The sequence below is a fragment of the Pedobacter alpinus genome, assembly GCF_042684645.1.
Lineage (GTDB): Bacteria > Bacteroidota > Bacteroidia > Sphingobacteriales > Sphingobacteriaceae > Pseudopedobacter > Pseudopedobacter alpinus.
The window spans coordinates 106,711-163,042 of sequence record NZ_JBHULV010000023.1 but is presented as its reverse complement, the minus strand read 5'-3'; the positions used below and the strand labels follow the sequence as shown (position 1 = coordinate 163,042).

General features: G+C 32.7%; 39 protein-coding genes. 17 read left to right on the top strand and 22 right to left on the bottom strand.

From position 1 onward, the window contains the following. Positions 1–223 precede the first annotated feature (223 nt). Entirely contained in the window at positions 224–2,686 is a 2,463-nt protein-coding gene (locus ACFSSE_RS07800) for a hypothetical protein (RefSeq protein ID WP_379043284.1), read from the top strand. Between the two features lie 76 nt (positions 2,687–2,762). Here ACFSSE_RS07800 and ACFSSE_RS07795 read toward each other — a convergent pair whose 3' ends face one another. Next, on the bottom strand, positions 2,763–3,524 hold the full coding sequence (locus tag ACFSSE_RS07795) for a glycosyltransferase family 2 protein (RefSeq protein WP_379043282.1): 762 nt from the start codon (positions 3,522–3,524) through the stop codon (positions 2,763–2,765). 72 nt (positions 3,525–3,596) lie between these two features. Then, positions 3,597–4,862: a glycosyltransferase family 4 protein gene (locus tag ACFSSE_RS07790; RefSeq protein ID WP_379043279.1), complete on the bottom strand. Its 1,266-nt coding sequence runs from the start codon at positions 4,860–4,862 to the stop codon at positions 3,597–3,599. Between the two features lie 54 nt (positions 4,863–4,916). Here ACFSSE_RS07790 and ACFSSE_RS07785 point away from each other — a divergent pair, with 54 nt between their 5' ends. Both ACFSSE_RS07785 and ACFSSE_RS07780 read left to right on the top strand, forming a co-directional pair. Beyond that, a complete protein-coding gene (locus ACFSSE_RS07785) occupies positions 4,917–5,663 on the top strand; it encodes a class I SAM-dependent methyltransferase (protein ID WP_379043276.1) in 747 nt (248 codons plus the stop codon). Between the two features lie 106 nt (positions 5,664–5,769). Then, on the top strand, positions 5,770–6,900 hold the full coding sequence (locus tag ACFSSE_RS07780; protein WP_379043273.1) for an acyltransferase family protein: 1,131 nt from the start codon (positions 5,770–5,772) through the stop codon (positions 6,898–6,900). 124 nt (positions 6,901–7,024) lie between these two features. Here the strand turns inward: ACFSSE_RS07780 and ACFSSE_RS07775 are convergent, their stop codons facing one another. Continuing rightward, positions 7,025–8,662 (bottom strand): PspC domain-containing protein, encoded by a 1,638-nt coding sequence (locus ACFSSE_RS07775; RefSeq protein ID WP_379043270.1) that lies wholly within the window; start codon positions 8,660–8,662, stop codon positions 7,025–7,027. Between the two features lie 5 nt (positions 8,663–8,667). After that, on the bottom strand, positions 8,668–9,015 hold the full coding sequence (locus ACFSSE_RS07770; RefSeq protein WP_379043267.1) for a PadR family transcriptional regulator: 348 nt from the start codon (positions 9,013–9,015) through the stop codon (positions 8,668–8,670). A 371-nt stretch (positions 9,016–9,386) separates the two neighbouring features. Here ACFSSE_RS07770 and ACFSSE_RS07765 point away from each other — a divergent pair, with 371 nt between their 5' ends. The 4 genes from ACFSSE_RS07765 (at position 9,387) to ACFSSE_RS07750 (ending at position 17,998) form a co-directional block, all read left to right on the top strand. Further along, positions 9,387–12,545, top strand: coding sequence for a SusC/RagA family TonB-linked outer membrane protein (locus ACFSSE_RS07765; protein WP_379043264.1), 3,159 nt, complete (start codon positions 9,387–9,389; stop codon positions 12,543–12,545). An 11-nt stretch (positions 12,546–12,556) separates the two neighbouring features. Then, entirely contained in the window at positions 12,557–14,062 is a 1,506-nt protein-coding gene (locus tag ACFSSE_RS07760) for a RagB/SusD family nutrient uptake outer membrane protein (RefSeq protein WP_379043261.1), read from the top strand. A gap of 172 nt (positions 14,063–14,234) precedes the next feature. After that, entirely contained in the window at positions 14,235–15,770 is a 1,536-nt protein-coding gene (locus ACFSSE_RS07755; protein WP_379043258.1) for a glycoside hydrolase family 10 protein, read from the top strand. A 164-nt stretch (positions 15,771–15,934) separates the two neighbouring features. After that, positions 15,935–17,998 (top strand): carboxy terminal-processing peptidase, encoded by a 2,064-nt coding sequence (locus ACFSSE_RS07750; protein WP_379043255.1) that lies wholly within the window; start codon positions 15,935–15,937, stop codon positions 17,996–17,998. Positions 17,999–18,298: 300 nt separating this feature from the next. Here ACFSSE_RS07750 and ACFSSE_RS07745 read toward each other — a convergent pair whose 3' ends face one another. Together ACFSSE_RS07745 and mqnB are read right to left on the bottom strand one after the other, a co-directional pair. Beyond that, a complete protein-coding gene (locus ACFSSE_RS07745; protein ID WP_379043252.1) occupies positions 18,299–19,123 on the bottom strand; it encodes a menaquinone biosynthesis family protein in 825 nt (274 codons plus the stop codon). A gap of 152 nt (positions 19,124–19,275) precedes the next feature. Further along, a complete protein-coding gene (gene mqnB / locus ACFSSE_RS07740; protein ID WP_379043249.1) occupies positions 19,276–19,917 on the bottom strand; it encodes a futalosine hydrolase in 642 nt (213 codons plus the stop codon). Positions 19,918–20,212: 295 nt separating this feature from the next. Here mqnB and ACFSSE_RS07735 point away from each other — a divergent pair, with 295 nt between their 5' ends. The 5 genes from ACFSSE_RS07735 to ACFSSE_RS07715 all read left to right on the top strand — a co-directional run bounded on the left by ACFSSE_RS07735 (position 20,213) and on the right by ACFSSE_RS07715 (position 29,407). Further along, positions 20,213–20,626 carry a 6-pyruvoyl trahydropterin synthase family protein gene (locus ACFSSE_RS07735; RefSeq protein ID WP_379043246.1) on the top strand — a complete coding sequence of 138 codons (414 nt, stop codon included), beginning with the start codon at positions 20,213–20,215 and terminating at the stop codon, positions 20,624–20,626. Between the two features lie 3 nt (positions 20,627–20,629). Then, a complete protein-coding gene (gene folE / locus ACFSSE_RS07730; RefSeq protein WP_379043244.1) occupies positions 20,630–21,244 on the top strand; it encodes a GTP cyclohydrolase I FolE in 615 nt (204 codons plus the stop codon). Between the two features lie 28 nt (positions 21,245–21,272). Beyond that, entirely contained in the window at positions 21,273–22,154 is an 882-nt protein-coding gene (fabD, locus tag ACFSSE_RS07725; RefSeq protein WP_379043241.1) for an ACP S-malonyltransferase, read from the top strand. Positions 22,155–22,256: 102 nt separating this feature from the next. Continuing rightward, entirely contained in the window at positions 22,257–25,958 is a 3,702-nt protein-coding gene (locus tag ACFSSE_RS07720) for a sensor histidine kinase (RefSeq protein ID WP_379043238.1), read from the top strand. Beyond that, on the top strand, positions 25,958–29,407 hold the full coding sequence (locus tag ACFSSE_RS07715) for a hypothetical protein (RefSeq protein ID WP_379043235.1): 3,450 nt from the start codon (positions 25,958–25,960) through the stop codon (positions 29,405–29,407). Before ACFSSE_RS07720 ends, ACFSSE_RS07715 begins: the two co-directional genes overlap by 1 nt. A 97-nt stretch (positions 29,408–29,504) precedes the next feature. Here ACFSSE_RS07715 and ACFSSE_RS07710 read toward each other — a convergent pair whose 3' ends face one another. The 8 genes from ACFSSE_RS07710 to ACFSSE_RS07675 all read right to left on the bottom strand — a co-directional run bounded on the left by ACFSSE_RS07710 (position 29,505) and on the right by ACFSSE_RS07675 (position 41,805). Continuing rightward, on the bottom strand, positions 29,505–32,006 hold the full coding sequence (locus ACFSSE_RS07710; RefSeq protein ID WP_379043232.1) for a TonB-dependent receptor domain-containing protein: 2,502 nt from the start codon (positions 32,004–32,006) through the stop codon (positions 29,505–29,507). A gap of 141 nt (positions 32,007–32,147) precedes the next feature. After that, positions 32,148–32,585, bottom strand: a complete 438-nt coding sequence (locus ACFSSE_RS07705; RefSeq protein ID WP_379043229.1) for a hypothetical protein — start codon at positions 32,583–32,585, stop codon at positions 32,148–32,150. Between the two features lie 121 nt (positions 32,586–32,706). Continuing rightward, complete coding sequence (locus ACFSSE_RS07700) at positions 32,707–36,066, bottom strand: leucine--tRNA ligase (protein ID WP_379043226.1); 3,360 nt, start codon at positions 36,064–36,066, stop codon at positions 32,707–32,709. A gap of 455 nt (positions 36,067–36,521) precedes the next feature. Next, a complete protein-coding gene (locus ACFSSE_RS07695) occupies positions 36,522–37,265 on the bottom strand; it encodes a tyrosine-protein phosphatase (RefSeq protein ID WP_379043223.1) in 744 nt (247 codons plus the stop codon). After that, positions 37,266–38,318: a dTDP-glucose 4,6-dehydratase gene (gene rfbB / locus ACFSSE_RS07690; protein WP_379043220.1), complete on the bottom strand. Its 1,053-nt coding sequence runs from the start codon at positions 38,316–38,318 to the stop codon at positions 37,266–37,268. It lies immediately after the preceding gene. Positions 38,319–38,469: 151 nt separating this feature from the next. Continuing rightward, positions 38,470–39,498, bottom strand: coding sequence for a UDP-glucose 4-epimerase GalE (gene galE / locus ACFSSE_RS07685; protein ID WP_379043217.1), 1,029 nt, complete (start codon positions 39,496–39,498; stop codon positions 38,470–38,472). A 2-nt stretch (positions 39,499–39,500) separates the two neighbouring features. After that, positions 39,501–40,490, bottom strand: a complete 990-nt coding sequence (locus tag ACFSSE_RS07680; protein ID WP_379043214.1) for a UDP-glucuronic acid decarboxylase family protein — start codon at positions 40,488–40,490, stop codon at positions 39,501–39,503. 1 nt (position 40,491) lies between these two features. Then, a complete protein-coding gene (locus ACFSSE_RS07675; protein WP_379043211.1) occupies positions 40,492–41,805 on the bottom strand; it encodes a UDP-glucose dehydrogenase family protein in 1,314 nt (437 codons plus the stop codon). 64 nt (positions 41,806–41,869) lie between these two features. On the opposite strand from ACFSSE_RS07675, the gene ACFSSE_RS07670 reads away from it, so the two are divergent. Further along, positions 41,870–43,108, top strand: coding sequence for a 3-deoxy-D-manno-octulosonic acid transferase (locus ACFSSE_RS07670; protein ID WP_379043208.1), 1,239 nt, complete (start codon positions 41,870–41,872; stop codon positions 43,106–43,108). Between the two features lie 66 nt (positions 43,109–43,174). Here ACFSSE_RS07670 and ACFSSE_RS07665 read toward each other — a convergent pair whose 3' ends face one another. The 8 genes from ACFSSE_RS07665 to ACFSSE_RS07630 form a co-directional block, all read right to left on the bottom strand. Continuing rightward, complete coding sequence (locus ACFSSE_RS07665) at positions 43,175–43,648, bottom strand: gliding motility lipoprotein GldH (protein ID WP_379043205.1); 474 nt, start codon at positions 43,646–43,648, stop codon at positions 43,175–43,177. Then, complete coding sequence (locus ACFSSE_RS07660; protein WP_379043202.1) at positions 43,648–44,970, bottom strand: PSP1 domain-containing protein; 1,323 nt, start codon at positions 44,968–44,970, stop codon at positions 43,648–43,650. Before ACFSSE_RS07660 ends, ACFSSE_RS07665 begins: the two co-directional genes overlap by 1 nt. Positions 44,971–44,973: 3 nt before the next feature. Next, positions 44,974–46,122, bottom strand: coding sequence for a DNA polymerase III subunit (locus ACFSSE_RS07655; protein ID WP_379043199.1), 1,149 nt, complete (start codon positions 46,120–46,122; stop codon positions 44,974–44,976). A 303-nt stretch (positions 46,123–46,425) separates the two neighbouring features. Further along, positions 46,426–47,208 carry an indole-3-glycerol phosphate synthase TrpC gene (gene trpC / locus ACFSSE_RS07650; protein ID WP_379043196.1) on the bottom strand — a complete coding sequence of 261 codons (783 nt, stop codon included), beginning with the start codon at positions 47,206–47,208 and terminating at the stop codon, positions 46,426–46,428. Positions 47,209–47,314: 106 nt separating this feature from the next. Next, positions 47,315–47,881 (bottom strand): anthranilate synthase component II, encoded by a 567-nt coding sequence (locus tag ACFSSE_RS07645; RefSeq protein ID WP_379043193.1) that lies wholly within the window; start codon positions 47,879–47,881, stop codon positions 47,315–47,317. Positions 47,882–48,031: 150 nt separating this feature from the next. Next, positions 48,032–49,444 carry an anthranilate synthase component I family protein gene (locus tag ACFSSE_RS07640; RefSeq protein WP_379043190.1) on the bottom strand — a complete coding sequence of 471 codons (1,413 nt, stop codon included), beginning with the start codon at positions 49,442–49,444 and terminating at the stop codon, positions 48,032–48,034. Positions 49,445–49,682: 238 nt separating this feature from the next. Beyond that, a complete protein-coding gene (locus ACFSSE_RS07635; protein WP_379043187.1) occupies positions 49,683–50,111 on the bottom strand; it encodes a cytochrome B in 429 nt (142 codons plus the stop codon). A gap of 134 nt (positions 50,112–50,245) precedes the next feature. Continuing rightward, the gene (locus ACFSSE_RS07630; protein WP_379043184.1) at positions 50,246–51,277 is read right to left on the bottom strand and encodes a YncE family protein; all 1,032 of its coding nucleotides are present in this window, start codon (positions 51,275–51,277) and stop codon (positions 50,246–50,248) included. A gap of 262 nt (positions 51,278–51,539) precedes the next feature. Here ACFSSE_RS07630 and ACFSSE_RS07625 point away from each other — a divergent pair, with 262 nt between their 5' ends. The 4 genes from ACFSSE_RS07625 to ACFSSE_RS07610 all read left to right on the top strand — a co-directional run bounded on the left by ACFSSE_RS07625 (position 51,540) and on the right by ACFSSE_RS07610 (position 56,212). Then, positions 51,540–52,133 (top strand): hypothetical protein, encoded by a 594-nt coding sequence (locus ACFSSE_RS07625; RefSeq protein WP_379043181.1) that lies wholly within the window; start codon positions 51,540–51,542, stop codon positions 52,131–52,133. A gap of 128 nt (positions 52,134–52,261) precedes the next feature. Next, entirely contained in the window at positions 52,262–52,816 is a 555-nt protein-coding gene (locus ACFSSE_RS07620; protein WP_379043179.1) for an REP-associated tyrosine transposase, read from the top strand. 336 nt (positions 52,817–53,152) lie between these two features. Beyond that, on the top strand, positions 53,153–53,668 hold the full coding sequence (locus tag ACFSSE_RS07615; RefSeq protein WP_379043177.1) for a DUF6252 family protein: 516 nt from the start codon (positions 53,153–53,155) through the stop codon (positions 53,666–53,668). Positions 53,669–53,695: 27 nt separating this feature from the next. Further along, positions 53,696–56,212: a hypothetical protein gene (locus ACFSSE_RS07610; protein WP_379043174.1), complete on the top strand. Its 2,517-nt coding sequence runs from the start codon at positions 53,696–53,698 to the stop codon at positions 56,210–56,212. Positions 56,213–56,332: the final 120 nt, after the last annotated feature.

The window sequence follows — 56,332 nt, the reverse complement described above, 5'->3', positions numbered from 1 at the left end:
AACTGTAAATCAATTAGTTAATAATTCCGTTTTACGAAATCGGAAATTGTTCGGACAGATATGATTTAAAATAAATTAATATTTGAACTCAGGTTATAAACTTTATCATCTTAAAAGAGTACATAGAAAATCCCAAAAAATCTCCATTTCAACAACTAAAAAATAATAGATTTCATTTGATGCAGTATATTCCTATTTTTGATGCACAGTAATTTTATTTATAATGAGTAATTGGTTTAAGAAGAATGGTATCCATATAGGTATCATATTGTTTTTTTTGATATTGTGTTTCGTGTATTTCTCTCCAGCTTTCCAAGGAAAGGTTTTAATGCAAAGTGATGTGCAAAAAGCAGCGGCAACCCAAAGTGAAATTATGAAATATAATGAGCTTGACGGGAAAGCCCCACTTTGGACAAACAGTATGTTCGGCGGCATGCCTACTTACCAAATTTGGTTAAAATACCCAAGTAACATTACCACACATATTATTGATGGTATAAAAGCCTCTTTCCCAAACCCCGTTGATATTGTATTACTTTATTTAATAGGAACTTACTTTTTGTTAATTGTTTTAGGTTTAAGTCCTTGGTTAGCAGCAGTTGGTGCTTTGGCATTTGGTTTTTCCTCCTATAATTTCATATTTATTGAAGCGGGGCATAGCAACCAAGCAATGGCTATTGCATTTTTCCCTTCCATATTGGCGGGTATTTTTCTTACTCTAAAAGGCAAATATTGGTTAGGTGCAGCAGTTACTGGCTTATTTGTAGCTTTAGAAATTAGGTCAAACCATATCCAAATGACCTATTATCTTTTTATAGCCTTATTAATTTTAATGGGAATTGAGTGTTTTTATGCCTATAAAAATAAAACCCTGAATACTTTTGGTAAATCTGTTGGTGTACTTGTATTAAGTGCAATATTGGGTGTAGCTGTTAACGCTGGTACTTTATGGACAACTTATGAGTATGGGCAGTTTTCTACTCGTGGAAAATCAAACATCACTACAGATAATTTGCGACCTAACAATGGTTTAGATAAAGATTATGCTTTTCAATGGAGTCAGGGCGTTGGAGAAACATTTACCTTATTAATTCCAAACGCTTACGGTGGTGCTTCTCAGCCAATGTTAGATGCAGAATCTAACGTTGCCAAAGCCATTGTTGCTAAAGGAGCAGATATTAACCAAGCTACAGGTTTTGCTCAGCAAATGCCAGTTTATTGGGGGCCTAAGCCATTTACATCTGGTCCGTGGTATTTTGGGGCTTTTGTGTTGTTCTTATTTATTTTTGGATTATTTATAGTAAAAGGCAAGTTAAAATGGTGGTTATTAAGCGCAACTATTTTAAGCATTCTCTTAGCGTTTGGTAAAAACTTCAGTTTAGTATCCGATTTATTCTTCAATTATTTCCCACTATACAACAAATTCCGTTCGGTAGAATTTAATTTAGTTATTGCCAGTTTATGTGTCCCAATATTAGCTTGTATGGCTATTTTTGAAGCTACAAAACCTTCCGCAGATGTTAAAGATGTTGTGAAGAAACTAAAAACTAGTGCATATATTGTTTTAGGTATATTGGTAGCTTTATTAGCAATACCATCCGTATTATTTAGTTTCAAAGCAGATAACCACCAAGAATTTTTAACTCAATTAAACCAGATTGCTGGCGGTGACAATAGTTTTGGTCAAAGCATTGCTTCTGCATTAATTGAAGACAGAATTTCGTTATTTAGGGCTGATGCTCTTCGCTCTATTTTATTCATAGTTGTAGGGATAGGCGTTTTATGGGCATTAATTAATAAAAAAATAGCTCAGCCTTTAGGCTTAATTATTATTGGTTTAGTAGTGCTTACAGATTTATGGTCATTAGATAAACGTTATTTAAATGACGAAAAGTTTGTTGCTAAAGCCATTATGAACCAACAAGCTAAGCCACGTGAAGTTGATGAGTTTATTTTAAGAGATAGAGATCCTCATTTTAGAGTTTTAGATTTAAGCATTTCAACTTTTCAAAGTGCAGATGCTTCTGCTTTTCATAAAACAATTGGGGGTTACCACGCTGCAAAATTAAAACGCTTTCAAGAAGTTGTTGATAAGCAATTTACAGGTAGTTTAAACCAAGATGTTTTGGATATGATGAACACCAAATATTTTATCACTACTGGTAAAGATGGACAAAGTGCAAGCATGCAATCTAACGGAACAGCAACGGGCAATGCTTGGTTTGTTAACGCTATTCAATATGCAAAAAACAACGATGAGGAGATGAATGGCATTAGCTCTTTTGACCCTATAAAAGAAGCGATTGTACACGAAGAATTTAAACCTTTAATAGAGGGCGAAAAAGTAGGTGTTGCAACAAATGGGAGTATCAAACTAACAAGTTATCATCCAGATTTAATGAAATATGAATATACCGCAGATAAAAATGTGGTAGCTGTGTTTTCGGAAATTTGGTACCCAAAAGGATGGAATTTATACGTTGACGGCGAACCTAAGTCATATTTTAGAGCTAACTATCTGTTAAGAGCGGCAGTTTTACCTGTCGGAAATCATAAAATAGAATGGAAATTTGAACCAACTTCGTATTTTTTAGGAGAAAATATTTCGTTATTTGGATCTATTCTCTTATCTTTAATTTTAATAATAGCAATCTACCGCGAGATTGCTCGTAAGCAACCAGCTTAAACTAACCAGTAATAAGAGAAAATCCCGATTCAAAAAGATCGGGATTTTCTATTTTATAACCTTTTTTAACACTAAATTAATCGTTGGTTTTATTGTACTTCAAAAAATAAAACGCCAATCTAAATCCTATAATAATATGGTTGTAAGCGTTTGGCAAAACACCATAATATTTACTAAATATTTGAAAACGTTCTTTTAAACTTTGTAAATGCTTTTGTTTAGAAAGCCCACCAATTAAATACTTTGCTACATAAATATTAACGTTCACAATTAATTTTGCTTTCCTAATAGCTGCTAAAATCCAATCAATATCTGCACTAAGCTGGTAATTTAAGTTGTAGGGCTTTACAATTTCTCTTTTTATGTAAATAGCTTGGTGGCTCACACTCATGCCATACTTAAAACTACTTAAATTAAGATTTTTTGGAGTTTTATGCCTCCGTTGTCCTTGGCTTTCCAATTGCTCATTAATCATTTCGGTTTCGCCATAGTAAATATCGGCAAAAGGGGGTTTGTTAAAAATTTCACTTACCGTATCATGGCTATAAATTTCATCTCCAGAATTCATAAAAAGCACATAATCTCCAGTTGCTAATGCTAGACCCTTATTCATCGCATCATAAATACCCTTATCTTTTTCACTTTTTAAAACAGAAATTTTTGAAGCATATCTTTCTACCACAGCCAATGTGCCGTCATTACTTCCTCCATCAATAATAATATATTCTATCTCAGAATAAGTTTGATTGATCACAGACAAAATAGTGCGTTCAATATGTTGTACATTGTTATACACTACTGTAATTACAGATAATAAAGGTTTAAATGTTTTATCCATAAAAATCTTAAATTTTAAATTGATTGAGATACCAATATTTCACCCCAAGCTTTAAATCTTCTAACCTCCACTTCAAACCCTTTCCAATAATTGCTTATAAAGTTCAATATGTTTTTTGGATATGATGTCTTCAGCAAACTCACGCATTACTTTATCTCTGGCATTTTTGTTTAACTCACTTCTATTATGATGGTTATAAATCCACTCTAGCCCTTTCATAAAATCTTCAGCATCTTTATATTTTGCTAAATATCCGTTAATCTTGTGCTCTACCATATCCGGAATTCCGCCGGTAGTAAAAGAAATTACTGGAGTGCCACAGGCTAAACTTTCCATTACTGTGTTTGGTAAGTTATCATCTAAAGAAGTAGTTAAAAAAGCGTCTGCTGATGCATAAGCTTGGGCTAACAATTCATCGTTATTAATAGTTCCCAAAAATTGTACAGGAATTTTAAATGGGGGAGGAGACTGGCTATTTCTATTCCCAAAAACAATTAAAGTAACCTTATCTTTTAAGTTTGGGTGCTTTGCAATCCATAAATCAATTGCTTCAATTAAATAAGAAGTGCCTTTATGAGCATCTTTTTTAGACGGCATAAATCCCGTTAGTAAAATAAAACCATCAACTTTTAAGTTCAATTTTTCACGAGCAATTTTTTTATCAATAGGCTTAAAAATATTTGTTTCTAAGGTGTTGGGTATGGTTTTAATAAATCTGTTTTTTAATAAACCACTGTTTTTCGCAGCATTAGCCAGCCAATTACTCGGGCTAATAAAACTTGGTTTTAAAGTTTGGTAGGCATTATTTTTTTTCTCCCAAATTTTATGAGAGATATCATCACTTTCTGCATCTTTTAATAGTGGGCAAAACCCGCAAGATGTTTTATAGTTTTGGCAATCAAACCTTACATGGCAACCTCCAGTAAAAGTATTGCTGTCATGCATTGTCCATATAATAGGTTTATTTAGTAAGGACAATTTGGCTAAAGCCGATGGATTTAAAAACCCATGATTAATCCAATGTAAATGAATTATATCTGCACTTTGCAGTGCAGGGTGTTGGTGAATGTCTTTCCCAAAAAACGAAAGCGAAAAAGGTACTTTTAAATCTTTTTCATAAAACCTTGGCAAATAGCGTTCGGCTAAAATATTTATGGTAGCAAGAAATTTTCCAATTAAACTAGGGTATAAAGCTTGTATATCTTCTCTTTTGCCTAACTTAATAAAGGTGTATAACTGACTGTCAATGCCGGCTTGTTTTAAAGCAGTATTTAGTCTATAGCTTGCCCTGCCAGCCCCGCCATTTCCATCATAAGTGTTTAAATGTATAACTTTCATTTGCTGTAAAAATACAATTCTTTGAGTTCTTTTTCTTTTCTTTGCATTAAGCTTATGGCAAACGAATTAACCGACAGACTTTTTTGGAAAAATTATTGGGAAAGTAAAAAAGACCTCATCTTTGTAATCCCAGAAAAATATGTTTTTAAAGAAATTTTCGACAGGTTATTTAAAGAACAAAAAATAAATTCTGTGATAGAACTGGGCGGTTTTCCTGGTTATTACGCCACTTTTCTGAAAAAGTTTTACCAAACAAATACCACGCTATTAGATTATTTTGTTTATCCAGAATTAACCCAAAAACTACTTCAAAAAAATGGTTTAGCAGAAAAAGATGTTGCTATTATCGAGGCAGATTTATTTAGCCATCAGCCAGTTCAAAAATATGACTTGGTACTTTCTTGCGGTTTAATAGAACATTTTGAAAGCACTAAATCCATAATAACACAGCATTTATTGTATTTAAATGATGGCGGAAAGCTTTTGATTACACTGCCAAATTTTAAAGGAGTAAACGGTTTTGTGCAAAAAACATTTGATTTAGAGAATTACAACAAGCATAATATTGGCAGCATGAACATTCAACTATTAGTTACTATAGCTAAAGATTTGGGCTTAAAAAATGTAAATGCTTATTATTTTGGTGGTTTTAGTGTATGGTTAGAAAACAAACAGCAAAAATCTACATTTACAAAAGCTTTTGTAAAAACAATTTGGTATGCCGGAAAATTATTGACTAAGCCTTTTGGTTACCAAAGTAGGTTGTTTTCACCATATATAGTTTTAGAAGCAACAAAATAAATTACCAATTATAATATTATTTACTACTTTTACAAAGGGTAGTCTTTTTACAGTTTAATAGCGCATATATCACGCTGCTATAATTTTATGTATTTAATTTTCTTTAATGATGCAAACTGTACCGAGCAAACAAAGATTACTATCCTTAGATTTTTTTAGGGGATTAACCGTAGCCGCCATGATATTGGTGAACAATCCTGGTGATTGGAGCCATATTTATGCACCATTTGCACATGCGGCCTGGAATAGTTGTACACCAACTGATTTAATATTTCCCTTTTTCTTATTTATTGTTGGTGTTTCAATAGTGTTTGCAATGAGTTCGGCAAAACAAGATTCCAATAATCATCCCAAACTTATTAAAAGCATTTTAAAACGTAGTTTAACTTTGTTTGTTTTAGGACTTTTGCTTTCTCTTTTTCCTTTTTTCAATTTCGCTGAGGTTCGTATTCCAGGTGTTTTGCAGCGCATAGCCATAGTTTATTTAATTTCTGGCTTATTGTTTATAAAAGTTGATTCAAAAGCACTTTTCAGAATATTTATAGTAATACTATTATCGTACTGGTTAATAATGACTTTTGTTCCCGTTCCCGGATTTGGGCCAGCTAATTTAGGCAAAGAAACAAATTTAGGAGCCTGGCTTGATAGGTTGATTTTTACGGAGGCTCATGTATGGAAATCTGCTAAAACTTGGGATCCGGAAGGCTTGTTAACCACATTACCAGCAATTGCTACAGGTTTATTTGGCGTTTTAATAGGTCTTGTTTTAAAATCCAATCTTAAAACGCAGGAAACAAAAGTAGCTTGGTTATTTACTTATGGTTTTATAGCATTTTTATTAGGATTGTTTTGGGATACATTTTTCCCTATAAATAAATCTTTATGGACGAGTTCTTATGTGCTTTACACAGGAGGCTTAGCAAGTATGGTTTTAGGTTTATGTTATTGGATAATTGATGTTCAAGGTTTTACAAAGTTTACTAAACCGTTTGTAGTTTATGGTGTAAATGCAATTACTGTTTTTTTCGCATCAGGCATTATTGCTAGGTCCATGAGTTTAATAAAAATAACAGTTAACGGCGATTTGGTTTCTTTAAAACAGTATTTATATCAAACTTTTTTTACACCCTATCTTTCTTCTTATGACGCTTCTTTGGCTGGCGCTATCACTTTTGTGTTGATATGGTATCTGGTGCTTTGGATGATGTATCGAAAGAATATCATTATTAAAGTGTAATATTGCTTTTTAAAGCAGATAAAGAGTGTAATTGCACTCTTTATCAGTTAATATGTTAATTCTCAATTTCAAAACTTTAGATGCTTAAAAATTTTGGTGTTGCATTTTCAGTTTTCAAGAAAAATTAAAAAGTAACGTAACTCTCCACTTCTTCATTTTTATCATAACGTTCATTATACTCTTTTTGCCTTTCAATAGCTTCATCTGTTTTTTTACAAACAAAGCCATCTTTGGTTACGGTAACCTTTATGTACTCGCTGGTAGCACCATCTATACATTCGTTCATTTGGTAACGCAAAAACTTATTTGCCAAATTCCTCTCAATCAATAAAGTACTGTTTGCCGGTATTTGTAATTTGATTTCTACTTTCTGACTTCTCCATAAACCAAATCCTTTTAAAGCAGATTGCCAATCAAAAGTTAAAACAGAATCTTTTTGTTGGTAATAGTAATCAATATTGTAAGCGTTTTCTAAAGCAGTATTAAAGTTTTTCCCTCTAGCAGAAAAGGTTTTAACCAAAGTAGGTGTAGTATTTTCTGATACCTTTAATGTTAACTCCACATTGTTTGGAGTGTCAAAATCCCTATCATTGCCGGTAATAGTAATTATTCTATCGGTATTTCCATCTTTTGAGATTTTTTCTTGTATGGTTCTTTCTTGTCCGCTTTTTAGTATATACGTATTGTTAGCATTAGTTTTAAGATTTACAGATTCGCTATAACTTGCTTCTTCTTTAAATTCAGTAGCATTTTTAGCAATACAAAATGTACCAACGGCTAAAGCTAAAATCCATGTCATCAATAAGCTAAAACTTACAGTTTTTGTAATTGTTCTATTGTTAAACAATACCCTTAAGCCAAAAAATAAAACACTTAATAAGGGAATAAAAATCACCAAAAAAGCACAAATATATAATGCAGGTCTTAATTCGGGTATAACAATATTAAGTGGAAAAATGGTAGCAACATCTGTGTTGCCTGCATAGCCAAGAAATACTAGCAACATTATGAATGCAGTAATTATAAGTATGCTAATTACAATAATCACAAATACGCCAAATATTTTCAAAATTATTTTGCCAGTTTTGCCCAAAAAATTGGCTAAGCCTAAAATAATTGTTCTTATAAAACCACCTATATTACCAATGGCGGGGATATTTTTTTTTGCAGTGTTAAAATTTAACTTCACCGCTTCAAGTTCATCCTCAATGTTTTTCTGAAACGCTTGTAGATTTATTTTTTCCCCTTTCATTTCCATTCTTTCTGTTCTGGTTTTTGCTTGTGGCATCACAATCCATAGCAATAGGTAAGGCAGTAATCCAAACCCAAAAAATAGAAACAATACCACAAAAGCTATTCTTATCCATTTAGCTTCAACATCAAAGTAATGAGCAATGCCAGAGCAAACACCTCCAATTATTCTATCTTCGGTATCTCTAAATAATTTCTTTGAAAAATTAGTTTCCTCAACAATTGATTTAAAGTTCTCTTCTTCCTCGGTTTCAAAATCAGAAGCCTTGCCCATTTTTGTAATGATAAGCTCAACATCAGTCTCAATAATTACTTGTTTATTGTTGTTTAGTAAAACCTCAGAAAGCATTTCTGCAATTCTATTTTCTATATCATTGATAATTTCTAAATTATCTTGATAATTGGAAAAGTGAGTTTTAATTTCAACAATGTATTTTTTAAGCATTTCGTAAGCATCTTCTTCAATATGAAAAATAACGCCACTTATATTAATGATGATGGTTTTGTTCATGATGATTAGTTTTTTGTTGATGAATCTCTTTTGTTTATACTAGATTGTACTGCGAAAGCGAGGTCTTGCCATGTTTGGTCAAGCTGTAATAAAGCTTCCTTTCCAGTTTCTGATAGTTGGTAATATTTTCTGGGTGGGCCAGATGTAGATTCTTGCCAATTATAAACTAATAGGCCGTTATTTTTCAATCTTGTGAGTAATGGGTAAAGCGTACCTTCAACCACAAGCAATTTAGCTGCTTTTAATTCTCCAATAATATCAGACGCATAAGTTTCGCCTCTTGATATTATAGTGAGGATGCAGTATTCTAAAATACCTTTCCTCATTTGTGTTTGAGTGTTATCGATTATCATAATACAAAGATATATGTATTATTTGGTATTATGTAATACATAGTACTAATTATTTTGAAAAATTTTCCTCAATAAAGATTTAGTGAAGTTTTAATTAAAATCTTATTATGCTTGCATAGTAAAATAGTTTAAATTATTAATTTTATAATTAAAAGCATGTAATTTTGCGTTTATATTAAATTGTAACCAGTTTATTACATAAATATTTAATTTAATATCCAGATTACTTGTAAAATAATTAATTAGTTGATAATGAGTTTATTATGTTTTTATGTTAAAATTTGTTAAAAAAAAATTTGTTTTTAACATAAAGTATAACTTATATTTAAAGTTAATTAACACTATTTACTAACTAACTTTATTAAAATTGTATGAAAAAACTTATACAAAGTTTATTCATCTTGTTGCTCGTAATATCAACAGCGATTGCGCAAGACAAAACAGTTACAGGAACTGTAACTTCGAAAGATGATGGCGCTCCACTTCCAGGAGTAAGTGTTGAAGTTAAAGGCACAAAAATTGCTACACAAACCTCATTGGATGGTAAATATTCCATCAACATGCCAAGTGGCTCTACACAGCTGGTTTTTAGTTACATTGGTTTTATTAGTAAAACCGTAACGGTATCTGGAAGAACGGCAAACGTTTCTATGGATACAGATAATAAGCAACTTTCAGAAGTTGTAGTAGTAGCCTACGGAACATCAAAGAAGGAAGCAATTACTGGTTCTGTTGCAACTTTAGGAGCTACAGCTATTGAAAACAGAGTGGTTACTAATATTACCAATATTTTGCAGGGTCTAGCTCCAGGTATTCAGGTTAACGGCGCCAGCGGTCAACCAGGTAACAGTGCTGCGGTTAGAATTAGAGGTTTTGGCTCAATATCTGCCTCAAATTCGCCATTGTATGTTTTAGACGGATCTGTTTATGATGGTAATATTGGCGATATTAATCCGAATGATATTGAAACGGTTTCTTTATTAAAGGACGCTTCATCATCAGCACTTTATGGTGCAAGAGGTGCAAATGGAGTAATTATTATTACTACAAAAAAAGGAAAATTAGGTGAACCACAGTTAAGTTTAAATTTAAATCAAGGTTTTTCTGAAAGAGGAATACCAGAGTATGATAGAGTTGGAACTTTAGATTATTACCCTGCTGCATGGCAAGCTTTAAGAAATAGTTTAGTTTATCCTAGGTCTGGTACTGGTGCAACACCTGCTGCTGCAGCTACTTCGGCATCTAATACAATACAAGGTAATTTACTTTACAATCCGTTTAATGTACCCAACAATCAGATTGTTGGTACAGACGGAAGGCTAAATCCTAATGCTTCATTGCTTTACAATGATTTTGATTGGTATGCCCCACTTCAACGTACTAGCTCAAGAACAGATTTGAATTCAAGCATAAGCGGAAGAACCGGAAAATCTGATTATTACATTTCTCTCGGTTATTTAGATGATAAGGGATTTATTGAAAGAACGGACTTTAGAAGATTGACAGGTAGAATTAATGTTAACTCTCAGGTTAAAAGTTGGTTAAAAACAGGTTTAAATTTAGGTTCAAATTTATCTGATGGCAATTTAGCCGCAACAGGTGCTTCAAGTTTTGTAAACGTATTTAATTTTGCAAGAGGTATTGCTCCAATTTATCCAGTAAGAGCTTATGATGCAACAGGAGCTCCCATTATTGACCCTGCCACAGGGCAGCAGTTTTACGATTATGGGGAACATCCTGGTGCGATTAACCGTCCGTCTGGTGGTGCAGCCAGTGGCAGAAATATTGTTTACGAAACGTTACTTAATGATATTGTTAATAGAAGGGTTGCCTTAAACGCTAGAACGTATGCTGAAATCAAATTTTTAAAAGATTTCACTTTCAGACCTTCATTTAGCATAGATATGAGAAATGCGTTTAATGATGAATTTAGAAATCCTATAGTTGGTGATGGAGCTGGTTTTAACGGATTAGCAACAAGAAGCTCTTCTTTAACTAAATCATATACTTTAAATCAAATACTTTCTTACACTAAGAACATTCAAAAACATAATTTTGATGTTTTAGTAGGACATGAAAATTATGACCTTGAATTTACTAGTAATAATTCATCTAAAGTGAATCAAATATTAGCAGGTAATACTCAGTTAGCAAATTTCGTAACACCTCAAAGTGCTGGTGGTTCACAGGATGTTTATAGAATTGAATCTTATTTTAGTAAGGCTAGTTATAATTATGATGAAAAATACTTCTTCGATGCGTCTCTGAGAAGGGATGGATCTTCTAGGTTTTCTACAAAATCTAGGTATGGGACATTTTATTCTTTAGGTGGTTCTTGGTCAATAAGTAAAGAAAACTTTATGAAAGATGTTTCCTGGGTTAATGACTTAAGATTAAAGGCTTCTTATGGAGAAGTAGGTAATGATGCTCTATTAGATGGAAATGGAAATAACTCTTATTATAACTATCAAGCTTTTTATGATTTAGGCTGGAATAATGGTAATCAACCAGGTATTTTGTTAGCAACTGCTGCAACTCCAGAATTAAAATGGGAAACTGTTAATACGTTAAATATTGGAGTAGCATTTTCTTTGCTTGATAATAGATTAACTGGAGAGCTAGAAGTTTTTAATAGAGGATCAAGAGATTTACTTTTTGCTGTTCCACAACCGCTCTCTGACCCAGTTACTACGATTAGAAAAAACGTAGGTACTATGACTAATAAAGGTATTGAACTTCAGTTGGGTGGTGATATCATTAGAACCCAAAACTTTAATTGGAATTTATTAACCAACTGGTCAGTATTTAAAAATGAAATAACAAAACTACCAGAAGAAACTCCAACTATTGTAACAGGAACTAAAAGATACGAAAAAGGTCAGGATATTTATCAATTCTGGCTTAGACAATACGCCGGTGTTGACCCTGCTGATGGAACTGCACTTTATGTACCGCAAGAAGGACAGACTACAGGTTTAAGGACTGTTGAAGGCGTAGATTATGTTATAGATGCAAATAATGCGAAGTTCGCTTATAGTGGAAGCGCAATCCCTGATTTGTTTGGTGCTTTTACTAATACGTTCAGATATAAAGATTTACAATTATCTTTTTTGGTTAATTATCAAATTGGAGGTAAGTTTTATGATAGTGTTTACCAAGGTTTAATGGGATTCAATTATGGGTCTGCTTTACATGCTGATATTTTAAATTCTTGGACAGAAACTAATACTCAGTCTCAAATACCACGTTTAGATGCTGCAAGTACAACCTTCCATAATGCAACATCAAGTAGATGGTTGGTAGATGCTTCTTACATTAGTTTAACTAATGTGAACTTATCATACAACTTACCTAAGAAGCTAATTTCAAAAGTTGATTTAAGGGGCGCAAGATTATTTATGTCGGGTGAAAATTTAGGTTTAATTTCTTACAGAAAAGGCTTAAGTCCAATCGAGTCATTTAATGGATTAAATGGAAATACTTTTTTACCTAGTAGAGTATTAAGTTTTGGTTTAGGTATTAATCTTTAAAAAATATAAAAATGAAAAATAGAATTATATATCTTACACTTAGCATATTTTTGTTGAGTGCTGTAAGTTGTAAAAAGGATTATTTAGAAACAGCACCTACAGATTCTGTTGATAATTCTGCTGTGTTTACAACAACCGAGAATGCTGATGTTGCACTGAATGGCATTCTTAGGTACATGTTTGAAAGAAATGGTGCTCAAAATAGACCTGGAGTTGGTGGAATATTATTAAATTTTGAATTTTTAGGTGAAGATTTACATATTTCATCTTCAAATTGGTTTTCTTCTGAAGGTTCATACATAAGACACAGATCTGTAACCAACAGCATGTTAGTTTATTCTTATCGTCAGTTTTATAGAATGATTGGTAATGCCAATTATATTATTGATAATATAGATAATGCTTCAGGTAGTGATGCTGATAAGAGAAGAATTAAAGCAGAAGCTCTAACAATTAGAGCATACAGTCACTTTTATTTAGTGCAAATGTTTGGTAAAAGGTACGACGCAACTACAAAACCAAATACGCAATTAGGTGTTCCAATATTGATACAATCTTTGGATACTAATAAACCAAGAGCTACAGTTGAAGAAGTATATACACAAATTGTAACGGATCTGGAAGATGCAATCGCATTAAATGTTACAACTAGATTTAATCAGTCACATGTAAATCTAAATGTGGCCAAAGGCCTAAGAGCTAGAGTTGCTTTAGTTATGCAGGACTATCCAAATGCGATTAAGTTCTCGAAAGAAGTAATTGATAGTAATGCATTTCCATTAATGTCGGTTGCAGCATATCAAACTGGATTTAATGATGTAACTCAGATTTCTGAGATGATGTGGGCCTCTATGCCGATTGCAGACCAAGCAGACCAATTTGGTTCATTTTTTTCTCAAATTGCATTTGATGCAAATACATCGTTTCAGAGAGGTAACCCAAAAAGAATTAATTCTGCACTATATGACTTGATTCCTGCGGATGATGTAAGGAAGAAAATGTGGGAACCAACACCTAATTCAACTAATTTTCCATTACCGACTACTGCCTTTGCAAGACAACCTTATATGAGCAGAAAATTTGCAATTAAAGTTAAAGGTGCCCCAACATTTGGTGATGTGCCTTTAATGCGTTCATCAGAAATGTATTTAATTTTGGCAGAGGCTTATGCAAAAACTCCTGGTCAAGAAACTTTAGCAAAAACTACTTTGCAAACTCTTAATTTAAGAAGAAATCCTAGTTCTGTACTTTCTTTAAATACAGGTCAAGCTCTTATTAATGAGATTTTGGTTTACAGACGTGTGGAGCTTTGGGGTGAAGGTTTTAGATTTTTGGATTTGAAAAGGTTGAACTTACCTCTTGATAGAACCGCTGTCCCTAATTTGAGCGCAACTGCACTAGCAGCGCTATCAAATACTTCGTTTGTACCTGCTGGAGATGAGAGATGGCAGTTTTTAATCCCTCAAGATGAGATTGATGCTAACAGTGCTATTGATGCCAGTCAGCAAAATCCATAGATTATGCTTAAATAGAATATTTTTTAGAGTAATTAATACTTAATAAGCATAATTTTTAAGGTTATTAGAAAAGGCTGCCCTAAAAGCAGCCTTTTTTTGTAATTTATATTTTGCATGTAGCTACTCTATCATTTTCCCTATCTTTGCTTTTTCAAAAAACTCCCCCTTTTAAATGAAGCAAAAATTTTTAATTCTAAGTTTATCCCTTTTAACATTTTTTAAAATATCATTTTCCCAACCTCCAAAAAGAGAATTTAGAGGTGTTTGGGTGGCAACTGTGGTTAACATAGATTGGCCAAGTAAGGCGGGTTTAACCACCCAACAACAAAAGGATGAACTGATAAAACTGTTAGATGCGCATGAAAAACAAGGAATAAACGCCATCATGTTTCAAATTAGACCGGCTACTGATGCTTTTTATGCAAAAGGAACTGAGCTATGGTCGCAATATTTAACTGGTAAACAAGGGCAAGCCCCAAATCCTTTTTACGATCCCTTAGAGTTTGCAATTATAGAATGTCATAAAAGAGGGATGGAGCTACATGCTTGGTTTAATCCATACAGAGCAACATTTGATGGTAAGGAGGAAAACATTGCTCCAAATCATATCACCAAAACTAAACCTAGTTGGTTTTTTAAATACGATGGTAAAAAACTCTTTAACCCAGGTTTACCAGAAGTTAGAGCCTATATAACCCAAACTATATTAAACGTAGTTGATAATTACGATATAGATGGTGTTCATTTTGATGATTACTTTTACCCTTATGCTATTAAAGGTCAGTTTATTGATGACCAAGCTGCATTTTTGGCTCACAACAACGGCATTAAAGATATTAAGGACTGGAGAAGATATAACGTTGACGAATTAATTAAGACAATAAACGATAGTGTACATGCACACAAAAGCTATGTAAAATTTGGAATAAGCCCTTTTGGAATATGGAAAAATAAAAGTCAGGATGTAGAAGGGTCTAAAACCGCAGGTGGCGATTCATACTATGGACTTTATGCCGATTCTAGAAAATGGGTTAAAGAAGGTTGGGTAGATTATATCAATCCACAAATTTATTGGTCTTTTGAAACTAAGGCGGCTCCTTATGCAAACCTAGTAGATTGGTGGAGTGAAAATACTTATGGCAGACATTTATATATTGGCCAAGCGCCATACAGGGTAAATGCAACAAAAGATTTAAGTTGGAGAAACCCAAAGCAAATTGGAAGACAAATTCAGTATAACAGAGCAAATGCAAGGGTACAAGGAAGCGTTTTTTTTAGTTCAAAATCTTTAACACGTAACCCTTTGGGTGTTTCAGATACTTTAAAGCAGAATTATTATAAATATCCTGCTCTGCCGCCATTAATGATTTGGTTAGACTCTGTTGCGCCCAATAAGCCACAAAATTTATTAGGTATTGAAGGTAAGGATGGTGTTTTGTTAAGTTGGAAATTGCCCGAAGTAGATAATACTGGCGAAAAAGCTTATGGATTTGTAGTTTATAGGTTTGAAGGTAATCAACCTGTTGATGTGTCTGATGTGACAGCGATTAAAAAAATATATTACGGAGACATTACTTCGTGGGAAGATACCACAGTTGAGCATGGTAAATTATATACTTATGTTGTAACCGCTTTAGACAGGGTAAAAAATGAAAGTGAAACTTCTGTTGCTTTTAAAACGACTATAAAAAAGCCTAAAAACAGGTAAAAAATATTTTATTTTTGACTAAATGTTCATTTAAAAACATTTTATACGTAAACTTGTTACAAGAAAGACAGTTAAAAACTGTCTTTTTTTGTTTAGTTAGAGTATTATTATCTTCATCATTACGTTAATATAAAGTGATTTCAGATTTCGAAAAAATTAAAACCATGTTAAAAAGAGTTTTCTTAGGAGTATTTATAGCAGCAACAATTGCCTGTACAGCTGCACCACGCCTTCAGGATATAGATGTACCAGGTTCTAATAATTTAAAACCAGATGCTAGGCAACAAAAAGTAGCTAAAGAAATTGCTGGCTTGGTAACCTCTATTAATTATAAAAAAATTAGCCTTAACGATTCTTTAAGCGGAGTTATTTTTGATAATTATATTGAAGGAATGGATGGTAATAAAAGTTATTTTCTAGCAGCGGATATAAAAGATTTTGAGAAATATCGTTTCACTTTTGATGATGATTTAAAAAATGGAGATTTAAGTGCGGCTTTCTTTATGTTTAATACCTACCAAAAAAGATTTAACGAAAGACTAAACTATTCCTTAAAACAATTGAATCAAAACTTCGATTTCACAAAGCCGGATGCTTATGTTTATGATAGGGAAAAGTTAGGATGGTTTAAAAATATAGAAGAGAGCAATCAATCTTGGGGGCGTAAAGTAAAATATGACTACTTAAATTTAAAACTTACAGCTCAGAAAGATTCTGCAATTAAGGCCTCTTTAAAAAAGAGGTACGATAATCTCCTTTCTCAGTCTAACAAAATTAACAATCAAGATGCTTTTCAAATCTTCATGTCGGCATTTACCAATGCGGTAGATCCACATACAGGTTATTTTAACCCTGCAAATGCTGCCAATTTTAATATTGATATGGCGAGGTCTTTAGAAGGTATTGGTGCAACATTAGCTTCAGAAAACGACTTTGTAACCATAAAAAGTGTTGTTACTGGTGGCCCAGCTGATAAAAGTAAGCAACTAAAAATTGATGATAAAATAATTGGCGTTGCACAAGGTTCTGAAGAATTTGTAGATGTTATTGGCTGGCGTTTAGATAATGCGATTGAATTAATTAGAGGAAAAAAGGGAACTACTGTTCGTTTAAAAATATTAACCAAAAGTCAAGATTTGTCTGCAACTCCAAAAATTGTGACTATGGTGCGTGAGAAAATTATTTTAGAAGATCAATCGGTAAAAAAGAAAATAAAAACTTTTACTAAAGACGGTAAAACTTATAATTATGGTATTATAGAAATCCCTGCTTTTTATGCAGATTGGGCAGAAATGCAAAAAGGAAATCCTAATTATAAATCTACCACCAGAGATGTTAAAATTGTTTTAGACTCTTTAAAATTGGCTAATGTTGATGGTATCATTATAGATTTACGTGGTAATGGTGGCGGTTCTTTAACAGAAGCAATTGATTTAACTGGGTTATTTATTAAAGAAGGACCTGTTGTACAGGTAAAAGATTACCGTGGTAAAGTTGAGGTTGATGAAGATGAAGATCCGAACATTTTATATACTGGCCCTATAGCCGTAATGATTGATAGGTTTAGCGCATCCGCTTCGGAAATATTTGCAGGAGCAATACAAGACTACGGTCGTGGAATTATTGTTGGGAACACCACTTATGGTAAAGGGACCGTACAATCTGCTATTCAAATGAAACGCATTAACAAAGAATTTGATGACAAAGATGATCAAATCAACTTAACAATGGCTAAGTTTTATCGTATTAGCGGCAGTTCTACACAGCATAAAGGTGTTGTGCCAGATATTGAGTTTCCGAACATTTTCCCAGCAGATAAATACGGAGAAAGTTCAGAAAAATCTGCTCTACCTTGGGACGAAATTGCCAGTAGCACATACACTAAAGTGGCTGATTTAACTAAGACCATTGCAGGGTTAAAGCTTAATCATGAAAATAGAATGAAAAACAGCAAAGAGTTTACCTACCTTTTGCAAGATATTAAAGAGTTTAATAAAAAGGATACCGTTGTTTCTTTGCCTCTAAATGAAGTTGCCTTAAAAAAACAACGTGATGAGTTGGAAGATAAAAACTTAAAACGTGAAAATGAACGCAGAATAACAAGAGGTTTGCCAGTAATTACTAAAAAGGATGAAATAGTAAAAGAAGATAATTTTGATTTTATACAAGATGAAACTATAAAAATTATCACCGACTATATTTCGGACCCTAAAATTGTGAAGAAATAAAAGCGTTTTATTTATATGTTATATGTGAGTGTATAATATGATTATTGTGTTAACTGTAAACTTATTTTAGGATAATAAAGGAAATGATAAGGTTTAGCTTTATCATTTCCTTATACTTTACAGCCATTAAAACATCGTTTTTCTATTCTTTAAATTATCATTAAATGAGGTAAAATTGTGAATGATGTAATTGCTTTACAAGCTCAATCACAATCTGATATGATGTATAGCTTTTTGTAGTGAATTAGCTTAAAAACTCAAAATAATAATTAGCCTAAAGTTTAACTCGCTAACTAAATATTACAAAAACAAATCCTCACTAATACTCGGTATAATTCTTTTTTTCTCGGCTTCAGCAAATAAAATTTGAATAGCTTTTTTCCCTTCAACACCTAAATCAACAGAATATTGGTTTACATACAAATCAATGTGTTTGTACATTACCGCTTCTTCCATTTCTTGGGCATGCGATTTAATAAATGCCAAAGCTGATTTTGGGTTTGCAAAAGCAAACTCGACAGATTTTTTAATTAAACGATTTACTTTTTCTTTAATATCATTTGGTAGGCTTCTTTTAATTACAATGCCACCAAGCGGAATTGCGCATTTTGTTTCTTCTTCCCAATATTCGCCTAAATCTTTAACTTTTTGTAAGCCTTTATTTTGGTAAGTAAACCTGTTTTCGTGGATAATTAAGCCCAAATCAATTTCACCATTTAGCAGTTTCTCTTCAATATCAGAAAAAACCATTGCTACTTTATTTTGGAAATGTGGGTAGGCTAAGCTCAATAAAAAATTAGCAGTGGTGTATTTACCTGGAATACCAACCCTTAAGTTAGGATTACTTAAATCTTGCGCTGTTTTGCAAACTAACATTGGCCCAACTCCAAAGCCTAAAGCGCTACCAGCATTTAATAAAACATAATTTTTAACCGCATAGGCATAAGCATGGTAACTCAGCTTTGTAATGTCTAGCTCAGCTTTAAAAGCTTTTTGGTTTAAGGTTTCAACATCGTCAAAAACTACTTCAAAATCTAGCCCTTCGGTATTAATTTTATGATGGATAAGCGCATCAAAAATAAATGTATCGTTAGGGCAAGGCGAAAAACCTAAGGTTAGTTTCATGTTTTTTTATTGAAGTGGTTAATAGTTAGATAGTTATTAATCAGCAGTAATTAGTCAATAGTGAATAGTCAAAAGTGAATAGTCAGTAGTCAATAGTGAAATTTGATAATCGTTAATTTTACTCAATATTGAAAATCACGAACCCTTAAACTCTAAAATGCTTTAATTCCAGTAATTAGCCAATCGTTTAAGTTTTTAACGGCTAATGGTAAATTCCAGTTTTCGCGGTTACGTTTTTCTACATAATTAGAAATTGAACGTACTTGCAAAGCTTCTGTTTCTGTTTCTTCGCAAGCGTAAAAAAAAGCTGCACCTTCCATAGTTTCTATGGTTGGGTTTACACGTTCTCTTATGTCGCTTATGCTTTCTTCATTGCCATGTACCGTGTTTACAGTTATGGCGGTTACTTTTCTAAAAGATTCTTTAATAAAAATTTTATCAGAAGCTGTAAATTCAACCTCGCCTAATTCTAGTTGTTCTAAAGAAATAAATTCTTCATCGTCTTCTGCTCCAAGTTCTGATAAAATATCTTCCCTAACTTCTACCAATTGCCCTAATTTTATGTTTCTATAAAAACTACCTGCAATACCTACATTTAAAGCTAAATCATATTTTTCATTGGCAAAAGCTTTACCCATTGCAAAGGCTGTTGCAACCATACCAACGCCTGTAATTAATATTTTAACCTCATTTTTGTCAATTTTTAACCATTGGTTGGTGTCAAATTTTGTGGAGTAATTTTTTATAAATGGCTCAATTTCTTGATAGGTAGCGGCAACTAATAATATTTTCATTTTACGGGTTTAATTTTTTAAACACAAAGTCCACTTAATTATTTTATAAATGAAACAGGATTGTGTTTTTTAATTGTTTAAATGATTTTTTGTGTTAACGATGGTAGCGGCATCCTTTTTTCCTTTTTCGGGAAAAAGATATAGCGAACAGCGTGTTAAAACACTCAAAAACTAATATTTAGTTTTAAATTATTAATTTATGGATGCTACACAAAAGGCAAATTTAATAACATTGCGTCAATAGTTCTTAATCCTTGTAAATCCTTTCCGTATATTTGCGATTATTTTTTAAAAAATGATTTATATTACAAGAAAAGAGCATTTTAATGCTGCTCATAAACTTTACCGCGAAGATTGGAGTAAAGAGAAAAACGAAGAGGTTTTTGGTAGGTGTGCAAATTCTAATTGGCATGGTCATAATTACGATTTGTTTGTAACTGTAAAAGGAGAAATAAATGAAGAAACTGGTTTTGTTATAGATTTAAAAGAACTAAAAGACATTATTTTAGTGAACGTAGTTGATAAGCTTGACCATAGAAACTTAAACTTAGATGTTGATTTTATGAAAGGTAAAATGGCATCAACAGAGGTTTTAGCTATAGAGATTTGGAAACAATTGGCTCAAAAAATTATAGAAAAAGGAGCTGCTTTGCATTGCATTAAACTTTACGAAACAGCTAATAATTACGTGGAGTATTTTGGAGATTAGAAAATGAGCGATAATAGCGATAAAGGTTACCAAAAAATTGATACTTATAATGTAGAAGCAGTAAATGATATTGCAAAACATTACCAACAAATTTTGGGAGCCATTGGCGAAAACCCAAATAGAGAAGGCTTACTTAAAACACCAGAAAGAGCCGCAAAAGCTTTGCAATACTTAACACATGGTTATGATTTAAATGCTTCCGAAATTTTAAAATCGGCTATGTTTAAAGAAGATTATAGCCAAATGGTAATAGTAAAAGATATTGAGGTTTATTCTTTATGCGAGCACCATTTATTACCGTTTTTTGGTAAAGCACACATTGCTTATATACCTAACGGACATATTGTGGGCTTAAGTAAAATACCCAGAGTAGTTGATGTTTTTGCCCGTAGGTTACAAGTACAAGAACGTTTAACAAACGAAATTAGAGACTGCATACAAGAAACCTTGAACCCAGCTGGCGTTGCTATTGTAATTGAGTGTAAACACATGTGCATGAGTATGCGTGGCATTCAAAAACAAAACTCGGTAACCACTACATCTGCCTTTACTGGCGAGTTTGAAAACGACAAAACAAGATCTGAATTTTTACGATTAATTACAGCTAGTTTAGCTTAATAGCCGATAACCTTTTAAATTAAATAATATGAAAGCATACGTATTTCCAGGACAAGGTGCCCAATTTGTGGGAATGGGAAAAGATTTATATGATAATTCTGACTTAGCAAAACAACTTTTTGAGCAAGCAAATGATATTTTAGGTTTCAGAATTACCGATATTATGTTTAGTGGTACAGATGAAGATTTAAAACAAACCAAAGTTACCCAACCTGCTATATTTTTACATTCTGTAATATTAGCTAAAGTTTTGGGAGCTGATTTTAAGCCTGATATGGTTGCTGGGCATTCTTTAGGAGAGTTTTCTGCTTTAACGGCTGCTGGTGCTTTGTCTTTTGAAGATGGTTTAACTTTGGTTTCTAAAAGAGCTAATGCCATGCAAAAAGCTTGTGAAATACAACCATCTACAATGGCTGCTGTTTTAGGTTTAGATGATTTTACTGTAGAAGATATTTGCCAACGCGTTAGTGATGTTGTTGTACCTGCAAATTATAACTGCCCTGGGCAATTGGTAATTTCTGGTAGCATTGCAGGTGTTGATAAGGCTTGCGAATTGTTGTTAGCAGCTGGCGCAAAAAGAGCCTTAAAATTGAATGTAGGTGGTGCATTTCACTCGCCTTTAATGGAAGCAGCGAAGGTAGAATTAGAAGCAGCAATTGTAGCTACAGAAATTAATGAACCTATTTGTGCCGTATATCAGAATATAGATGCAAAACCTTATAAAGATGTGGCAAGTATTAAGCATAACTTAATTGCACAATTAACTGGACCAGTAAAATGGACACAAGCCATGAAAAAAATGTTAGAAGATGGCGCAACATCATTTACAGAGGTTGGTCCGGGCAATGTTTTACAAGGCTTGGTTAAAAAAGTAGATAGATCAATTCCTACAGAAAGCGCAAGTATTTAGAATTGTTAAAAAAAACAGGAATTTATTCCTGTTTTTTTTTGGCTTCATTTTAGAGTTAATTTATCTTTAAAACTTTCTTAAAAAAGCGTAATAAATTATCGGTTGAAAACAGCTACAAAAATTCGTTGGTTATTATTTTTAGTTACAATTGGTTTGTTTGCCACTTCGCTAACAGCAAGGTGGGCGTCAACTAAATTGGTAAAACTGTATGATATTGCAGATGAAATTAAAGAAAAAATTAATGAAAAAGAGTTACAAGTTTTTGATTACTTAAGTGTAAAACATAAATTTAATGAGCTTAAAAAATTAGATACAGACGCAAACCTTGCCACACAAACTTTAAGTTATTTTAGTGAAAGAAATATATTTTTTCAGACCTATAAAAAAAACAATCTTGTTTTTTGGTCTGATGCGGTAATACCTTCATACAACCCTACTAGTATTAAAGAAGGAATAAGCTTTGTTGAGTATGAAAACGGATGGTACGAAGTGATAAAAAAATCAGATAAAGATTTTTTTGTGCTATTTTTTATCCCAATTAAACAGCAACTGCCTTTTAATAACCAATACTTAAACGCATCCAATTCAACTGAGTTCATAATTAATAGGAAAAGCATACAAATAGCAGATATTGCTGATTCTTCTGTTGTAGATATTGAAAGCCTAGAAGGTAAATATCTTTTTTCTATAAAAAGGATAAACTCAATTGTAGAAGTACCATACAGTAACATTGAAATTTTTATGTGGTGCTTTGGTCTTTTTACGCTATTTCTTTTAATAAATAGCGTTTGTAATTACTACGCTAGTATTGGAAATACGGTTTGGGCAGTTTTCACCTTATTTATTTGTATTGCTTTATTACGATACTTGGGGTTAAAATATCATTTTCCCGATGCTTTATACAGCTTAAAATTATTTGATCCTTCAATATATGCTTCAAACTTTTACTTTTCGTCTCTTGCAGATTTATGTTTAAATATTTTCGGGTTTTTATGGCTTTTGATTTTTATACATGGTTACAAAACCAAATTATTTAAACCTATAAAAAGTCCATATCTAGGTTATCCTATTTTAGTTTATGGCGCTATTTTTATTATAGCCTTATCATTTCTTTATTCTGATGTTTTTTTTGGGTTGGTGTTTAATTCCAATATCAACTTTAAAGTATCAAACCTGGTAAACTTAAATTTTTTAAGTTTCTTAAGTATTTTTATGCTAATGGTGGCTTTATTATGCTACTATTTGGTAATAGACATTTTAGTTCATTTTTCTCTTTTTATAAAAATAAGCGTTCGTAATAAATTAATACTTTTAGGTGCTTTATTTATAGCATTTAATATTTACCAGCTTTTAATTAACCAATATTCTGTTTATTTTATTTTTATTTTTGTTTTAATTTTATTGATAGGCAAGCTTTTATATCAAAATAATCCAAAAATTATTTTTCCTGCTATTTTATTTGTCTCTTTTGTTTTTGCCACAATTGTTTCGCTAAAACTTAATACTTACGATAATTTTAAAGATCAGGAAATAAGAAAAAAACTACTCTTAAAATTAGAAAGTGTAGATGATCCTTATGCTTTAATATCTTTTAAAGAAATAGAGAAAGATATTACAGAAGATGCAACAATAAATAAACTTTTAAAAGATTCAACTTTAAATAACACCGAATTAAGTTCTTGGATTACTACTAATTATTTGGCGGGCTATTTAAGTAAATTTGATTATAAAATATATTTGTTTAATGTAAAAGACTCTTTATTAAACTATGGTAAAAACATAGCTATTAACCGCTTTAGAAATCAAGTAGAGCAGTCTTCTATAAAAATTACTAATAATTTTTATAGGTTAAATAACACCTTTGGTACTCAAAATTATTTTGCCATTTTACCAATAAGAAATGATAGTTTAAAAACAGGGACTTTGGTTTTAGAGTTAACCTCTAAACAATTAGAAATATATGGCGCATTTCCGCAATTGTTGCAAAACGGAAAAATAAACCAGCAATCCGGCTTAACAGATTATTCTTATGCTTTTTACGATCATAAAAAGCTGGTTAACCAATATGGCACTTATGTTTACGATTTAGTAAATACCATTTTTAATGGTATGCCTAAAAAGTTTGTGGTTTTAAAGCAAGCAGGTTATGAACATGTAATTTATAAACCAACAAACAATACTACTATTGTAGTTACGCATACATCAAATACTTTTTGGCGAGAGCTTGCTTCGCTTTCTTTTTTCTTTATCATTTTTTTACTATTTGCATTAATTGCAGCATCTAACAGATGGTTAATTAGCACATTTTCTTTGTATAAATTAAATTTTGAAGGAATTAAAACAAAGCTTTTGTCTGTAAATAATCAAATTTTATATAAAACTCGTATTCAAATTGCTTTGGTGCTTGCCGTAGTAACCTCGCTTTTAATTATTGGTATCATTACTTTTTCTTATATCACTATTCAGTATAAAGAGCAGCAACAAGACATTATTAAAAGTAAAATAAAAACCATTACCACAGCATTTCAAGAAAGTATTTACAGAGAATCGCAAGGAGTTATAAACGATACAGGTAGTATTTCTTTTGAAGAGTTTTCTAAAATGTATAACACAGATTTGAATTTGTTTGATGTTAATGGAAAGCTATTATACTCTACCCAGTATAAAATTTATGCTATCGGTTTAATTGCTGATAGGATGAATGAGGTTGCTTTTTTAAACTTAAACATTAAAAATAAATCGGAATTTATACAGGATGAGCATATTAATATGCTAAAATATACATCGGCATATATGCCAGTAAAGAATATTAAAAATGATGTTATTGCGTATTTGCAATTGCCTTACTTTTCTAATCAGGATTATAACCAGAAAATTGGTTCTTTTTTAAACCTTTTAATTAATATTTATGTTTTGGTATTTGTGGCTGTTGCTTTTTTTGCTTTTGTGGTGGCAAATCAAATTACAAGTCCGCTTAGCTTAATTCAAGAAAGTATATCTAAAACTGTAATTGGGAGAAAAAATAAACCTATTGAATGGAAAAGAAAAGATGAGATAGGGAGCTTAATAACAGAGTATAATGCTATGATTGAGACTTTGGAAGATAATGCCAATAAAATGGCACAATCTGAAAGAGAAACCGCTTGGAGAGAAATGGCTAAACAAGTTGCCCACGAAATAAAAAACCCACTTACGCCCTTAAAACTGGGAATTCAAATGCTTGAAAGAGCATGGAGAGAAAAGGATGAACGTTTTGATGAGAAATTTCAAAAATTTGGAAAGTCTTTTTTAGAGCAAATAGATAGTTTAAGTAGAATTGCATCTGAGTTTTCAAATTTCGCAAAAATGCCAGAGCTTAAATTGGAGCGTGTAGATTTATTGGAGACTTTTAGCAAGGCGATAGAAATTTATCAGCAAATGGATAAAATACAGATTGTTTGTGATGAGCAATCATTACAGAATTGTTTTGTAAGAGTTGATAAAGACCAGTTAATGCGTTCTTTTAACAATTTATTGAAGAATGCAATAGAAGCAATACCAGAGCATAAACAAGGTATCATAAAAATTTTGGGAATACGAGATGCTAAGAAAATTGAAATTATCATAAAAGACAATGGCTCTGGCATCCCTCTAAATTCTAGAGATAATATTTTTGTACCTAATTTCACTACAAAAAGTTCTGGTACAGGTTTAGGTTTGGCATTTGTAAAACAAGCCATTCAAAATGTTAACGGAAATATTTATTTTACCACAGAAATTGATGTAGGTACCACATTCTATATTACATTACCATTGGTAAATTGATGAATAAAATATGCGTAATCGGATTTGTGTTTCTCCTAGCTACAATATCTGTTTGTGCGCAAAATAACTCGTTAATAAAGCTTAAAAAAATTGTAGTTAAAGATTCTATTGCTTTAGATACACTTAGTATATTACCCAATAGTTTTAAAATTTTAAGCGGTACTTTACCAGTTAACGAGAGCCAATATAAAATAAATTATGCTTCAAGTGTGCTAGTTTGGAAGCAAAAACCTCAAACAGATTCAATTATTGTACAGTATAAAACCTTACCTATACTACTTTCAAAAAAGCAATTTTACAAAGACCCAAAATTGATAGAAGAAGAAGTAATTGATAACAAGGCTTACATTTACCAAATAGCTAAAGAAGATAATGCCATTTTTAATTTCGAAGGGTTTAATAAAAGTGGTAGTATATCTAGAGGTATTGGTTTTGGCAATAACCAAGATTTAGCAGTAAATTCTAATTTAGTTTTACAATTATCAGGAAAGCTAAATAATGAGATAGAAATTTTAGCCGCAATTTCTGATGATAACCTACCTATACAGCCAGATGGAAATACCCAACAAATAAATGATTTCGACAGGGTTTTTATTCAGTTAAAAAGAAAGGAAACCACCTTAATAGCTGGTGATTACGAGTTACGCAGACCTGATAGCTATTTTACAAATTATTTTAAAAGAACCCAAGGTATTTTAGTAAGTAATTCTTTAAAGGATAAAAAAAGTAATACTTACGAAACTGGCTTTGCTGCTGCCGTTGCCAAAGGCCGATCTGCCAGAAACAGTTTTGATGGTATAGAAGGAAACCAAGGACCTTACCGTTTACAAGGTAATAACGGCGAACAATTTATCATCGTTTTATCTGGTACGGAAAGAGTTTTTATTGACGGTATTTTGCTGTTAAGAGGGCAGGATAACGATTACGTGATGGATTATAACACTGCCGAGCTTACCTTTACTTCTAAAAGGTTAATTACCAGATTTACCCGTATTGTAATTGAATTTGAATATTCTGATAAAGCTTATGCCCGCAGTTTATACCAAGTAAATCATAACTTTAAATCTGAAAAACTGAAGATTGGTTTTAACTATTATGCTGAACAGGATAACCCCAACAAACCTATTTTACAAGAATTAAATACCCAACAACAAGAATTTTTAAGAGGTATTGGTAACCAGATTAACCAAGCCGTTTTTCCAAACATTGATAGTGTTGCTTTTAATGAGAACGAAATTTTATACACCCGAATAGATACCTTGGGGTTTAACGGAGTGTATGTTTACAGCATAAATCCATTGTTAGCTAAGTTTAGAGTTGGGTTTTCATTTGTTGGTGCAAATAGCGGAAATTATAGAATAAACACAGCATCTAATGCAAACGGGCGGGTTTATGTTTTTGTTGCCCCAATAAACGGGGTTCCACAGGGAGATTATTCGCCAGTAAGGTTATTAACCACGCCAAAGAAACAACAATTAATTACTTTAAATGCAGCCTACAAAATCAGTAAAAAAACCAACCTTTTTACAGAAATAGGTTTTAGTGATAATGATGTTAACCTATTTTCTGATTTGCAAAACTCCCAAAATAAAGGAATAGCTTATAAAGTAATTGCAAACGATGTTAGGGTTTTAAAAGGGAATGACACAACCGGTTTAAGATTAAGAACAAATGCCAGTTACGAGTATGTGAATAAACAATTTAAACCTTTAGAGCGTTACCGCCCGGTAGAGTTTGATAGAGATTTTAATTTTAGAGGAGCAATTTTAGAAGCTGTTGATGAACATTGGAGCACTTTTAATATGCAATTGATAAAATCTGAAAAAAGAAATATCGCTTATAGTTTTGCAAACTTTAATAGGGGGGCAGTTTACAATGGTTTTCAGCAAGCTTTAAGCGGCAATTATAATTATAAAAATTACAGATTGGCATATATTGGAAGTTTGTTAAATACCACCACAAATATAGAAAGTGGAACATTTTACAAACAAAATTTTAATATTGCGAAAGGTTTTAAATGGTTAGAAACGGGTTTCAATTTTAATGAAGAAAACAATGTAACCGCTAATAAAATTACTGATACCTTAAATGCACAATCTTTTAGTTTTAGAGCTTATGAGTTTTATTTAAAATCTGCTGACAGTGCAAAAAGAGAGTTTTTGCTACTTTACAACCAAAGATTTGATGAGTTGCCAAATGACGAAAATTTAAGATCTTTTTCTAAAGCTAATACATTTACAGGTAAATTGGTTTTGAGCAAAAATGCAAATTCTAACTTGGCAATAAATGCTTCATACAGGTCAATTGCGTATTTAAGTACAGATACGATAAACAAAAACGAAGAAACTTTATTAGCTAGAATTGATTATAATTTTACCGGCTTAAAGGGCTTTGTTAACCTACAATCTTTTTATGAATTAGGAACCGGACAAGAGCCAAAAAGAGAATTTGTTTATTTAGAGGTTGCCGCAGCGCAAGGTATTTATGCTTGGATAGATTATAATAACAATCAAATTAAAGAATTAAACGAGTTTGAAATCTCCAAATACCCCGATCAAGCAAAATATATAAAAGTGTTTAGGCCAAATAATGAGTTTGTGCGGTCAAATTTTACCAATATAAATCAAACGCTTAACTTAAATCCTGCTCGGTTGTTAAAAGATAAAACATCCGCATTTCCAAAATTAATTGCTAGGTTTTCAAATATTACCTCATTAAGAATTAACAAAAAGATACTTGCTGGCGACGGAATTGTTTTTAACCCTTATCAAACTAATATTGGTGAAAATAATTTAATTTCTTTGAATTCATATATTAGAAATACCTTGTTTTATAACCGTTCTAATCCTGTTTTTGGAGTTGATTTTACCATGCAAAACGTTGGGAGTAAATTGTTGTTAACTAATGGTTTTGATAGCAGAGACAACCAAGAACAAGGTTTAAGGGTAAGGTGGAATTTTATCAGAAAAAGTAATTTTAACTTAAGTTTTAGCAACGGAGTAAAAGACTTTAGATCACAATTATTTGCTGAAAGAAATTACAAAATCAGCTATTTTGGAATTGAGCCCGAGTTTGGCTACCAATTTACAACAGATTTTAAAACAACTTTTATATCAAACTTTAGGAGACAAAAAAACGAAGAACTTTTGGGCGGAGAAGAAACTTTGAATATAAAACTTGGGTCTGAGGTGAGGTATAACCTTGTGAAAAAAGGCACATTTTCTGCTCAGTTTAACTTTATTAATAATGATTTTGACGGCGTAAACAACACTTCTATTGCGTATGAACTTTTAGATGGTTTACAACCAGGCCAAAACCTTACTTGGTCGTTTGGTTTTCAAAGAACCATATCAAATGGGGTACAATTAAACTTCACTTATGAAGGTCGTAAATCTAACGATGTAAAAACTATACATACTGGCGGCGTACAGGTAAGAGCTTTTTTTTAATCTAAAAGTGACATCATCAAATCACAAAAAAGCCTCAGTTTGCACAGCAAACTAAGGCTTTTTTTTAAGCATTTATCGCGTTTACCTTAACAGGATTTTAATTTCCTGTTCCCATACCGCCACCAGTTTGTCCGCCTTCTTGTTTTAAATCATCGTTTTTAACTCCTTTTTTAGGTTTTGTGCTCACTTTTAAAGAACCAAATCTCCAACTAAAGTTAACTCCAAAAGAACGGAACGGGATAGAGAAATTGCTGTTTTGGGTAAAATCTGCACTATTAATCTCTGTTTTAAAGTTTTTACGCTCATTAAAAGGATCAATAATATTTAACCCTATACTTCCTTTTTTGTCAAACAATTCTTTCTTTAAACCTAGACTCCACATATTAAATGCGGGGTTTTTACCTTGGAAAGTACGTCTTGGCGAGCTGGTAATTAAAAAGGTTTCGAAAGTGTAACCCTTAGGAAAAACATAAGTGGCACTTGTAAAGCCATTATAAATGAAAAATATTTTGTTTGCTAAAGCGGTGATATTTGCGTTTTGCGAGTTTAAATTAATGTTATAAGAATTAACATTTAAATTGGCTCTTAAGGTTAAAGCTTTAACAGGATTTATTGAACCAAAAAAGTTAACGCCAAAAGAGTTGTTTGTTCCAACGTTTTTATAGGTAGTTAAAGATCCTTGTTTGCCACTTTCAGTGATGTAATTACTCACAACGCTTTCAATAATATCATTTGTTTTTCTGTAAAAAACAGAAGCGTTTATAATGGTCGTTTTTACAAAAGTAGAATAGCTAAGCTCAAAATTATTAGCCACTTCCGGAGATAAAGTTGGGTTACCTTCACTCGCATTCAAAGGATCAGAGCTATTTCTAAAAGGGTTTAAGAAAAACAAACTTGGTCTTTGTAAACGTTGGTTATAACTAAACTTAACTGTTTGAAAGTTTTTAAAACTTCTTGAAACCACAAAACTTGGGGTAACATTTTGGTAATTGTTATCTATTGGTTTTATAACACTAGCGCTATTTGCACTTCCTTTAATTACAGTACCTTCAAACCTTGCACCAGCTTTAACCCCATATTTTTTAGCTAAAGTAAAGCCAAATGTAGAGTAAGCCGCATAAACATCTTGATTGTAGGTATATAAGAAATTTCTTTTTGGATTGATAAATTCAGTGTCACTTGGTGGGTAATTAATAGCAACTCTAGAATCGTTGGTAATATCTCTCAAAATAGATTTTACACCTACCTCCCAAATCACTTTTTTAAAAGGATGCGTATAATCTATCTGAAAAGTTTTTTCTTTATTTATAGCATCACTGTTTCCTTTCTCTGTTGAATCTCTTAATGCACTATTCGTTGGGAATATAAAATCAGAAGTGTAATCGTTGTTTAAATTGCTGTTGGTAAATTGGAAAGCAAAAGACACTTCTTGACCTGCTTTTTTGAATTTGTGGGTATAATCATTGTTCCAATCGTAACCAATTACTTTTGTTTTATTATCAGAATTACGGTTAAATTGTGATATAATATTGCCGAATTTATTATCATTAAAATTATCACCATCTACAGAAAACTCAAACCAATTTAGCTTTAAGCTAGAGCTGATAGAGTTGTAATTATTGATATCATAATCTGCACCAAAAGAACCATTTGAGGCCAAACGTTCTGTTGTGCTTCTACCTTTTTGAGTTAAAATAACAGACTGGTCTGTAGCTGTTTTGTTAAAATCTAAAATGGAAGTTTGTGGCCAAGAGTAATAACCACCTGCATTACCAGAAAGTGTTAACCTACCTGTTTTTACATTTAAGTTTCCGTTACCACTATTTTGCCGAGTGCCTACACCCGCATTTACAGAACCACTAATACCTTCTAAGTTTGATTTTTTGGTAATGATATTTACAATACCCGAAGTTCCTTCAGCATCATATTTAGCAGATGGAGAAGTAATCACCTCTACACTTTTAATTTGATCTGCTGGTATAGCTTTTAATGCATCAGCCATGTTGCCCGCCATTGTGCCTGATGGTTTTCCGTTAATTAAAACCCTTACGTTTGAGCTGCCACGTAAAGATAAATTACCCTCATAATCTACAGAAAGTAGTGGTACTTTACGTAAAACATCGGTAGAGTTTCCGCCTGCAATTGCTACATCTTTTTCTGCATTATAAACAATTTTATCAATCTTATTTTCTATCAAATTTGCCTCCCCTGTTACGGTTATCTCATTCAGCATTTTAGCACTTGGCGATAAAATAATAGTTCCTAAATTCAAATCTGGTTTTGATAATGTAGTTTCTACAGGATCAATTATTTTGGTAGCATAACCAATAAAAGAAATGGTTAAGCGGTATTTACCAGCTTTAATATTATCTAATTTAAAACTTCCTTTATCATCAGCCAAAGCACCATTGGTAGATTTTGTTTGTCCACTTTTAGAAAGTGATATGGTAGCGTAATCTACTGGTTTACGAGTTAAAGAATCAATAATTGTTGCAGTTATTTTACCGGTAATGGTACTTTGAGCAGCGCCACCCGGAAACTGAGCATAAACGCTATTAACAGTAAATAGTATAATTAAAAAAGGGTATATTTTTTTCATATTTTAAATATTATGAAGATAAGATGTAATAAGCGCCGCAATGTTACTCATTCTTTCAAATTATTTCTGTAACCTCTTTATTGATTTTGAACGCATAAAAAAAGCCGCTAAAAGCGGCTTTAATATTCTGCGAATTTATATTTAGAAATATTTATATTCAATCAGATATTTAACAACCTTACTAAGTTGTAGAATTTCATTTTTTGGTTTGTCAGTTTTTTTATGATGGAAATCAATAAAATTAGATCCGTTATGATTTACCTTATCTTTTACTGTTTTAACACTTGCCGATAAAATTGAGTCAGTGTTTTTCTTTTCCTTGTTTAAAAGTTGAACATCATATTCTGCAATTAAACTTCCTTCTGTACTATAAATTAAAACATTAATAACTTTTGTTTTATCATCAGATGACTGTTGTTCTTTTGTCTCAAATTTGCCTATTAAATTATCGTTAAAAATGATTTTCTCATCTTCAATACTTACATTTTCAATAGTATCTCTTTCAATAAACTGAGCCGCTTTTGCGCTTGTGCCAACAAATAAAAATAATGTTAGGGCTAAATAGATGTGTTTTTTCATAATTTCGGTTTATGCTTATACGTAGCCAAATGTAAAACTGTTACAATTAAAATGAAATAACTATTTCTAGGTATTTTTCATCTAAATTGAAGTCCAAAAAAATTGAAAAAACAATGCGTAATTATACCACTACATTTATAATTCTGCCTTTAACAACAATCACTTTTTTAGGACTTTTACCATCTAAATATTTTAACACTTGCTCGTTGCTCATTACTTCTTTTTCCACATCAACGGGCTCTAAAGCCAATGATAAAAGTAAATTCATTTTAGTTTTACCGTTAATAGAAACCGGATATGCAAACTCATTTTCTACTAAATGCGCAGGATTAAATGTTGGGAAAGCAGTATAAGATAAAGTTCCGGCACCGTTTCCTAATAGTTTCCATAGTTCTTCGCAAATGTGTGGTGCATAAGGTGATAGGATAACCACCATTTCTTGCAAAATAGCTTTCTTGTTACATTTTAAATCCGTCAGTTCATTTACTGCAATCATAAAGCTAGATACAGATGTATTGAAAGAAAAACGTTCAACATCATCTTCTACTTTTTTGATGATTTTATGTAAAGCTTTTAGCTCTGCTTTTGTTGGTTCGGCTTCTACAACGGTAAAGTTGAAGTTTTCATCATGAAACAACTTCCAGAATTTTCTCAAGAATTTAAAAACACCTTCAATTCCGTTTGTATTCCATGGTTTGCTTTGCTCTAGTGGACCTAAAAACATCTCGTACATACGCAAAGTATCTGCTCCGTAACGTTCTACTAAATCATCAGGGTTAACCACGTTGAATTTAGATTTAGACATTTTTTCAACTTCGCTTCCACAGATGTATTTGCCACTTTCTAAAATGAACTCAGCATTTGCATATTCCTCTCTAGAAGCTTTAAATTTTTCTAAGTCTAAAATGTCGTTTTCTACAATATTCACATCGACGTGGAGTGGTGTAAATAGAATGTTCTGAGAAGATTTTTGTAAAATATCATTCCCCTTTTTATATGGTATTCCCCAGTTATCTAACAGATCATATCCTAAACCTTTATGATTTACATATTCATCACTAAACCTTTTAGAAATATAATAATTGATTGGAGTTTGACCTTCCTCTAATAGACTAATTCTGTATACAAAACTACTCCGCCCCTGAATCATACCTTGATTAATCAACTTCTTGAAAGGTTCTTCTTCGGTTACATAACCTAAATCCTTCAAAAATTTATTCCAGAAACGGCTGTACAATAAATGCCCAGTAGCATGTTCGTTTCCACCAATGTATAAATCAACATCTTTCCAATAAGCTATTTTATCTTTATCGGCAAAAGCTGCATCGTTTTTAGCATCCATATAACGATACCAATACCAGCTGCTTCCTGCCCAACCTGGCATGGTGCTCAACTCATATTCATATTCATTTTGGTATTTCCAATCTTTAGCTCTTCCTAAAGGCGGTTCGCCACTTTCGGTAGGTAAATATTTATCTACTTCTGGCAAGTGTAAAGGCAACTCACTTTCATCAATTAAATAAGGCAAACCATTTTTAAAATATACAGGAACTGGTTCGCCCCAATAACGTTGACGGCCAAAAATAGCATCACGCATACGGAAATTAACCTTTGCGTAACCCATGCCCACTTCTTTAAGCGCCTCAACTATTTTTTGAGATGCTTCTTTATAACCCAATCCGTTAATAATTCCGGAGTTAATGTATTTACCTTCTTTAGTTGCATCAGCTTCTGTTTCGCAAAGTTGCGCATCAGTTACTTGTATAATTGGTAAATTAAAGTGTTTTGCAAAAAGGAAATCACGTTGATCTCCAGACGGAACTGCCATTACAGCACCCGTTCCATAACCTGCTAACACATAATCAGCAATCCAAACTGGCACTTTTTCGCCACTTAATGGATTAATGGCATAACTACCTGTAAAAGCTCCAGAAACGGTTTTCACATCAGACATACGGTCTAACTCACTTTTCTTTTTGGTAGCAAAAATATAATTATCAATATCTGCTTTTTGAGCAGGAGTGGTTAAAGAAGCCACCAATTCATGTTCTGGTGCAATTACTAAAAATGAAACTCCGTAAAGTGTATCAACTCTCGTTGTGAAAACCTCTATAAAGGAAGCCTCATCCCCCGCCTTCTCCGAAGGAGAAGGAGCCACTTGCGTTATGGATATACTTTGTAGTTTTTCTTTTATCGTGGCAATAGTATTATTGGTGTTGTTTATAACTTCTTCGTTGGTAAAACGGATGACTTGGAAACCGGCATTATTTAAGAATACGGTTCTTTGGTTGTCGTAATCGTTTGCCTCCGGTGTGTTATGGTATCCACCATCAACTTCAATAACCAAACGTTTAGGTAAACAAACGAAGTCAGCTATGTAGCCTTCGATTACATGTTGTCTTCTGATTTTGAAACCAGTTTGACTGTCTCTCAACTCATTCCAAAGAACAATCTCAGCATCAGTAGCATTTTTTCTATTCTCTTTAGAATTTTCTTTTAATAAATCCCAAGCAAAAGAATTCGCAGTCTCATAACCCTTCTTTCCATTATGCAATTCCACTTCATTCTCCTGCGCTCCCTTCTCCTCTGGAGAAGGGTTGGGGATGAGGCTAAACTTTACCATCGCACCAACGCTTTTACCAATCCAATTGCGTTGCATTTCTTTTAGTGGTTCTGGCCAATCAATATGGTTTAAACCTTGTAATAAACGTTCGGCGTAAGCGGTAATTCGCATACTCCATTGCATCATTTTCTTTTGCTCAACAGGGTGTCCGCCACGTTCGCTAAAACCATCTTTAACTTCATCATTGGCTAAAACAGTACCTAAAGCAGCACACCAATTAACGGTGCTTTCTTTCAAAAAAGTTAAGCGGTATTTTAACAATTCGGATTGTTTCTCTTCACCGCTTAAAGTACTCCAATCACTTGGTAAAAGTGGCAAAATATCTTCATCACAAACGGCATTAATTTCTGATGCCGGTATGGTTTCCAACTTCTCTATCAAAGTTGAAATATGTTCGGCTTTATCAGTGTCCTTGTTATACCAAGAATTAAACAGTTGCATAAAAATCCACTGGGTCCACTTATAATATTCTGGTGAACTGGTGCGTACTTCTTTACTCCAATCGAAAGAAAAACCTAAGTTATCTAGCTGTTCTCTGTATCTATTAATGTTGGTTTCGGTAGTTTTTGCAGGGTGTTGACCTGTTTGAATGGCATATTGTTCTGCTGGCAATCCAAAAGAATCGTAACCCATTGGGTGCAAAACATTAAAACCTTTTAGTCTTTTATATCTCGAAAATATATCAGAAGCAATATAACCTAGCGGATGTCCAACGTGTAAACCTGCACCACTAGGGTAAGGAAACATATCTAAAACATAATATTTAGGCTTACTTTCATCTACCTCTGCTTTAAAGGTTTGGTTTTCCGCCCAAAATTTTTGCCACTCTTTTTCTATCTGCTTAAATTGATAATCCATTTTTACGATTTATAATATAATAGCGAAAATAAAAATTTAAAATCAGCCTACCAGTTTTTTATTTAGAAAAGGAAGATAAATGGATTTTATTGGGCGTTTTAACACGCCATTCACTATATCTTTTTTGCTGTCATCCTGAGCCAAGGTCGAAGGAAAGCAAAAAAGGATGTCGTTCCTGTCCTTAACGCAAATACTGATTAATTTAAAGTATTTAATTTGAAAGTAGAATTGTTTTAAATACTTTTATTAAACTAATAAAAATCCAATAGAAATGAATTTTCTCTTCTTAAACATCGGAGTTTCAGAAATAATTATACTTTTTATTTTGATAGTAGCATTACCTCTTGCAATTATCATTTTGATAGCTTCCTATCTCAAGAAAAATTTGAAACTTAAACAAGAGCAAATTGAACTTTTAAAGAAAATTGCTAATAAATAGGCTAAGAGTTTTAATTCTATTTACTTAACATCACATTCTGCAAAGCAGCTTCTTCAAATAAGGTTTTTAAATGAGGAGTAAAAAGACTTTGATCTAAAGCATCTGCATGTCTTAAATGGTGCATGTCAGATCCAATAAAATCTATCATCATATTATCCACCAATTCTTCGGCTATTTTTTGGGTTTGCTTCCCATAATAACCACTTAAAGAAATGGTGTTCAATTGAAAATAGCAACCAAACTCTCTAATTTTATAAAAGTTTTCTATTGAACCATATAAGTATGGATACCTTTCTGGGTGAGCTAAAATCGGCTTTAAGCCTTTATCATTTAACTTTTGGACAATATCTTTAATGTTGTTTGGATAATTGATGTAAGAAAGTTCAAAGAGGATATAATTATCTCCCATCGTCATCAAATTACCAGCATTAATTTTATTCTCAAAAGTTTCGTCTAAATAATACTCAGCTGCCGCTTCTATAGTAATATCAATTTCTTGAATTCTCAATTCTTCCCTTAATAAATCTAAAGCCCTATTAATGGTGTCTGGTGTGTTTCTGTAATAATCGGCCATAATGTGTGGCGTAGCTATTAGCTTTTTAAAACCAAGCGCTTGTAAACGCTTCACCATCATTACAGATTCTTTAATTGTTGGAGCGCCATCATCAATACCGGGAAGAATATGCGAGTGCATATCAATCTCGATATTGGTAAAATCAAATTCTGCTATTTTTTTCTTTCCTTTAAAAAGATTGAACATCTATCTGTTTTGGTATTGCTCTTCGTAATAATGTTGGTAATTACCAGAAGTTACATTATTTAACCAGTTTTCGTTTGCTAAATACCAATCAACTGTTTTTTCTAAACCTTCTTCAAATTGTAAACTTGGTTCCCAACCTAAATCGTTTTTAAGTTTTGTGGCATCAATGGCATAACGTAAATCATGGCCAGCTCTATCTGTAACGTAAGTAATTAGTTTTTCAGAAGTTCCTTCTTCACGGCCTAATTTTTTGTCCATCACCTTGCATAAGGTTCTGATTAAGTCAATATTGGTCCACTCGTTATGACCACCAATATTGTAGGTAGTACCAGATTTTGCTTTATGAAAAATTACATCAATAGCTCTTGCATGATCTTCTACCCAAAGCCAATCTCTAATATTTTCGCCTTTTCCGTAAATCGGGATAGCTTTATTTTGTTTGATGTTATGAATAGAAAGTGGAATCAATTTCTCTGGAAAGTGAAATGAACCATAATTATTAGAGCAATTAGAAATCACACAGTCCATTCCGTAAGTGTCAAAATAAGCTCTTACAAAGTGATCTGAACTTGCTTTTGAAGCCGAATATGGTGAATGCGGGTCGTAAGAAGTTTCTTCTGTAAACATTTCTGTTCCTTCTCCCAAAGTGCCATAAACTTCATCTGTAGAAACATGGTAAAAACGTTTTTTGTCGTAATCTCCTTTCCAGCTTGTTTTTGCAGCGTTCAACAAATTGCAAGTTCCTACAACGTTTGTCATCACAAATTCTATAGGATTCGAAATAGAACGATCTACGTGAGATTCTGCAGCTAAATGTATAACCGCATCAAAATTTTCTTTATCAAATAAATCTTGAATAAAAGCAGCATCAACAATATCTCCTTTTACAAACTTGTAATTAGGAGATTTCTCAACATCCAATAAATTTTCGAGATTTCCCGCGTAAGTCAGTTTATCCAAGTTTACAATCTGGTATTTTGGATAAGTATTCACAAAACGTCTTACAACGTGTGAACCAATAAATCCGGCTCCGCCGGTGATGAGTATTTTCATGTTTTTAGTTTGTTAGTTGGTTTGGTGGTTAGTTTGTTAGTTTGTTAGGCTTTTTCGAACTGATTATAGTAAAGAAAATATCTAAATTAAAAATCAATACGTTAGTTTTATAGGTCTAACAAACTAACCAACTAAATTCTAACCAACTACATTAAAAAGGATTCTTAGCTATATATTTTTCCCATTCCCATGCAGATTTCATCATGTCATCTACATTTAATTCAGTTTTCCAACCTAAAGCTTCTGATGATTTGGTGACATCGCCGTAAACTTTCTCAATATCGCCAGCTCTGCGTGGGCCAATAATGTATTTTAATTTTTCTCCTGTTGATTTTTCAAAAGCGTTGATAATTTCTAAAACAGTAGTTCCTTTACCAGTTCCGATATTGAAAACCTCATAGTTATCTTCAGCTTTTCCTGCTTCCATACGTTTTATAGCTGCAACATGTGCCTTGGCTAAATCAACAACATGAATATAATCTCTTACGCAACTACCATCAGAAGTATCGTAATCATCACCAAAAACAGTAATTTGTTCTCTTTTTCCGATAGCTGTTTGCGTAACAAAAGGAATTAAGTTTTGAGGAACACCAATTGGCAATTCACCAATTAAAGCGGTTGCATGTGCGCCCACTGGATTGAAATATCTTAATGCTACAATGTTGTAGTTTTTATTTACAGCAGCAGTTTCAGCTAAAATTTCCTCAGCAATTTGTTTGGTGTTTCCGTAAGGAGATTCTGCTTTTTTTACCGGAGCAGCTTCTGTTACTGGCAAAACATCTGGCTGACCATAAACTGTACAGCTTGATGAGAAAACAAAATTAATAGGTGTTTCTTTATACTGAGAAAGCAAGTTTATTAAAGAAAAAAAGTTGTTTCTGTAATATTCTAAAGGTTTTTGAACGGATTCTCCAACAGCTTTAAACGCCGCAAAATGAATAATTCCTTTAATATCTGAATTTGATTGAATGAAAGCTGCAACTTTAGCTTCGTCGCATAAGTCAAACTGATGAAACTCTGGTTTGTAACCAATAATTTTTTCTATTTGATCTAATATTTTGATAGATGAATTTGACAAATCATCAACGATAACTGGAGTGTAGCCAGCATTATAAAGTTCAACAACTGTGTGCGAACCAATAAATCCTGTTCCTCCGGTTACTAAAATTTTATTCCCCATTTTTATTTGTTGTAATTGGTAAAGTCTTTATGGTCAATTTTATCTAATTGTTCTTGAGATAAAGTTTTGAAATATTCGTAAGTGATTTTTAAACCTTCGGCTCGGTTTACTTTTGGCTCCCAATTTAAGAGTGCAATTGCTTTGGTAATATCGGGGCGACGTTGTTTTGGATCGTCTTGTGGAAGGGGTTTATAAATTACCTTTTGATTGGTGCCTGTTAATTTGATAATTTCTTCCGCAAACTGACCAATTGTAATTTCATCGGGGTTTCCGATGTTCACTGGTTGCGCATAATCAGACAATAACAACCTGTAAATACCTTCTACCAAATCATCCACATAACAAAAAGAACGAGTTTGAGAACCGTCTCCAAAAACGGTTAAATCTTCCCCACGTAAAGCTTGACCGATAAATGCTGGTAAAACTCTACCATCATTTAAACGCATTCTTGGGCCATAAGTATTGAAAATTCTAACAATTCTGGTTTCAACACCATGAAAAGTATGGTAAGCCATGGTAATAGCCTCTTGGAAACGTTTGGCTTCATCATAAACACCACGTGGACCAACTGGGTTTACATTACCCCAATATTCTTCTGGTTGTGGGTTGCAATTAGGGTCGCCATAAACTTCAGATGTTGAAGCAATAATTAATCTTGCTTTTTTAACTCGGGCTAAACCTAATAAATTATGAATCCCTAAAGAACCAACTTTTAAAGTTTGGATTGGAATTTTTAAATAATCAATCGGACTTGCTGGAGAAGCAAAATGTAAGATATAGTCTAAATTTCCTGCTACATGAACATAGTTTGAGACATCATGATGATGAAACTCAAAGTCTTCAAGAGGAAAAAGATGTTCTATATTGGCTAAATCACCAGTAATTAGGTTATCCATAGCAATAACATGGTAACCTTCTTTAATAAATCTATCGCAAAGGTGCGAGCCTAAAAATCCTGCTGCTCCTGTAATTAATACTCTTTTTTTCATCATTCTATGCTTTAACTTCTGCTCTACCAATACTGTTATAATAAAAACCTAAATCAATCATTTTGTGTAAATCGTAAAGGTTTCTACCGTCAAAAATAACTTTAGCTTTTAGTTTATCTTCAATTTGTTTAAAATCTGGATTTCTGAAAGCTTGCCATTCTGTAGCGATAATTAAAGCATCAGCACCTTCTAAAGCTTCATAGGCACTATCAGCAAAAGCTAAAATATCACCTTTCATTTTTTTAACATTTGGCATTCCTTCTGGGTCGTAAGCCACAATTTCTGCCCCTGCTTTTGTTAATTCATCAATAATATATAATGCTGGTGCTTCTCTAATATCGTCAGTTTCTGGTTTAAATGCTAAACCCCAAAGTGCAAACTTTTTACCTTTAACATCTCCACCGTAATATTTCATCATTTTCTCAACAATTTTTAATTTTTGCGTTTGGTTAACTTCCATTACCGCATCTAAAATTTTAAAATCGTAGTTGTATTCTTTTGAAGATAAAGCCAAGGCCTGTACATCTTTAGGGAAACAGCTTCCGCCATAACCAATACCTGGGAATAAAAATCTTTTACCAATACGGTCATCAGCACCAATACCTTTACGTACCATATCAACATCGGCACCAACCAGTTCGCAAAGGTTGGCAACTTCGTTCATGAAAGTAATTTTAGTTGCCAAAAAAGAGTTTGCTGCGTATTTGGTTAATTCAGAAGAACGCTCGTCCATAAAAATAACAGGATTTCCAGAACGTACATAAGGTGCATAAAGTTCTTCCATTAATTTTTTAGCTCTTTCACTTCTTGTACCCACAACCACACGGTCAGGCTTCATAAAGTCATCTACAGCTACACCCTCGCGTAAAAACTCGGGGTTAGAAACCACATCAACTTCAACTAAAGTATTGGCAACAAATGCAGCTTTAACTTTATCTGCTGTACCAACTGGTACGGTAGATTTTGTAACAATTACTTTATAATCTGTAACTAATTCAGCAATATCTTTAGCAGCACCTAATACATAGCTTAAATCTGCTTTTCCGTCTCCACCTGGAGGCGTTGGCAAGGCTAAAAAGATAATCTGAGCATCTTTAATTGCTTCAGCAAGATTGGTAGTAAATTTTAACCTACCTTGTTCTATATTTCTATGAAATAGAATGTCTAAACCTGGTTCATAAATGGGTAAAACCCCACTTTTCATTTTATTTACTTTTTCTTCAACAATATCAACACAAATAATGTTATTTCCAGTTTCAGCCAAACAAGTTCCGGTTACTAAACCCACATATCCCGTCCCAATTACTGCTATCATCATATTATATTACGGTATTTTATTAAATTTAATTAAACTTGACGAAGTTAATCATTCAAATTATTAAATGCTTGTTTTTTATAACATTGTAATTAAATCTTACTACTTCTTGGTAGTTTTTTTTTCTTTTTTTAACAAGAAGGCAAAACTTTGGCTTGTTGGCAGAAAAAATTGGCAACAAAAATTTGTTGTAAATCCTTCAACAACAAAAGTATGGTTTCATTTTGCTTCATTAGGCGAGTTTGAGCAAGGAAAGCCTTTGTTACAAGCTATTAAAACTCAACAACCTCAGAAACAAATCATCATCACCTTTTTTTCTCCATCAGGATACGAGATTCGTAAAAACTCTAATTTAGGAGATTATATTCTCTATTTACCGTTAGACACAAAGCAAAATGCCGAAGATTTTATAGCTCTTTTTAAACCCGAAATTGCATTTTTTAATAAGTACGAATACTGGTATCACTTTTATAAAACGTTAAATAAAAATAATATTCCTGTTTTTGTTACTTCTGCTATATTTAGACCTAAGCATATTTTTTTTAAATGGTATGGAGGCTTTAACCGAAAAATTTTAAGTTTTGTGACGCACTTTTTTATCCAAAATAAAGAATCAGCCGTTTTGTTAAACGGCATTGGTTTTAAAAACTATACCATTTGTGGCGATACCCGATTTGATAGTGTTTTAGATTTAGCAAAGAATAAAAAAGAATTTCCTTTAATTGAAGCATTTAAAGCTGAGCATAAATTGATTATTGCGGGCAGTACTTGGCCACAAGATGAAGAATTAATAGCGAACTACATTAAAAACCTTAATGGCGATTGGAAGATTATTTTTGCACCTCACGAAATTGGAGAAGATAAAATTCTGAATTTAGAAAAGCTTTTGGGAGATCAATCGGTCCGTTATTCTTCACTATTAAATAGTTCAGAAAACTTAAATTCTGCAATTAAATGTATAATTATTGATAATATAGGAATGCTCTCTTCTTTGTATAGTTATGGCGATATAGCATACATAGGTGGTGGTTTTGGCGTAGGAATACATAATACTTTAGAAGCCGCTGCTTGGGGTTTGCCAGTTGTATTTGGTAGTAACTTTCAAAAATTTCAGGAAGCTAAAGATTTAATTACTAATGGCGGAGGCTTTACTATTGCAAATCAACAAGAGCTAAACATAATTTTTGAGAAACTAATTAACCAGCCCAAATTTAGAATTGAAGCTGGATTAAAAGCTAAGAATTATGTTGCTGTAAATATTGGAGCTACTGAAGTTATAATGGAATATGTTTTTCCAGAAAATTAATTTCGGTAATCATAAAAAAGCCTTTTGAAATTAAATTTCAAAAGGCTTACAATGTTATAGAATTATTTATTTCGCCAACTCTACATACAAGCCAACATCACTAATTGCTTTAAGCGGATTGTCTCGCATGTTTTGCTCCACTATTAAAGTATATTTACCATTACCAGGAAATTTATAGCCATCCTTAAAAATCAATTGATAATTGTATAAATTACCAGAACCAGTACCTAACCATTTCCCATCTGCTTCTGCTAATTGAAACTCTTGGCGTAAAGGAATATCTTTCTTATTTGGGCCAATAATGTGAAATCTCAACCAAATATTTGCGTACTTATAATCTGAGGTATGTCTAAAATTAACATAAATATTATAAGCTTTAGTACTGTCCGTAACAGTTACTGAAGCTTTTATAGGGTTTATGTAAGACCAAGTTTCTTTTGGTATTTTTTCAAAACTATCTACTACAACATTATCTGTATTACAAGCTTGTAATACAGATAATGTTAGGCCTAAAAAGAAAATTCGCTTAAAAAAATGCATTAATCTTGATCGGGTTTTTTATTGTTATTTCTTCTGTTTTTATTTCTGTTGTTCTTTTTTGGTCTGTTTTCAGGTGTGCTTGCAACTCCATCTAACGTCTTTATTTTAGGTTCGGCGGTAGTGTTTTGTGGTTTTGACTCAGTTGTTACTGTGCTTTTTTCAGGTCTGGTATTTTTGTTTCTGTTTTTATTACGGGTATTGTTTTTATTTTTTCGGGCTTTTTCGTCTAAACGGGTTAAGCTGTCTTGCCCAACTACATTTTCATAATCAAAAGATTTTTCTGCCACTTTAAGCTCTTCCGTTATCAATGCAAGGTCTCTCAGGTCTTCAGGTTTCTCACCTTTTTTATTCATCTCCTGAATTTCTTTCACTCTATCAACTTCAACCGGAATCCAAGTGTTATCTTCTCCAAAATAACTAAACCACATAATTTGTTTAAAAATATCTGTTTTTTGTAAACGAGCTTCTCCTTTTTCTGTTTTTAAACGATCAGCATGATTAGGGATAGTTTTTAAAGCATCCATGTAAGTATCTAGCTCATAATTTAAACAGCACTTTAACTTACCGCATTGTCCGGCTAATTTTAAAGTGTTTAATGATAAATTTTGGTACCTAGCTGCTGATGTTGAAACGGTTTTGAAATCAGTTAACCAGGTGCTACAACAAAGCTCTCGACCGCAAGAGCCAATTCCTCCTAAACGACTAGCTTCTTGGCGCATACCAATTTGACGCATTTCTATACGTACCCTAAAAGATTCTGCTAATTTTTTTATCAATTCCCTAAAATCAACCCTGCCTTCTGCAGTATAATAAAAAGTCGCTTTAGACCTGTCTCCTTGGTATTCTACATCAGAAAGTTTCATTGCTAAACCTAATTCTAAAGCTATGGTTCTAGCTTTATGCATGGTTTCAGATTCTTTTTCTTTCGCATTTTTCCATTTATCTACATCTTGTGTTGTTGCTTTTCTGTAAATTTTTAATGGTGCTTTTTCTTCTGTAACGCGTTTACGTTTCATCTGCATCCTTACCAACTCGCCAGTAAGGGTAACATGTCCTATGTCATATCCACCAGTAGTAGTTTCAACTGCCACTAATTCTCCAGCTTCTAAATATATATTTTCGTCGTTACGGTAAAAGTCTTTTCTTGCTCCTTTAAATCTAATTTCAACATAAGGAAAAGGTTTAAAATTTGAAGGTAAATCCATATCAGATAACCAATCGTAAACATCTAATTTGCTGCAACCGCCGTCTGTTAAACAAGAGCCGTTACTTTTGCAGCCACCAGGGGTACACCCGCCCGATGAACAACTTCCACATCCCATAATTTATAATATAATTGAGTCCGCCGTGTGGCGGAGCGTATTAAACTTTAAAATTTTAACTAATATCAAAGATACATCTAAAAATAATATTTTAGGATTTGCATTTCTTTCGATATGATAATGTGCTTTTTCAAGCTCGTTTGCAATGGCTTGAGCTTTTGCCAAACTCAAAACCTGCGAAAATTTACTAATAAATTCTAACTCTTTTTCTGGTATATGAATTAAGCCCGGAGCTTCTGCCATAAATAAAGTGCATTCTCGCATTAAATTAATACCGTAACGCAAAAAGTTTTTCTGGTTTTCACGTCCCATTTTAGCTAAATCTCCTTCTGTATAGGTTACAATTTGTAAACCGTTATTTCCCCAACAAGCTCTTAACCAATTTAAAAAAATATCATGGTAATCATTTTCTTGGTGGGTTAATAAATGTAACGCGGTTTGTAAACTTCCATTGCTTAAATAAGCTACCTGTTTAGCTTTAGTTTGTTCAATGTTTTTATGATTAAATAAATAATCTTCAATTTCTTGAGTTTTAAGTTTGGGTATTTTCACCAGTTGGGTTCTGGATATAATGGTATTTAGTATTTGTTCTTGATTTTGCGCTACCAGTAAAAAAAGTGTTTTTTGCGATGGTTCTTCAATTACCTTTAGTAATGCGTTTCCTTCTTTTTCAAGATATTCTGGCAGCCAAAGTATCAAGACTTTATACTCAGATTCGAAGGGTTTTAAACTTAGTTTACTAATGATGCTATGTGCTTCGGCAATATTAATATTTGCTTGTTTATTATCAGCACTGAGTTGCTCCCGCCATTCATCTAAACCTAAATAAGGGTTCGCTAAAAATGCCTTACGCCATTCTTCAATAAAAGTAAGTGCTGTATCTTCTTTATGTTTAGCAAAAAACGGGTACGAGAAATGTAAATCGGGGTGAACCAATTTGTTGTATTTACGACAAGATGAACATAGCCCACAAGAATCTTTTTCTTCTTTGTTTTCGCAACTAATATATTGCGCATAAGCCAATGCCAAAACTAAACTTCCAGAACCTTCCGGACCTAAAAATAGCTGTGCATGACTAATACGTTCATCTTTAACTGTTTGTATGAGATGTTTTTTTACCGCTTCTTGCCCTACAATGTCTTTAAATTGCATGTTTGCAAAATAAGAAAATTTGTTGTTTTAGTGCGTGGCTATTTTTTAAGTTGGTTAATTTTCAGGAATGAATTAAAGGAAATTAATTTGGGCGTTTTTTCCGCCAGCAGATAACACTAAATCTTTTGGCTGTCATCCTGAGCGGAGTCGAAGGAAAAACCAAAAGGATGTCGCTTCAATCATTAACGCAAAAATAAAGCAGGGTCCTCGAAAAGAGAGACCCTGCTTGGACAAAAAAACAAAGTAGGATTCTCGAAAAGAGATGCCCTACTTGGATATCAGTTTTTTAAAGAATTATTTTTCTTAAATCCCTTTCACAAACTCAGCCATAGCTAAACCAGGGTTTGTACTACGCATAAAGTTTTCTCCAATTAAAAAACCATTAAAACCATGAGATTTTAATAATTTGATAGTTCCTGTATCACTTATTGCACTTTCAGAAATTTTTAAAAATTCTGACGGAATCACTTCTGACAAACTTATAGAGGTTTCAATACTAACAGAAAAATCTTTCAAATTTCTGTTATTAACGCCAACTACATCTAAATATGGGTTTAAACTTCTGTCTAATTCTTCGCGGTTGTGTACTTCCAAAAGTGTGCTTAATCCTAAAGATTTAGCCAGTTTTGCAAAGCTTAAAATTTCATCTGGAGTTAGGCAAGCTGCAATTAGTAAAACAATATCAGCACCAATGGCTTTGGCCTCCACAATCTGATATTCATCTACCATAAAATCTTTGCGTAAAATTGGAATGTCATTTACTTTACGGGCAGCAATTACATCGTCCTCATGCCCCATAAAAAAATCATGATCTGTTAAAACAGATAGGGCAGAAGCACCTGCTTTTGCATAACCTGTGGTTACTTCTTCAACCGTAACTTTGTCGTTTATAATTCCTTTTGAAGGCGATTTCCTTTTAAACTCAGCAATTATCCCCGATTTATTTGGATCGGTTAAAAAGCTTTTTAAGCTATAAGTATCTCTTTTAAATGCAGGGAAAAACTCTAATGCTTTAATAGAGGTTTTAGCTTTTGCTGATGCTACTTCTTCTTTTTTACGGGCAACTATTTTATCTAGGATGTTCATCTTTTTTGAGGTTGAGGGTATAAGGTTAAGGGTTTAAGGTATTTTAAAATGGCAAAAGGTTATGCGCTCTATATACGCCTTAAACCTTCTACCCTAAACCTTTTACCTAATTTTCCAGCCAATTAGCAATCATTTCTTTACCATATTCGGTTAATACCGATTCTGGGTGAAATTGTACGCCACGCACATCTAAACTACGGTGACGCAAAGCCATCATCACTCCTTTTTCATCTGTTGCAGTAATCAATAATTCATCTGGTAAGTTTTCTGACTTTACCGCCCAAGAGTGGTATCTGCCAATTTTGAAACCATTTTCTAAACCTTTAAATATTACTTCCTCAGCATCTGTAATTACAATATTGGTTGCTGTGCCATGTACAGGTTTTTCTAAATTATAAAGCTCGCCACCAAAAACTTCGGCAATAGCTTGCTGACCTAAACAAACCCCTAATATGCTTTTTGTGGGAGAATAGGTTTTAATCACTTCTAATAATAAACCTGCTTCTGAAGGTATTCCTGGCCCTGGTGAAAGTAAAATTTTATCAAAAGCATTTACATCTTCTAATTTGAATTTATCATTTCTCCAAACTTCTGCCTCGTGACCTAATTCATTTAATAAGTGAACCAAATTGTAGGTAAAAGAATCGTAATTATCTATAACTAATATTTTCATTTTGTTTTATGGTTTAAAGGTCGATGGTGTAAGGTTTAAGGCCTTATTATATTATCAACCTAAATATTTTATCCATTTTTTGAGAGGGATAGTTTTAAACGAATGCAATTCCCTTACACCCTAAACCCTATGCCTCTCACCTTCTTAAATTCAAATTTCCTCTGCTTGTTTCAGAGCGTTTCTTAAAGCTGCTATTTTATGGTTTACTTCATTTAATTCCGATACCGGGTCAGAATCTGCAACAATACCAGCGCCTGCTTGATAATGCAATTTATTGGCTTTGCTTAAAAAAGAACGAATCATAATGGCATGGTTAAAATCGCCATTGAAACCCATAAAACCTATGGCACCACTGTAAAAACTACGCTTAGTTTTTTCATATTGGTCTATCAATTCCATTGCTCTGTATTTAGGCGCACCACTTAAAGTACCAGCCGGAAAAGTATCAGCAACAATTTTAAATGGGTTTACACCCGGTTTTAGCTGGCCACTAACTTTTGATACCAAATGGATTAAATGCGAGTAAAATTGTACTTCTTTGTAAGCTTCAACTTTTACTTGGGTACAATGACGGCTTAAATCGTTGCGGGCCAAATCAACCAACATCACATGTTCTGCCGATTCTTTTGGGTCGTTTTCTAATTCTTCGGCAATAATCTTATCCTGGGCATCATTACCAGAACGTTTAAAAGTTCCGGCAATTGGATAAATGGACGCAACGCCTTTTTTGATAGTTAATTGTGCTTCGGGCGAAGACCCAAATATTTTAAAGCTTCCGTAATCAAAATAAAATAAATATGGCGATGGATTTATAGAACGTAAAGCTCTGTAAACATTAAATTCATCACCTAAAAAAGAGGTTTGGAAAGCTCTGGAAGGCACAATCTGAAAAACATCTCCACGAAAAATATGCTTTTTCATTTTTTCTACCAAGGTAATAAACTCCTCATCTTTTAGGTTTGAAGTCTCTTCGCCTTGTAGGCTAAATTTATACTCCGGAAAATTTTTATTCTGAATAAGGTGTTGAATTTTCTCTAAACCATTTTCGTCTTTTTCAAACTCTGTTTCGTTTTTAACGATGTAGAGTTCATTTTTAAAATGGTCAATAGCTATAATATAACGGTAAATATGGTACTGAAAAGTGGGGATTTCTCTTTCGTTATTTTCCTGTTTCTTAAGTTTTATATCTTCAAAATATTCAACCGCTTCATGTGTAAAGTAACCAAATAATCCATCAGTAATAAACTTTAGACTGGTATCGGCATTGCTTTCAAAGTTTTTTCTAAAGTTATAAACCTCATCTGTAAGGTTAAAAGTATTTGCAGCTAAAACTTCTTTAGTATCATTAGGGTAGCTTTTGGTTAAGTTGCCTTTATTTAAAGTTATACCAGCAACTGGGTCGCAACATACATAGCTCATGCTGTTTTCACGACTATGGTAATCAGAACTTTCTAATAATAAACTATTAGGAAAAACGTCTCTTAAGCGCAAATAAATGCTTACAGGTGTCGTGGTATCTGCTAATAATTTTTTATAGGTTACATTTAGTTTAAAACTACTCATGTTATTATTTTTTACAAATCTAAGTCAAAAAAAAACCCGACGGGTTAGCGTCGGGGTCTCGTATTTGTTTAGGTTTGGGTTAAATTCTCTTTAAATTATACAAATAGACTTGCCGAAGCTTGGTTTTTACCTTGCCACCACCACTTAGTTGTATTGATATTGTTACTCATTGCGTCGCAAAAATATAAAGAAAATCGACTTTTAAAAATTTAATGTGATTTTTTCTTAAAATATGTATTTACATATTAAACCAAGGATTTCTATCCTTCATGGTAAATATGGCTAATAACACTACAACAATAGCAATGGTATAAAAAATGTAAATGGCTTTGTGTTTAGCTTTTGCATCTACTGCTTTTTTAGATTTTGAATAACCAATAGTTATCAAAATGGTTGCTAAAATCATCATACTAATGTGTTCCACATTCCAATATCTAAATGTAGGTTCGCTCATTCTCGAAAAATCTACATTAGGGCTAATAAAGTATAATACCAAACCTAATAATAATTGAATATGCGTACTAATTAAGGCAAACAAATTTACTTTTTTATTTGCCGGAGTGTATGGTTTGCTGCCAGCTGCAAACGCTTGAAAAATTGATAATAAAACCAGTATTAAGACTACGTATCTTAAAATTGAGTGAAGGTGTAATAAGCCTGTGTACATAATGTTTGTTTTTTAGCAAATATAGCAAACGCTTTACATAGGTTGTAATGATGTGTTACACATTTTTTTGTTTTATAAACAAAAAAGAGGCTGCCTAAATAATAGACAACCTCTTTCACCCACAAAACTCAAACTTATCTTGCGTCTAAGAATATAGACTCAGGTAAGGTTGTTACTGTAGCGGAAGTAGTTGGGGCTACATTTCCGTTATCAGTTAATTTAAAAACTAATATTTTTTTGTTTGCTTTTTCTGCTACGTAAATTAACTTTTTGCCTGCTCTTGCGTCAAAAGTAATATCTACTGGATTTCCCATCATGGTATTTGAACCAAAAATTGTTCTGTTTGCAGTTACCGCAGCATTAGCTGTAAATTTAGCCATTGCACCTTCAATAATATAAATACCACCATCTGCATTAAAAGCAGGAATAGCTAATGGAGAAGCTGTTGCTGCACCAATTTCTGTAACTAATAATAGATCAGAAGCTGCATCGTAAACTAAACCATGTAATCTTGTTGCTGCTGGTATCGTAATTTTATTGCTTGGTGTTACTGTACCTGTTGCAATAGAGTTTACATTTTTAAATAATTGGATTTCTTTTCTGTCTAAATCAATTAAAACCATTAAGCTACCGTTTGCAAAATCTAATCCCCATGGTTGGCCGTCTAAAGTAAAAACTTTGTTAGCAGTAACGCTTCCAGTTAAAGCTGGAGCATTTGCATAAACAAATATTTTGCTATCGGTATTACTAGCAACGTAAAGGGTTTTATTGGCAGCATCATAAGCAGCATCTCTACCACTTGTTAAAGTTGCATCAACAAAAGAACCTGTTACCGTTACTTCTCCAGTGCTAGAAACCGTGAATTTTTTAATTGTTTTATCTTGTCTGCTTACTTGAAATCCTACATTACTTGCAGCGTCGTAAACTACTCCATTTCCGTCTGGAGCACTTGTGTTAACTTGCATAGGTGAAGGTAACGTAGCTCCGTCTGCTGGACTATAAACTGATAAATTAGGATTTGTTAAATCTGCGTTAGATACAAAAAGGCGTGAAACCGGATTTGCAATTGGATCTGTGTCGTTCTTTTTACAAGCCGTAAAAATTAATGCTGATAACAAAGTAGCACCTAGTGCTTTTTTGATATAATTTGTTGTGTTTTTTTTCATGATTTTGAGTTTTCTTAAGTTTTTGTATTATTTATTTGAGTTAATTGATAGCATTTACGAAGTATCAAAAGATTTAGATTTTTGTATGAACAAAAAATTTACACAAGCGCCTGTATAAATTGTTGTAATCTGCTTTTAATTAGAAGTTAATCGCTTTTGTCAACAAAAACTTAATCTACTAATTAACAATAAATTGTATCTTTAATTACATTAACATCGTACAGCTTAAAAACAAGTCACAACAACTACTAAATAAAAAACAATGAAAAATCTCAAGCTTTTTACCTTATTAATTGCAGCAGCACTTGCCTTTAACTCCTGTAAAAAAGACCCTACAAAAAATGCAGTATTACCTGCTGCTACCCAAGAAGGAAAAAATACCGTAGGTTTTATACTTAACAATGAAGTTTGGGTGCCTTATGCAAAATGCGGTTTATGGTTAAGTAAAGCCTGTAAGAAAATGGCTGTAAGTTATGGAGGCACAAATTCTAGAAATGTATATAATCAGGTTGATGAAGGTGGTTTATACTTATATTTTGGGAGAGAAGTAGATAAGGTAAACAAAAAATCGTTTTTAAGTATCTCAACGTTCGGAAGCACAATTACTTCTACAGGAGATAAGATAGATTCGATAGATGTATTTTTCTCAGGCGATAAAATAAATGAAGCCAGCAATAGCTATGTAAGAATTCTAAAAGGAAGCAAATTTATCATCTCAAAATTGGATACCGATAAAGAAATTATTTCTGGAGAGTTTGAATTTATACTTTCTGAAAATCAAAATGGTACAGGCAAACAAATTATTCTAAAAAACGGGCGTTTTGATTTAAAAATGAATGTTTGTTTGTGTGATTAAAATTAAACAAAACTGTTTATTACCATATTAAAAATACCCCTATCTAGCGCAAGTCTTATGAGCGTTGGAAAAAAGGAAGTGGGTGACTTGTGCTTTAGACATACATTGTATAAAGAATAGATTGATAGATGAGTACAAAATATAAATTCAATAATAATACAGGGATTTACTTTGTAAGTTTTGCAGTAGTAGGTTGGATAGATGTTTTTACAAGACAAGTTTATAGAGATCTATTTTTAGAAAGTCTAGTTTATTGCAGAAAAGAAAAACGTTTAAATATACATGCTTGGGTGTTAATGAGTAACCATGTTCATCTAATAATCAGTAGCAGAACAGAAGGAAAATTGGCAGATGTGATGCGGGATTTAAAAAAATACACATCATATAAAATATTAAAGGAAATAAGGGAAAGTAAGAATGAAAGCAGAAAAGAATGGATGATGTACTTATTTGCAAAAGCTGGTAAGGAAAACAGCAACAATACAAATTACCAGTTTTGGAGACAGGACAACCATCCTATAGAATTAGATGCACATAGCGATATGTTTGCCCAAAGATTAAATTATATACATAATAATCCGATTGAAGCAGGAATAGTTGAGAAAGCAGAAGATTATTTATACAGTAGTGCAAGGGATTATCAGGAAGGTAACGGATTAATAGAAATAGATGTACTGCAATAATATTTATAAGCACAAGTCAGGCTTTGGCTCAAGCAAGCCCGCTAAGACTTGCGCTAGAGTAGGAGTTTGAATTTATACTTTCTGAAAATCAAAATGGTACAGGTAAACAAATTATTCTAAAAAACGGCCGTTTTGATTTAAAAATGAATGCCTGTTTGTGTGATTCAAAATAAAACATTGAGCAATACTTAACCATTAAAGGGCCTGTATAAATTGTTGTAATCTACTTTTAATTAGAAGTTTATTATTTTTATTAACAAAAACTTAATCTACTAATTCACAATAAATTGTATCTTTAATTCTTCTTCTATCGTATCATCTATAAAACAAAATATTATGAAAAAACAAAAACACTTAAAACTTCAAAACTTATGCTTTTGGCTTTTAGCCTTGAGCTTCCTGCTTTTTACAGGTATGCATTGTAAAAAAACAACAGAAACAACAAAAGAAGATGTTTTACCAGCAGAAACTCAAACAGGCAAAGGAACTTTTGGCTGTTTAGTAAATGGGGAGGTTTGGCTACCGAAGTCAAGCTCTTTATCTGCGCCAGCGTTAAGCACAACCATTCAATTTGATATTTTAAATTTAAAAATTGGAAGAGATAATGAAAATATAGTGATTGGGGTACGGAATTTAGCGCAAACTGGCACCTACGAATTAATTATGGAGAATAGTGCTGAATACTCTGTTTCTGGAGACATTTATAAGAGTTATAGTGGAGTCATAATTATAAAAACCTACAATAAACAATTGAATATTATATCTGGAGTCTTAAATTTCAAGGCAAAAAATAAAAATGGAATTGAAGTTGTAATAACAGATGGAAGATTTGATGTTAAATATACTAACTAAAAATAAGTTACCTTAAAATTTGAAACTATGAAGAAAATTTTACTCTTACCTTTTTTGATAATTACTAGCTATTTGTTTGCTCAAGATACCCCAAATGATTTTGCACAACGGATCCAATATATTTTCCAACATGTGGATGCTAGCCATGTAAATACGGGATTATTAATGGATTGTGGTAGTGAATTTGTGAACATGGATAATTACACAGGATTAACAAGTGTACATGATAGTAATTATGTGAACATGAATACATGGCGTAGTGTTTACGCATCACTTTATACCGCCAAATTTAACAATAACATTAACTTAACCGACTTCCCTACTTTTAACGCCACCTTAAAAGCAGCTATTTCTAATGTGTTACCAATTCCATTTACAGTTCTTAATTATAATTATCAAGTTTTAGGAGATGATGCGCTTACCGCCAATTTAATGTATGCCGTTAACGAGCAATTATATGATGTAACTAATAGAACACAAAGCCCTTACCTTACTAAAACCGCTTTTGCCATAGCCGCCGGAATGGATTATATTAAAGCAATTAATGGTTATGCAAGCTTTACTTTTAAAAGCAGCTTAACGTTTGGCAATACAGGTAAAACCATTAGCACTTTGAAAATAGATTTGGGTGATGGTCAAGGTTGGCGAACTGTACAAATGGATATACCGTTTAACACGCAATATAACAGCACTGGCTATAAAATTTTTAATTATGAAGTTACTTACACTGATAATAGTATATACCAAGGGCATAGCAGGGTTTATGTTGAATATGAACAAGAAATCTTTACTCCTGGCGGTGGTGATAATAGGTCTTACCCGAATAACGGTTTAGACACTGTTATTACTTCAAATACTTCTATGGGTATTAAAGCCGCCACACTTCAGATAAGATTAAGCGATACTAACACCAGTAATACCATTCAAAAACCTTTAATTGTAGTAGAAGGAATTGATTTTTGGAGAATAACAACACCTAATAATCCAAATGCAAACTTTAATGTAGATCGTTTTTTGAATAACAGTTTAAATACTAATTTATTTCTTACTGGTAACCTAAGAGATTCTTTGGATTTATTAAGTTATGACATCATTTTTATTGATTTTGAAGATGCTGCTGATTTTTTAGAAAATAACAGTGCTTTAACACAAGCTGCTATTACTTGGGTAAACAATAATAAAACTACAACTACTCAAAATGTTGTGATGGGTTTGAGTATGGGGGCGGTAATTGCTCGCCATGCATTGCGAACGATGGAAATTAATAACATTACACATGATACCAGGCTGTACTTAAGTATGGATGGTCCTCATCAAGGAGCTAACTTCCCTGTAAGCTTACAGGCATTGATTAAACACCTTAACAATGCAGAGTTCTCTTTATTTTGGGGTGCGCTACCGCTTTTTAAATTTAAAGATGCATTTGAAGGTTTGGATATTGGAAAAGCAGTATTGGATGCGCCAGCAACTAAACAATTATTAACTTATTATATTGGTAGCGGAAATAATCTGCCTATAAATAATTCTGCTCATAACTCATTTTATAGTTCTTACAGCTCACTGGGCAGCCCAACATTATGTAGAAATATCGCCATCAGTAACGGTTCAGAATGCGGTACTGGGCAAGGATATGCTCCTTTAACTACTATTTTTTCTCAAACTTCAAGTACATCAATACCTTATGTTTTTGATGCTGCTTCATCCTGGATTCAGGTAATTGGTGGTTTATTTAGCAATAAACCTTTAATAGGGTTATATGCCCCCTTGGCTATTATATCAACAAAGTCAAGTTTTGAAATAGAATTTAATGCAAAAGCACTACCTGACCATACCACAGATAGAATTTACAAGGGAAGGGTTGGTATAAAAAGAAAAGTACTGGGCTTATTTAATGTTTATGCAAATATTACCAATAGAAGTGTTAATGCACAATCCTACATGTTACCACTAGATTCTGCCCCCGGAGGAAGAGCAAGTTTTTCTAATGCTTCATCTCTAGGCATTCCTACAGATTTTGCTACATTGGTACAAGTTGGCGGGTTCGGTTATATCCCAACAGTGAGTGCGTTAGATATTGGTTCAGGAAACACAACCATTGGCACACCGCAATTATATGCAGCATATAGTATTAATAATCCGCCTGCAAGTCCATACAATACTTCTTTTTCTAGTTTTGTTACAGCAGTTGGAAATACGAATAGTGGAGGTAACAATAATGAAGACCATGTTACATTTACTCCCAGAAATGGTGGTTTTTTATTAAAAGAATTGCAAGGAAATACAAATACACCTAGTAATTGTGCAATATTCTGTAATCCATCAAATTTAATCCAAGGCCCAGCCCAATTCTGTAATTCATCAGAAACCTATACTATCCCCAATTTACCAGCAGGTGCAACAGTAAATTGGAATGTTAGCCTTGGTAGTGGTTTAGTGAATTTAACTACATCTGGTAATAGCGCAACATTAACAAAAGCAGGGAATGGCAATGTGCAATTAAGCGCAACAGTTGGTGGTATTTGTGGAAATTTCAATTTACCCTAAAGAACCATTAATGTTGGTGCTCCCTCTTTAGGTATGCCAAGCTTTACAAACTCGGATAATCAAAGTCCATATTGGTGTTCTAATAATAGTAGTGGCAACTCATTTACAATAGAAACTAAT

Excerpts from the sequence above, each read along its gene's own strand:
- ACFSSE_RS07800 (WP_379043284.1), top strand. The coding sequence starts at position 224 with ATGAGTAATTGGTTTAAGAAGAATGGTATCCATATAGGTATCATATTG.
- ACFSSE_RS07795 (WP_379043282.1), bottom strand. The coding sequence starts at position 3,524 with ATGGATAAAACATTTAAACCTTTATTATCTGTAATTACAGTAGTGTAT.
- ACFSSE_RS07790 (WP_379043279.1), bottom strand. The coding sequence starts at position 4,862 with ATGAAAGTTATACATTTAAACACTTATGATGGAAATGGCGGGGCTGGC.
- ACFSSE_RS07785 (WP_379043276.1), top strand. The coding sequence starts at position 4,917 with ATGGCAAACGAATTAACCGACAGACTTTTTTGGAAAAATTATTGGGAA.
- ACFSSE_RS07780 (WP_379043273.1), top strand. The coding sequence starts at position 5,770 with ATGATGCAAACTGTACCGAGCAAACAAAGATTACTATCCTTAGATTTT.
- ACFSSE_RS07775 (WP_379043270.1), bottom strand. The coding sequence starts at position 8,662 with ATGAACAAAACCATCATCATTAATATAAGTGGCGTTATTTTTCATATT.
- ACFSSE_RS07770 (WP_379043267.1), bottom strand. The coding sequence starts at position 9,015 with ATGATAATCGATAACACTCAAACACAAATGAGGAAAGGTATTTTAGAA.
- ACFSSE_RS07765 (WP_379043264.1), top strand. The coding sequence starts at position 9,387 with ATGAAAAAACTTATACAAAGTTTATTCATCTTGTTGCTCGTAATATCA.
- ACFSSE_RS07760 (WP_379043261.1), top strand. The coding sequence starts at position 12,557 with ATGAAAAATAGAATTATATATCTTACACTTAGCATATTTTTGTTGAGT.
- ACFSSE_RS07755 (WP_379043258.1), top strand. The coding sequence starts at position 14,235 with ATGAAGCAAAAATTTTTAATTCTAAGTTTATCCCTTTTAACATTTTTT.
- ACFSSE_RS07750 (WP_379043255.1), top strand. The coding sequence starts at position 15,935 with ATGTTAAAAAGAGTTTTCTTAGGAGTATTTATAGCAGCAACAATTGCC.
- ACFSSE_RS07745 (WP_379043252.1), bottom strand. The coding sequence starts at position 19,123 with ATGAAACTAACCTTAGGTTTTTCGCCTTGCCCTAACGATACATTTATT.
- mqnB (WP_379043249.1), bottom strand. The coding sequence starts at position 19,917 with ATGAAAATATTATTAGTTGCCGCTACCTATCAAGAAATTGAGCCATTT.
- ACFSSE_RS07735 (WP_379043246.1), top strand. The coding sequence starts at position 20,213 with ATGATTTATATTACAAGAAAAGAGCATTTTAATGCTGCTCATAAACTT.
- folE (WP_379043244.1), top strand. The coding sequence starts at position 20,630 with ATGAGCGATAATAGCGATAAAGGTTACCAAAAAATTGATACTTATAAT.
- fabD (WP_379043241.1), top strand. The coding sequence starts at position 21,273 with ATGAAAGCATACGTATTTCCAGGACAAGGTGCCCAATTTGTGGGAATG.
- ACFSSE_RS07715 (WP_379043235.1), top strand. The coding sequence starts at position 25,958 with ATGAATAAAATATGCGTAATCGGATTTGTGTTTCTCCTAGCTACAATA.
- ACFSSE_RS07710 (WP_379043232.1), bottom strand. The coding sequence starts at position 32,006 with ATGAAAAAAATATACCCTTTTTTAATTATACTATTTACTGTTAATAGC.
- ACFSSE_RS07705 (WP_379043229.1), bottom strand. The coding sequence starts at position 32,585 with ATGAAAAAACACATCTATTTAGCCCTAACATTATTTTTATTTGTTGGC.
- ACFSSE_RS07700 (WP_379043226.1), bottom strand. The coding sequence starts at position 36,066 with ATGGATTATCAATTTAAGCAGATAGAAAAAGAGTGGCAAAAATTTTGG.
- ACFSSE_RS07695 (WP_379043223.1), bottom strand. The coding sequence starts at position 37,265 with ATGTTCAATCTTTTTAAAGGAAAGAAAAAAATAGCAGAATTTGATTTT.
- rfbB (WP_379043220.1), bottom strand. The coding sequence starts at position 38,318 with ATGAAAATACTCATCACCGGCGGAGCCGGATTTATTGGTTCACACGTT.
- galE (WP_379043217.1), bottom strand. The coding sequence starts at position 39,498 with ATGGGGAATAAAATTTTAGTAACCGGAGGAACAGGATTTATTGGTTCG.
- ACFSSE_RS07680 (WP_379043214.1), bottom strand. The coding sequence starts at position 40,490 with ATGATGAAAAAAAGAGTATTAATTACAGGAGCAGCAGGATTTTTAGGC.
- ACFSSE_RS07675 (WP_379043211.1), bottom strand. The coding sequence starts at position 41,805 with ATGATGATAGCAGTAATTGGGACGGGATATGTGGGTTTAGTAACCGGA.
- ACFSSE_RS07670 (WP_379043208.1), top strand. The coding sequence starts at position 41,870 with ATGCTTGTTTTTTATAACATTGTAATTAAATCTTACTACTTCTTGGTA.
- ACFSSE_RS07665 (WP_379043205.1), bottom strand. The coding sequence starts at position 43,648 with ATGCATTTTTTTAAGCGAATTTTCTTTTTAGGCCTAACATTATCTGTA.
- ACFSSE_RS07660 (WP_379043202.1), bottom strand. The coding sequence starts at position 44,970 with ATGGGATGTGGAAGTTGTTCATCGGGCGGGTGTACCCCTGGTGGCTGC.
- ACFSSE_RS07655 (WP_379043199.1), bottom strand. The coding sequence starts at position 46,122 with ATGCAATTTAAAGACATTGTAGGGCAAGAAGCGGTAAAAAAACATCTC.
- trpC (WP_379043196.1), bottom strand. The coding sequence starts at position 47,208 with ATGAACATCCTAGATAAAATAGTTGCCCGTAAAAAAGAAGAAGTAGCA.
- ACFSSE_RS07645 (WP_379043193.1), bottom strand. The coding sequence starts at position 47,881 with ATGAAAATATTAGTTATAGATAATTACGATTCTTTTACCTACAATTTG.
- ACFSSE_RS07640 (WP_379043190.1), bottom strand. The coding sequence starts at position 49,444 with ATGAGTAGTTTTAAACTAAATGTAACCTATAAAAAATTATTAGCAGAT.
- ACFSSE_RS07635 (WP_379043187.1), bottom strand. The coding sequence starts at position 50,111 with ATGTACACAGGCTTATTACACCTTCACTCAATTTTAAGATACGTAGTC.
- ACFSSE_RS07630 (WP_379043184.1), bottom strand. The coding sequence starts at position 51,277 with ATGAAAAAAAACACAACAAATTATATCAAAAAAGCACTAGGTGCTACT.
- ACFSSE_RS07625 (WP_379043181.1), top strand. The coding sequence starts at position 51,540 with ATGAAAAATCTCAAGCTTTTTACCTTATTAATTGCAGCAGCACTTGCC.
- ACFSSE_RS07620 (WP_379043179.1), top strand. The coding sequence starts at position 52,262 with ATGAGTACAAAATATAAATTCAATAATAATACAGGGATTTACTTTGTA.
- ACFSSE_RS07615 (WP_379043177.1), top strand. The coding sequence starts at position 53,153 with ATGAAAAAACAAAAACACTTAAAACTTCAAAACTTATGCTTTTGGCTT.
- ACFSSE_RS07610 (WP_379043174.1), top strand. The coding sequence starts at position 53,696 with ATGAAGAAAATTTTACTCTTACCTTTTTTGATAATTACTAGCTATTTG.